Source organism: Curtobacterium sp. YR515 (assembly GCF_900113095.1).
Lineage (GTDB): Bacteria > Actinomycetota > Actinomycetes > Actinomycetales > Microbacteriaceae > Curtobacterium.
The window spans coordinates 623,900-680,391 of record NZ_FOOD01000002.1; the positions used below are offsets into that span (position 1 = coordinate 623,900).

Consider the following 56,492-nt stretch of genomic DNA (forward strand, 5'->3'; position numbering starts at 1 on the left):
ACGCACTGTTCGAGGAAGCCACGAAGATCGCCGACGAGGGCATCGCGACCCCCGACGACATCGACACCATCGTGCGGACCACGTTCGGCTTCCGCCTGCCGTTCTTCGGCCCGTTCGCGATCGCCGACATGGCCGGACTCGACGTGTACGCGTTCTGCTTCGAGTCGCTGCAGACCCGCTGGCCCGAGCGCTTCGCGACCCCGCCGTCGCTGCAGCAGCACGTCGACGCGGGCGAGCTCGGCACGAAGTCGGGTGCCGGGTACCTCGAGGTGCCCGCCGACCGCACGCCGGAACTCGTCGCCTACCGCAACAAGGCCTACGTCGCGATGCAGAAGCTCCTCGACGAGCTCGGCCCGGCCCCGATCCACTGAGGCGGAACACCATGGACAACGAACAGCAGCACCGCACCGCCGTCCTGACCGGGGCCGCATCGCCCCGGGGGATCGGCCGCGCCACCGCCCACCACCTCGCCGAGGCCGGGTGGGACATCGGCATCATCGACCTCGACCAGGACGCCAGCGCGGCGGTCGCCACCGAGATCCGCGAGCAGCACGGCGTCCGGGCCGTCGGCGTGGGCGCGAACGTCGCCGACGAGACCGCCGTCCGGGCCGCCTTCGACACGATCGAGGCCGAGCTCCACCCGATCGTCGCCCTGGTCAACCTCGCCGGGGTGTCCTCGGCGCACGCGTACCTCGACCTCCCGGAGGGGGAGTGGCACCGCGTGCTGTCGATCAACCTCGACGGCGTGCACTTCGCGAGCCTGCGGGCGGCGGAGTCGATGGTGCGGAACGGCTACGGCCGCATCGTGAACCTGTCGTCGGTCTCCGCCCAGCGCGGCGGCGGCACCTTCAGCAAGACCCCGTACACGGTCGCGAAGGCCGGCGTGATCGGTCTGACCCGCGGCCTCGCCCGCGAGCTCGGCCCGCAGGGCGTCACCGTCAACGCGATCGCCCCCGGGCCGATCGACACCGACATCATGGGCGGCACCCTGACCGAGGAGCGCAAGACCGCGATGGCCGCCGACGGCGTGCTGCCGCGGATCGGCACCCCGAGGGACATCGCCGCCGCGATCGCCTACCTGATCAGCGAGGACGCCGGGTTCGTCACGGGCCAGACGCTGAACGTCGACGGCGGCCTGTACATGCACTGACGGGTCCACCGTCCCCTCCCAACCCACCGCACCGTCCCCTCCCAACCACCGCACCGTGCTCGCAAAGGAGCGAACCCGTGTCACTTCCCCCTGCCCCCGCGCTCGGGTCCACGCACGACCCGGCCCTGAAGTCGGCGATCGGCAAGGCGACGAAGCACCTCATGCCGATGCTCGTCATCCTGTACTTCGTCGCGTTCCTCGACCGCACCAACGTCGGGTTCGCAGAGGAGGCCCTGAGCGTCGACCGCGGCATCTCCGACGCCGCCTTCGCGCTCGGTGCCGGCATCTTCTTCATCGGCTACGCGATCTTCGAGATCCCGTCGAACCTGCTGCTCAAGCGCCTGGGTGCACGCTTCTGGCTCGCCCGCATCGCGATCACGTGGGGCATCGTCGCCGCGCTGTTCTCGTTCACGACGAACGACACGATGTTCATCATCCTGCGCTTCATCCTCGGCGTGACCGAGGCGGGGCTCTTCCCCGGCGTGATCATGTACCTGTCCGAGTGGTTCCCGAACAAGGTCCGCGTGCGGATGTTCGCGATCTTCTACCTGGCGCAGCCGTTCTCGCAGATGATCGGCGCACCGCTGTCCGGCGGACTGATCAGCTTCGGCGACCAGGCCACCCCGTTCCACGGCTGGCAGGTGATGTTCGCGGGTGAGGGACTCCTCGCGGTCCTGGCCGGCATCGCGGCCCTGGTGTTCCTGACGAACAGTCCGCAGCAGGCGAAGTGGCTCGAGCCGGGGGAGAAGGACTCGCTCACGGCAGCGATGGCCCGCGAGGACACCGCCCGCAGCGAGGACGGCCCGACGGGCATCTGGAAGGCGCTGGCCAGCGGCCGCGTCTGGTACTTCACGATCATCTACTTCTGCCTGCAGGTCGCCGTGTACGGCACGACGTTCTACCTGCCGCAGCAGGTCTCGTCGCTGCTCGGGCAGGACGTCGGCTGGCAGGTCGGACTGGTCGCGGCGATCCCGTGGCTCGTCGGCCTCGTCGCCTGCTACCTCGTCGGTTCGCGGGCGGACACCGTCGGGCGTCGTCGACGCTGGGGCACCCGGTTCTACATCACCACCGGCCTGTCGATCCTCGGGTCCGCCTGGGCCGGCGCGAACGGGCAGCCGATCCTCGGCATCCTGTTCATCACGCTGGCGGTCGCGAGCTTCCTCGCGGTGGGACCGATCACGTGGGCGTACCCGACGGCCTTCCTGACCGGGGCCGCAGCGGCCGCGGGCATCGGGCTCATCAACTCGCTCGGCAACCTCGGCGGGTTCGTGGCGCCGATCATGCGCACCGCGATCAACGACGTGGTGCCCACGGACAGCGGAGCGTTCGGCATCGTGTCGCTCGGGGTCCTGGCGTTCGTGGCCGCGGTGATGATCTTCTGCACGAAGTACTTCCGTGGCGCGAAGGCGGACGAGCTGCTCGACACCACGCACGTGCGCACCCAGGGGGACGAGCGATGACCCGGCTCTTCAACGACCCGGCGGACTTCGCCGACGAGTCGACCGACGGGTTCGTCGCCGCGAACGAGCGGTGGGTCCGGAAGGTCCACGGCGGGGTCGCGCGGTCGACCACGTCGCCGGACGGCACGGTCGCGCTCGTGATCGGCGGCGGATCCGGGCACTACCCGGCGTTCGGCGGGCTCGTCGGGCACGGCTTGGCCGCCGGTGCGGCGATGGGGAACCTGTTCGCCAGCCCGAGCGCCCAGCAGGTCACGTCGGTGGCGACGGCCTCCGAGCACGGCGGCGGGGTGCTGCTGAGCTACGGCAACTACGCCGGCGACGTCCTCAACTTCGACGCGGCCGCACGCGCGCTCGAGGCCTCCGGGATCAGCGTCCGCACGGTGCGGGTCACCGACGACGTGGTGAGCGCACCCGCCGATCGCGCGCACGAACGGCGCGGCATCGCGGGGGACCTCTGCGTGTTCAAGGTCGCCGGAGCGGCCGCCGAGCGTGGCGACGACCTCGACACCGTCACGGCGATCGCGGAGCGGGCGAACGACCGCACCCGATCGTTCGGCGTCGCGTTCTCCGGCTGCTCGCTCCCCGGCGCCGAGGAACCCCTGTTCACCGTCCCCGAGGGCCGCATGGCGATCGGCATGGGCATCCACGGCGAACGCGGCATCGACGAGACCGACGTCCCGACCGCCGACGGACTCGCCGCGCTGCTCGTCGACCGGTTGCTCGACGAGCTGCCGGCGGGGGTCGCCGCCGCCGGCTCCCGCGTCGTTCCGATCCTCAACGGCCTCGGTTCCGTCAAGTACGAGGAGCTCTTCGTCGTCTACCGCTCGGTGCAGCGCCGGCTCGTCGACGCGGGCGTCGTCATCGTCGAGCCCGAGGTCGGCGAACTCGTCACGAGCTTCGACATGGCCGGCGTCTCGCTGACCCTCTTCTGGCTCGACACGGAGCTCGAGGAACTCTGGGCCGCCCCGGCCGACACCCCCGCGTACCGCAAGGGCGGTGCCGTCCCCGCGGAGCGCGTCGCACCCTCCGTGGTGGCGGCCGACGCGGCACCCGACGAGGTCGGCCCGGCCAGCGAGGACTCCCGGGCCGTCGCCGTCCAGGTCGCCGCCGGCTTCGCTGCGGTCCGCGCGGTCATCGACGAGCACGCCGACGAACTCGGCCGCATCGACGCGGTGGCCGGTGACGGGGACCACGGCATCGGCATGCAGCGGGGATCGCACGCCGCCGCCGAAGCCGCGTCCGACGCCGTCGAGCGTGGAGCCGGCGCGGGCAGCGTGCTGCGGATCGCCGGCGACGCCTGGTCCGACAAGGCCGGTGGCACATCAGGAGCGATCTGGGGCGCGGCCCTGGAGGCACTGGGTCGCGTGCTCGGGGACGACTCGCGTCCGACGGGTGCGGACGTCGTCGAGGCCGTCGGTGCGGCGACTGAGGCGGTCCTCGCCTTCGGCGCGGTGCCCGGGGACAAGACGATGGTGGACGCGCTCGTCCCGTTCCGCGAGGCCCTCCGTTCGCGGGTCGACGGCGGTGCGGCGCTCCCCGATGCCTGGCGTGCGGCGGTGTCCGCCGCGCAGGACGCTGCGCAGGGCACCGCCGAGCTGGTGCCGAGGAAGGGCCGGGCCCGGACCCACGCCGAGCACGCCGTCGGCACGGTCGATCCGGGAGCGGTGTCCTTCGCGCTGATCGTGGAGGCCGTCGCGCCGTGATCACCATCGGGGTGTCGCTCAAGACGTACTTCTCGCACGCCCGGACCCTGTCGTGGGCGGCCGAGGTCGCGGACGTCGCCCGGCAGCACCCCGCGATGACGTCCGGTGCCGCGTCGCTCTTCGTGGTGCCGACGTTCCCGGCGCTCGTCCCGGTCCGCCGCATCCTGACCGACGCCGGTGCCCCCGTGCTGCTCGGCGCCCAGGACCTGTCGTGGGCCGACGCGGGGGCGTACACGGGCGAGGTCACCGGTGCGGAGCTGCGCGAGATCGGCGTCGACCTCGTCGAGATCGGCCACGCCGAACGGCGCTCCCTGTTCCACGAGACGGACGACGAGGTCGCGGGGAAGGTGCACGCCGCCTTCCGCAACCACCTGCGGCCGCTGGTCTGCGTCGGGGAGCCGACCCGCGCCTCCCGAGCGGAGACCGTCGCCGAGGTGACCGCGCAGCTCGACCGGGCCGTCTCGACGGCGGTCGCGGACGGCCTGGCGGGGCCGCTCGTCGTGGCGTACGAGCCGGTGTGGGCCATCGGCGCCCCGGCGCCGGCGCCCGACGCGCACGTCTTGGGGGTGCTCGCGGGGATCGAGGAGCACCTGGCCACGCGGCCGGAACTCGCCGGGTCCGTGGTGATCTACGGCGGCAGTGCCGGACCCGGGCTGCTCACCCGCGGGCAGGGGCGGATCGGCGGCCTGTTCCTGGGGCGGTTCGCGCACGACCCGGCGGCGATCGCCACGATCCTCGACGAGGCGGCGGCGCTCGAGGGACGCTGAGCCGGCCCGCCGCTCAGGCGTCGCGGGCGCCCGCCAGCCCGTGGTCGTGCGCGTAGACCACGAGCTGCACCCGGTCCCGCAGCGCGAGCTTCCCGAGGATGCTCGAGATCTGCGTCTTCACCGTGGACTCCGTGACGAACTCCTTCGCCGCGATCTCCGCGTTCGACAACCCGCGCGAGGCCCAGCCGAACACGATGCGCTCCCGGTCCGTCAGCGACTGGAACGCCTCGGGCTGCGGAGCCGGCGCGCGCTCGACGTCGGCGCCGAACAGCTGCGAGAGATCGTTCGGCGCGATCACCGAGCTCCCCTCGTGCACCGCCCGGACGGCCGCGAACAGGAACGGCGGCGTGGTGTCCTTCAGCAGGAACCCGCTCGCGCCGAGGCGGATCGCGGTGGCGGCAGCGGGGTCGAGGCCGAACGTCGTCAGCACGACCACGCGGGGGAGCGGCCCCTCGACCGCGCCGGAGAACAGCTGCCGGACGGTCTCGACCCCGTCCATGCCCGACATCCGCATGTCGAGGAGCATCACGTCCGGTCGCAGCTCGGGGATGCGCGCCAGGGCCTCGGCGCCGTCGGACGCCTCGCCGACGACGACCATGTCGTCCTGGGCGTCGAGCACGACGCGGAGGCCTGCACGGAACAGCGCCTGGTCGTCGGTGAGCAGGATGCGGATCGGATCGGTCATCGGTTGGTCCCCCCAAGGACGTCGAACGGGATGCGGGCACGTGCGGCGAACACGTCGTCGAGGACGGCGGCGTCGAAGGACCCGCCGAGTGCGGTGAGCCGGGACTGCATGCCGGCGAGGCCACGGCCGGACCCGCGGGTGCTCACCGGCGGGACGGCGACCGGGCCGGTCCCGACGGTGCCGGCGCCGGGCGCGGCCGTCCCGGCGCCGGGTGCGGCCGTCCCGACGGTGCCGGCGGTCGGGACGAGGTTCTCGACCTCGAGCACCAGGTCGGCCGACCGCCACGTCTCCCGCACCGTCACCGGCATCCCGGGGGCACCGTGTCGGAGCGCGTTCGTGAGCATCTCCTGCAGCACCCGGCGGGCGGCGGTCCCGCTCTCCGGCCCGAGCACCACCGGGACCCCGCGGACGGCCTGGTCGACGTCGACCCCGGCCTCGCGGATGCCTTGCACGATCTCCTCCAGCGACCCCGGGTCGGTCGAGGCGCCGGAGCCGTCGATGTGCCCGAGCACCTGCCGGACCTCGACGAGGGAGCTCCGGGCGGTGCTCGCGATCGTGGCGCTCACCTCGCGGATGCGGGCCTCGTCGGCGAGGAACGGCACCGAGTCGGCCTGCGCGATGATCACGGCGAGGGAGTGGCCGACCACGTCGTGCACGTCGCGGGCGATGTCCGCGCGGATCCGCTCGGACTCGGCGACGTCGATGGCCCGGGTGGCGGTGGCCTCGGCCTCGGTGGCGACGGCCTCGGCTCGGGACGCCGCGGCCTCGGCGTCCGCCCGGCGTTCGGACTCGCGGTCCCGCGAACGGAAAGCCCGGACGGCGACCCCGCCCGCCCAGACCCCGAGGAGCGCCGTCACCGGCGCGGCCATCGCCAGGAACGCCTGGTCGCGCGGGCCGTTGATGAGGACGAGGAACCGGAAGCCGGTGAGTGCGAGGTAGAGCGTCGCGCTGATGCCGGCAACGAACGCCAGCAGGCCGGACACGATGACCTCACCGCGCGTGCCGACGACCGCCGCCGTGCCGATGACCACGAAGATGGCGATGTCGACGAGCGACGGCCGCTCGCCGCCGCCGACCTGGACGATGCCGAGGACGACGACCATGGTCATCGCCGCGGACGGTGAGACCCGTCGGAGCGCGATCGCCCCGGCCGCGGCGAGGACTGCGAAGAAGCTCGCGTGTTCGAGCTCGAGGTCGATCGGGAGCAGGAAGACGAACGCCGCGAAGACCGCCCAGGCCACGTCGATGATGATCGAGCGGGTGGCGAGCGGCCGGATGAACGTGCGCCGTTCCGTCACGGCACGATCATCGCACGGGGGCGTCGTCCGCCGGTCACGGGACCGGCGACATCGCGATGAGGGCGGTGGCCGTGACCGTGACGATCGCGGCGCAGACCAGCAGGGTGGCGATCGTGTGCTTCGTCGAGGACTCCATGCTCCGAGCCTCGCCGAGCGGGGCGCGCAGGGCATCGGGCGCACGGGTGAACGCGTTCATCCGCACGGATGAAGGCGTCTGGTCCGTCGCGACGCGACCGGGTGGCGGCCTGGAGGCGCGGGTCGGGCCCGCACCGCGCCTCCAGGCCCGCAGGTCGCACCGATCTGCCGAACCCGCCCGTCGGTCAGATGGTGATCTGGCCCAGCACGCGGTGGGCGATCGAGATCGACTCACCGGACACCACCGACAGCGGCGACGCGAGGAACGCGACGAGGTCGGCGATCTGCTGCGGGCTGGAGTCGCCGGGGCCACCGGGGCGCACCTCGGTGCTGGGGGTGTCCGTCACCAGCCCCGGGTTGACGACGTTCACCGTGACGCCGGAGCCGACGGCCTCGTCGGCGAGGTTCTTCGCGATGACGCTCACCGCGGTGTTGCGGAGCGACGCGGTGATGTTGCCCGACAGGTAGGCGTTCTGTCCGCTGACCACGACGACGCGTCCGAACCCGGCCTCGCGCTGGGCCGGCAGCACCGCGTTGGCGACGCGGAGGAATCCGAGTGCCTTGCCGTCGATCGCGGTGAGGACCTGCTCGGGGTCAGACTTCTTCGCCGGGTCGAGGGTGCCGGCGCTCGGGGCCGCGGTCACGACGAGGGTGTCGATGCGGCCGTGCTGCTCGAGCACCCGCGCGACACCGGCGTCGACGGAGGCCTGGTCGGCGGTGTCGATCGCGACGCTGTCGGGGGAGTCGCCGGCGCTCCGGGAGGCCACGACGACGGTCGCCCCCTCGGCCCGGAGTCGATCGGCGACGGCGGCGCCGATGTACCCCTTCCCTCCGACGACGAGCGCGACACGGTTCTTCAGTTCGAGGTCCACGCGGTCACGCTACGCCCGGAACGCCTCGGGCTCGGCACACGTCGTGCACCGAGCCCGAGGCGTCGTCGGTTCGATCAGCTGCTGCGGCCGCTCCCGCCGACCGTCAGGAGCGCACCGGTGTCGGTCTCGTCCGCACGCGGCGGCTCGAACAGGCCCGAGTACGCCCGGACGGCGCTCCAGCCTGCGATGAGCAGGACGGTGCCGGCGACGGCGGCGACCCACGGCACCACGGCCCACCGGTCCCAGAGCGACGGGACGGCCAGCCACGTCAGGAAGTTCCCCGCGAGGCCGCCCGTCGCCCCGAGCAGGACCGCGGTCCGTCGGTCGAGACTGGGCAGCGCGAGCGCGACCGTCACGGCGGCGATCGCGGCCAGGGCGTTGACGAGGTCGAACACGGCTGCCGCTCCTACTCCCCGCTGCCGACGGCGAGCTGCTCGCGGCCACCGCCCGTGGTGACGGCGATCTTGCGGGGCTTCGCCGACTCCTTCACGGGGATCGTGACGCTCAGGACGCCGTTGTCGTAGCCGGCCGTGATGCGCTCGGCGTCGAGGCCGTCGCCGAGCGTCAGCTGACGGACGTACGTGCCCGGCTGGCGCTCTCGGGTGAGCCACTGCGAGCCCTCGGGAGCGCCGAGGGTGCGCTCGGCGCGGATGGTCAGGACCGAGCCGTCCACGTCGATGTCGACGGAACCCGGGTCGATGCCGGGCAGGTCGACGTCGAGGACGTAGTGGTCACCCGTGCGGTAGAGGTCCATCGGCATCGAGCGGGGGCCCGCGGTGCCGAGGAGGGAGCCGGCGAGACGGTCCAGCTCGCGGAACGGATCGAAGTTCATCGTCATCGGTGTCAACTCCTTCGTGTCTGGTTGAGTCCCCTCGACTCAACTGCGACATGTTCTAGCACTCAAGCCTGGCGAGTGCCAAAAGAACGCTCGGAATCCGCTCGGAGCCGCGGATCCCCGGCGACGGTGAATGACAGCGATGTAGTTCGGCTGGGCTGACTGTTCAGTGCGTGAACCGTACAGAACACGAATTGTTCGTTTTGCTGATCGTTCACGTTGTGAAAGACTTCGGGCGTCCGATGGGGACAGCAACGACGACGAGGGGCGGTATCGCAATGCACAGCACGTACACCGGGATGCCGCGACAGGCTCGGCTCGGCGGCACCCACACGCGCGTCGGTCTGACCGACCCCGCGATCATCGACGCCTACGTCGAGCGCCGCATCCAGGACCCGTCGCTCCTGTCCGGTCGCTCCGAACCGTCCTACGCCGACTTCTTCTCGGTCCCGGCGGCCTAGGCCCCGCACCCCCGATCCGCACCAGGCAGAGAGCACACCCGACCAGATGCCGTTGACCGTCGTCCGCCGCGAGCACATGCACCTCTACGCCCGGGAACCCCGGTCGCGTGCCGCGAAGGGCGCCGTGGACGCGCTCCTCCGCCTGCAGCACGCCGAGGAGCAGCAGCTCGAACAGGCCCGGTCGGAGAGCGGTCTCACCAAGAACGAGTTCCTCGCCGTCCGGTACATGCTCCAGGCGCACCGGGACGGCCGGGCGATGGGGCCCAAGGACCTCGCCGTCATGCTCAACGTCTCGAACGCGTCGGTGACGAAGATCGTCGACGGGCTCGTCGAGAAGGGCGACCTCGTCCGCGCCCCGCACCCCACCGACCGTCGGGCACAGGTGCTCGAGCCCACGGTGCAGGCTGCGAAGAAGATCGACGCGTCCTACGCACGCTTCCACGAAGCCGTGGTCGAGGTGATGGACCACCTGTCCTCCGAGGAGAACGACGTCCTCGCACGCTGCCTCGTCCAGATCACCGAGGCCCTCGTCGGTGGCGCGCACGCTCCCGTCGACGAGTACACGGTCGACCCGGACGGCGACGCGGAGCCGTACGACTCCTGAACCGAGCGGTCCGTGACGGCGCCGAGCCGCGCCTCCCGGAAAAAACCTTCCAGCGGTAAGTTGGGCGCATGACGCACCCTGCCGACGACGACGCGGCCCTGCCGCGACGCGGCTACCGCAAGGGTGCCGAACGACGGACGCAGATCCTCGACGAGACGATCCGCATGGTCGCCGAGCAGGGTGTCGACGCGTCGTCGCTGCGATCCGTCGCCGACGCCCTCGGCATCACCCACGCGGCGCTGCGGCACTACTTCCCGAGCCGCGACGAACTGCTGCTCGCGGTCTACCGCGAGCACGAGGTCCGCGAGCAGGGGGCACCGGACCGGATGAAGTCTGCGATCGGGGACATGCGGGAGAGCGCCTCGCGGAATCGCGCGGTGCCAGGGCTGGTGCAGCTGTACACGACCCTGGCGGCCGATGCCGTGCAGGAGGGGCACCCCGCCACGCGGGAGTTCATGCGGGAACGGTTCACCCGGCTGCGGGCGGACCTGGCGGAGTTGATCGAGGCGGACCAGGCGTCCGGGCGGATCCGGGCCGACCTGGACCCTGTCGACCTGGCGTCCCTGAGCATCGCGGCGTCGGACGGACTGCAGGTGCAGTGGCTGCTCGACCCCGACGCGGTCGACGGCGAGCGGGTGCTGCGGTTGCTCGAGCAGATCGTGCCGCCGGCGGGCTGACCGGACCCGCCGGTCCTGCCACACTCGTGTCAGCGGGGCCGTGGGTCCCGCTGACGACCGGATCGGAGCAGGACCATGCACGCCGTACTCGAGTACACCTACGTCGACGACTACCTCGAGCGCCGAGATGCGTTCCGCCAGCAGCACCTCCGGGCGGCCTGGGCTGCGGCGGAGCGCGGCGAGCTGCTCCTCGGCGGTGCGGTCGGCGAGGGGACCGGACCGTTCACTGCGCTGATCGTCTTCGTCGGCGACGACGCGCTCGGGCGTGCGCGGGCGTTCGCGGCGACGGACCCGTACGTGACCGGGGGACTCGTGACGTCGTGGACCGCGCGACCGTGGACGACCGTGGTGGGCGATCTGGCGGCGGGACCGGTCCGCCCCGACTGAGGCTCTCGGGAACCGGCGACGGCGTCGGGTCAGCCGTAGCCCTCGTCGGTCAGGCGCCAGCCGGCCGGCGTGTGGCGGAAGCAGAACTGCCACCCGGGGAGCACGCCGGGTTCGGCGCCCGTCATGTTCGTCTCGGTGACGTCGACCGGGATGCACTCCTCCGCCGCCCGGCCCGTCTCCTTCGCGCTCAGTCGCGAGACCGCCCCGATGTGCCGGTAGCCGAGCAGGTCGGGGTGGTCGTCGAACCACGAGGACGGGGTTCGTCCGCCGCACCAGGCCGTGTCCGAGCCGCCGCTGTCGTCGGTGAGGGCCTCGGTGACAGCACAGTCGTGGGCCTTCGCGGCGCGGAGGTAGACGCGGAGGACCTGTTCGGAGGACGCGCTCGCGGGCGGGAGTCGCGCGGCCACGGTCTGCGCGTGCGTCACCGACAGCACCGTCGCCGTGCCGGCCGCCACGAGCACGGCGGCGACCACCCCTCCGAGCACGAGCCGACGTCTCCCCACGGCGCTCATCCTGGCAGGGGGTGGACCCGCCGATCGCCCGGTGCAGCTGCGAGTGGGTGAGGGCGCGTTCAGTTGCGCGGCAGCCCTGCGACGTACGCGCCGAGCACCGCTCGGTCGTCCACGGGCGCGACCCCCGCGACGCGGTAGAGGAGCAGTGCATCGACGAGTCCGACGAGGTCGACCGCGGATCGCCGGGGGTCGTCGACGCCGATGCGGTCGAGCAGGTCCTCCGCCGTGGCGAGCAGCGCGGCGCGCACCGGGTCGGCGCCGGTGAGGGGTGCGCGGAGCGCTTCGTCGTCCCGGAGCTCCAGGAGGAGGGCCAGGCGAGCGGCTTGCGCCTCCGCCCGCTCTGCGAGGCCCTGGAGGAACGTGGCGGCGACCTCGACGACCGTCGCGTCGTCGAGTGGCTCGGGGAGACGCAACGCGCCCAGCTCCGTCGACAGCTGCTCCGTGATGCGCGCGACGACGAGCGCGGTCAGTTCGCGCCGCGTCGACGCGTAGTACGAGGTCGATCCGGCAGGCACGCCGGCCTCGGTGTCGACTGCCCGGTGCGTCAGGGCTCGGACCCCACCGCGAGCAGTGAGCCGTACTCCCGCGTCCGCCAGGTCCTCGCGTCGCCCCATGCTCTTCCCCTCTCGCCTCTACCATCGTAGTGTTCTCTACGGATGTAGAGCCGAAGGGGGCAGGATGCGGGTTGCAGTGGTCGGAGGCGGGATCTCCGGAGTCGCGATCGAGGCAGCGCTGGGGGCACACGGCTGCTCGGTCACGAGGTTGTCCCGGTCCTCGGGGTTCGACGTACTCGCGGACGACGCGGTCGATCGGCTGGCGTCGGTCCGGCCGCAGGTCATCGTCGAGGCGACCGGACGGTTCACGACGAGTCGGCGGCGTGCGACGGACTTCTTCACGCGCTCGACGGCGGTGGTCGGCGCGGCGGCCGAACGGTCCGGGGCGCGACACGTGCTGCTGTCCATCCTCAACTGCACCAGGTCCGAGGTGCAGGGCTACGGGTACTTCGCCGGCAAGACCGCACAGGAGCAGGCAGCGGGAGCGGCGGGCCGGGGCACCACGATCGTCCGTTCGGCCCAGTGGTTCGAGTTCGCCGCGCAGAACCTCGAGCGGTTGCGCGTCGGGCCGATCGCGTTCGTGCCGCGGATGACCATCGCCCCGGTGTCGCTCGCAGCGGTGGCGACGGTGGTCGCCGAGGTCGCGACGGGCCGGCGGACCGCGCCGGTCGTGGAGGTCGCCGGACCCGAGACGACGTCCCTGTGGGCGATGACGACGGCGCTGCCGCATCCCGGCGTGGTGCCCGTCCCGATGCCGATCCCGGGCCGCACGGGCCGGGCGTTCCGGGACGGGGCGCTCCTGCCCGCGGGAGACGTCGAGGTGGTCGGCCCGAGGTTCCACGAGTGGCTCGCAGCCCGCGACCGGTAGCGCTCGCCCGACCCACCGGTCCGGTCCGGTCGTCATCTCTAGGCGGTGCGTTGCCCCGTTCCTCTGCGTGTCACGCGAACGGGGAGCAGAAGGTGAGCTTGTTTCTGCCCTAGCGTAGGCGGGGGTGCGATCGATGCGCCCGTATCTGTCGCGGCGCATGGGGCGTCCGGAGGGGGACGAACATGCGCACGACCCGTGGCCACCGCTCTGCCGTGATCACGGCGGCCACTGCCGTCCTCGCGGTCATCGGTGCGCTCCTACCGAGCGGTGTGCAGGCCGCTCCGTCGCCCGGCAACGACGCGCTGCGTGGTGTGCGGTACGCCGCGTACGGTCACTCGTTCGGACAGGTGCAACTCGGTTCCGATTCGGTGCCGAGCCGGATGTACCCGTCCATGGTCCGCACGAGCCTCGGCGCGGATCCGACGCTCTGGTCGAACGAGACCATCAGCGGGGCCTCGACGGCGCAGATCCTCGACCGCGCGCGCTCGACGTGGAACCGCGGCGACTACGGGGTCGTCTCGTACCTCGGGAACCAGAACGACGTCGGCCGCCACGTGCCCGAGGCCACGTTCAAGGCGAACGTCCGGGGCTTCATCGACTGGGTGCGGGGAACCGGGCCGTTCCCACCCACGATCGTCATCGTGCTCGACACGCCGTCGACGACGAAGGGCTACGCGTGGTACCCGTCACCCCCGACCGACGCTGACGTCGTCCGGTACAACCGCTACCTCCGCAGCGTCGTCGCGGCGTACCCGAAGGACGGATCGGTCATCATCGCCGATGCCTTCACCGGATGGAACAAGGCGACGATGATCGGGCCCGACGGGCAGCACCCGAACGACGTCGGGCAGGCGCACATCACCGAGGCGATCACCTCAGCACTGAGCGGTGTGCGATTCCGTGAGGGGCAGAACGTCCTGACGCCGGCGCCGGCGGTTCGCTACGACTCGTTCAACCGGCCCGACATGATCACCGGACTCGGCAAGGACCTGCACGGCCGGTCCTACTCCACGGTCGGCGGAGTGAAGTACGGCATCTCTGGTGGCCGTGCCTACCGAGCCAGCAGCGGGGCCGTTCGTGAATCCGCGGCCACCGTCGACACGAAGAAGGCTGCGGTCGACATCAGCCTCACCATGACGGCGATCTCCTCGAAGGGTGCGGGGCCGGTGTGGCGACTGAGCAGCGCCAAGGACTACTTCGTGCTCGACGTCCACGGGTCGGGCAAGGGCAACGCGAAGGTCTACAAGCGGGTCAACGGGCGGTTCATCCAGATCGGCAAGGCCCTGAGCCGCGAGGTCAAGCCGGGCTCGACCGTGCGGGTCCGGGCCGACGGCGCGAAGATCAAGGTCTACGTCGACGGTCCCGCCGTGTACTCCAGCGCGGACAGCTTCAACGGGTCCGCCACGAGGAGCGGTGTCCGGATCACCGACACTCGTGCACGGCTCGACGACCTCGTGATCCGGTAGGGCCGGAGCCCTATCGGTTCGGACGCGGAACTTTCTACCCCCTGTAGTGGGGGAGCAGTGGTGAGGGATGCTCCGTAGCGTTCTGTGTGGTTGCACAGTGCCGTCATGGGGGCGGATTCGCTGGTGGTGACCTGTTGAGGGGTTCTGCGCGTGTTCGCGACGTCGCCGTTGTCTGTTCGTTCTCGTTGGGTCGTGCTGGCCGTCGTCACGCTGGTGGCGCTGCTGGGGTCGTTGTTGGCGGTGGTCTCGCCACCTGCTCCGGCGCAGGCGGTCGCGACGGGTACGGGTGGGCAGTTCGTGCCGTTGCCGACCAACGCCAGGATCTTCGACGGCGCCACGCCTGCCGGGTCGTCGACGACGGTGCCGGTCGCCGGGGTGAAGGGGATCCCCGCTGACGGTGTCGGCGCGATCAGTGTGCTGGCGACGGTCGCGGACGCGAACGGCACCGGGCAGCTGAAGGGTCGAGCGGAGTCGAGCGACGGGCCGACGCTGCTGATGATCTACGGCAGCGGAGTGGCGGGGAACACGTCGAACACGTCGTTGCTCGCGGTCGGGGACGACGGATCCATCCGGATCGACACGACGACTGCGCAGTCGCGGGTGATCCTGGACGTGACCGGCTACTACACGTCCACGGCGAACGGTGTCGGTGCTGGCGGGTTCGTTCCGCTGTCCGGGACCCGGATCGCGAACACGGCGGACGGCACGAACGTGCGGCAGGGTGCCCTGTCGGGTGGGGACAGCATCACGTTCCAGGTCACCGGCAAGGGTGGCGTTCCGACGAACGCGGCCGCGGTCGCGGTCAGTGTCGTGGTGCAGAACACCGGCGGTGGGGCCGGGTGGGTGCGTCCGTCGCCGTCCGATGGGCCGAAGAGCACGGGGTCGTTGAACTACCCGTCGACGAAGCTGACCACTGCGATGAGCGCGCAGGTCGCTGTCGGCTCCGATGGGAAGATCACGATCGACAACGCTCCCGACGGCGGCACCGTGCAGATCCAGGTCGACGTGCAGGGGTACTTCGTCCCCAGCAACCCGGGTGGCGGGTTCACTCCGGGAACGGGCCGAATCGTCGACACCCGCACGTCCTCGAGCGTCGGCGCGAACGCATCGGTCGCGGTGCAGGTCGCCGGCGTCGCCGGCATCGGGACGATCGAGGGCGGGCTGTCTGCTGTCGCGGTGACGGTCACGGCGATCCACTCGGGTACGACCGGCGGGTACGCGAAGGCATGGGCGGACGGTTCCTCCGAGCCCACCGGGGCGGTCATCGGGTACGCGCCGACGTCGTCGATCCGGACGACGACGGCGATCCTGCCCGTGGGGTCGAACGGGAAGGTGCGGATCCAGAACGTTTCCTCGGGGACCACGGACTTCGTGCTCGACCTGCAGGGCACCTACAACTGGCTGCCGGGCGGACCCGTGTCGACGAACGTCACCGGGCAACGGACGTCCGCGACGACGTTGCCGTTCCCGATCTCGGACCAGACCAACGCGAGCGTCGACGTCGGCACCGGAAACCTGCTCGTCACCACGAGTGCGCTGACCCTGCCGGGTGTGACGCAGAGCACGACGATCGGTGCTGCGTACAACTCGCGGTCGACGACGACGGCGAACAGCAACACGATCGAAGCGAACCGGTGGCAGTACGCCCTCGCTGGTGCCGGGGACCTGTCGGCGAACGCCGCGGGTGTGGTCTACACGGACGCGGTCGGGACGGCGTGGCAGTTCAAGCCCACCGGGACCGCTGGTGCGTTCACGTCCCCGCCAGGCCTGCAGATGACATTGGCGCGGGTCGCGAACGCGACGACGCGGGAGTACACGTTGACGTCGTGGACGACGAACCAGGTCATCCACTTCACCCTCGGCGGCCAGCCCACGAGCGTGAACGACCGCAACGGCAACCAGGTCAGCTTCAACAAGGCTGCCGACGGGTTCTCCCTCGGCACCCTGGTCTCCACGGCGGGCACGACGGGTGCGAAGACGGCGAAGGTGTCCTACGCGAACGGCACGACCACGTTCACGCAGACCGCCGGGTCCAGCAGCCGCCGCGTGTCGTGGGCGAAGAACAGCAGCGGTGACATCACCACGTACACGGACGCGACCGGTGCGAGGACGACGTTCGGGTACTCGGGCGGGGACCTCACCTCGATCACCGCACCGACCGGCGGGGTGACCTCGTTCACGTACGACTCCACCAAGCGGGTCACGAAGGTGTCGCAGGCGAACACCACCGCCGGATCCCCGGGTACCGCGGTGACCCGGTTCGCGTACACGGACGGGGACACCACGCAGGTCGCCGACCCCCGCTCCGACCAGGGCCAGCCGGTGGCGACTGCGGACCACACCACGTACACGCTGGATGCGAACGACCTCGTCTTGAAGACGGTGGACGCGGCTGGACGTGAACGATCCAAGATGTACAACGCTGCGAACAACGGTGTCGCGAAGTCGACGATCGGTGCGGCCGGCGACAGTGGGACGGGAACGACGTCGAATGAGTACGGCAAGAACCAGAGCCAGTCGCTGACGAAGTCCACCACCGGGTCCGGCTCATCGAGCTCGATGGAGTACGGGTCCGGGTCTGCGACGGCGTACCTGCCGTCCAAGGTCACTGACAGCTCCGGCAACAGCATCACTATGGGGTATGACGGTGTCGGGAACCAGACGTCCTCGCAGTCTGGATCGGACTCGAGCGTTCAGGCGAAGGTGGCGTACAACGACGACGGCTCGGTGAAGAGTGCGACGGCGCCGGGAAACGGATCGAACTCGACCACGTACTCCTACGACGGCAACAAGCAGCTGTCGAAGATCACCCCGCCCACTGGCACGAGCCTTGGCGTGAAGACCTACACGTACGACGCGTTCGGCCGCGTTGCGACCGAGACCGACGGCCGTGGGAACACGACTACGTACGGATATGACGCTGACGATCGGAACACGTCTACTGCGTTCAGTGACGGTACCGCGACGGTGACCAACGTCTACGACGACAACGGCAACCAGACCAGCCAGACCTCCGCCACTGGCACGATCACCAACACCTACGACCAGCGCAACCGGCTGGTGTCCACGGCAAACACCGCCGGGGGCGGGACCGTGTCGTACGGGTACGACCTCGCCGGGAACACGGCGCAGGTGACGGACTCCACGGGCACTGTCTCCCACACGTTCGACGCATCCGAGAAGCTCACCGCGACGACGTACCCGACGAGCTCGGGCACGGCGAAGCAGATCTACCTCACCGACCCGCAGGGCCGCCGCACCGACACGTGGCTCGGCGCCGACACGTCGGCAATGCCTGGTGTGGCGCCGTCCTCGTGGAGCGCGCACCAGAAGCTGTCCTACGACAAGTCCGGCAAGGTCACCAGGGTGCAGGCGTGGGCTTCGAACGAGGACCCGCAGCTCGTCTTCGACACCGACTACTGCTACATGGCCACCACGACTGCCCCGACGTGCACCGTGTCGTCGGCGAACGACCGAACGAAGCTGCAGTGGGCGAAGGACAACATCACCGGGCAGGTGACCACCTACGCGTACAAGAACAGCGACGGCACCCCCAGCAAGCACCTCACCGGGATCACGCAGACCGGCGGTACCAACCCGACGAACTGGACATACACGTACGACGCCGCTGGTAACCGCACGGAGGCCAAGGCCACCAACGCGACCACCAGTGCCGTGATCAGTGACCAGAAGCTGACCTACAACGCCGCCGCGCAGATCACCACGGATGGGTACACATACGACGGGACCGGCAACCTCACCGCGGCGCCGGGGGAGACGTACACGTACAACGGGGCGCAGCAGCTGACCTCGTCCACGAAGAACGGGACGACAACGAGCTACGAGTACGCCGGCGGCGACATGAACAAGCTGCTCACGCAGTCCACGGACGGAAGCGCGGAGTACGACTACACGTATGGCACCACCGACCAGAACGGCGTCCCAGTGATCGCCACCCGCGAGCAGGTCGGCACCGGCACCGCGTCGGTCCTGTCCGACCCGGTGACCGGGCAGCCGCTGGATCTCCGCACCAGCGACAACGTCACCAGCCTCTACGTCCTGGACGGCATCGGGAACCCGACCACGTCGATCGCCGACACCGGCAAGATCGCGTACCAAGTCACCTACGACGCCTATGGCGTCGAGACCGTCACCAAGGGAAGGACCAGCCTGCAGTGGCAGCAGAACCCCTACGGGTACAAGACCGGTCTCCGCTCCGGCAGCAGCGACGCGGGACTGACGAAGTTCGGGTACCGGTGGCAGTCCGCTACGACGGGCCAGTGGATTGAGCGAGATACCCTCGACGCACCCCTCGACCCCACAAATGCTAACCGATACGCATTCGTTGGGTGCGACCCAATCAACGGAAGCGACCCGACGGGGCGGGGACAAGGCTTCTGCGCCGTTAATACAGGTCTATTGCTACTTGCAACCGTGGGGGCCATCGCCTCCGTCATCGTCCCAGGACCCGGATGGCTCGTCGGAGTGGCTCTTGCGGGTTATGCCGGAACGGTCTACGGCACGGTCACTGCATGCTATTCCGGTTACGATGACTATTGATTGAAGCCTAAAATGAAGATTCTTTCCTTGGCGCTGATGTTAGGCGCTGTCGTTGCTCTCGTTCTGGTTTTTGTAGCGCACGCAGTCCCCCTCCGTGTCGTATATGGACTGGTTTTTGCCGCGTTCGCCGTACTTAGTGTCTACTTCTGGAGGACGGCGACTCGTTCCTCGAAGGGAGGAAACGGTAAGGTGTGATGGTGGTCTGACGGTGACGAACACGTACGACGGCAACGGCAACCAGCTCACGCAGCAGTCCGCGACCGGCACGATCACGAACACGTTCGACCAGCGCAACCGGCTCATCTCCACGGTCAACACCGCCGGCGGCGGAACCATCGAGTACGCCTACGACCTCGCCGGAAACACGCACGCGGTGACCGATCAGCACGGCACCGTCACGCACGACTACGACGCCGCGAACGTGCTCACCGCGACGACGTACCCGACCGGCGACGGCGGCGCGGCGAAGCAGCTGTACACCAACGACGACCTCGGCCGCCGCACCGACGTGTGGTTGAACGCGACCGCCAATGCGGACCCGACCAAGGATCCGACGTCGTGGCAGGCCCACCAGCACATCACCTACGGTGCGTCGAACAAGATCACCCGCGTCCAGGCGTGGCAGGGCAGCGACAAGGCGACGGCCGTCGTCGACGATTCGTACTGCTACATCACCGGCATCGCCGTCGGTGGCGATTGCTCCGCGGTGAAGAGCGCGAACGACACCGACAAGATCCAGTGGGCCAAGGACAACACCACCGGGCAGACGACGTCGTACACGTACGACTCGAACAGCCGCCTCACCAAGGCAGCGCAGGCTGGCGGTGCGACGAACACGACGTGGGCGTACACGTACGACGCGGCGGGGAACCGGCTCACCGCGAAGCAGACCGGTGACACCACGAGCTCGCAGACGTTGACGTACAACGCGGTCGGGCAGATCACCTCGACCGGGTACGCGTACGACGGGGTCGGGAACCTCACTGCAGCACCGGAGGAGACGTTCACGTACAACGACGCGCAGCAGCTGACCGCGTCGACGAAGAACGGTGTCACTACCCGATACGAGTACGCCGGCGCCGACATGAACAAGCTCCTCAAGCAGTCCACGGACGGGGGAGCGGAGTACGACTACACGTATGGCACCTCCGACCAGAACGGCGTCCCAGTGATCACCAGCCGCACCGTCGCCGGCACGGGGACTGCGTCGGTGATCAGCGACCCGACGACCGGGCAGCCGATGGACTTGCAGACCACCGATGGTGTGACGAGCATGTGGGTCATCGACGGGATCGGGAACCCTGCCGCAGCGATCGCGGACACCGGCGGCACCGCGTACACGGTCAGCTACGACCCCTAGGGTGGCGAATCTGTGGCCACGGGCGGCACGAGTGCGCAATGGCTGCAGAACCCGTACGGATTCAAGACCGGGGTCCGCTCGTCCAGCACCGACAACGGGCTCACGAAGTTCGGTTACCGATGGCAGTCGAGCGTCACCGGCGGCTGGCTTCAACGCGACACCCTCGACGCACCACTGAGCCCAACCGACGCCAATAGGTACGCCTACGCGGGGGCGGATTCAATCAACGGGCACGATGCGACGGGCAACTTGTCGTCATTTGGGACCTATGCGAGCCAATGTGCGTTGGGAGCGACGACCAGCTTTGGGATCGGCCTTGCATTGGGAACTTCTTACACGCCTGCCACAGCACTTGGCGAGGTGGCCGTGGGTTGTGCGATCAACGTAGGCACTCAATATATTAGTGACACCGTTTCAGTAGGAGCGGGAAATGGTGTGGCTTATGGAGACTTCCTCCTCACTGTTGGCAAAATCGCAAAGGCTGTTCGATGACCGCTGTCCTTGGGATCATCGTTTTGGTGATAGTTGCTGCTCTGATTGCATTTCGTGCAACTCGATGGGGAAATGCTGCACGAGATCGCGTCGAGGGTAAACCGCAAAAGCCAGTCACTCCGGGCACTTGGGTTGTTCTCGGCCTAGTCATTGCACTTTCGGCGACAGCTTTCATCTTTCAGTTGGCGATAAATTGATTCAGAGGGGTTTCCAGCGGAGTCCTACGATGCCGTGGATGAAATCGATCAGGGGGAGCACGAACGTGAAGCCGAACACGATCGACACGAGGCCGAGTACTTTGCTCGCGACGCGCATTCCTGTGGTGGCGCGCGCTTAGACCTCTTGGACCTCGTGTGAGTCGTCGATACAGACTGCCGGAGGCCGAGTTCTGCCGGTTACCGGTCCGACGTTCCACGAGCGGCTCGCGACCGCACGGCCGTAGCCGACGCACCGGAGCCGCGCCGCGCCTCCTGGCCCCCAACACGCAGAACGGCCGGCCCCTGTCGGAGCCGGCCGTCCTGCGGAGCGGGAACCTACGCGGTGAGCACCGCAGCCGACGGATCGAAGTCCTCCGGCAGCGGCGGGACACGGTCCACCGTCGACGTGATGTCGACGGCGGAACCCGACGCCGCAGCGTCGCGGATGCCGAGCAGCACGTCGAGGACGTGCAGCGCGACCGCACCCGAGGCACGCTCGGGACGGTCCTCGGCGATGGCGCGGGCGAGCTCGACGACCCCGGTGCCACGACCCCAGGTGGAGCCGATCGCCTCGAGGGTCTCGGGCTCCTCCTGGCCGTAGCGCCAGAGCTGCGACGAGCCCTCGAACGTGTTCGGGTCCGGCAGCGAGATCGTGCCGAGCGTGCCGTTGATCTCGACGAAGCCCATGCGCGGCAGCGCGTGCTGGAACGAGAACGTCGACTGGGCGGACTGCCCGCCGGCGAACTCGATCAGCGCGGCGTGGTGCGTGGGGACCTCGACCGGGAACGTCTCGCCGGCGCGGGGGCCGGACGCGATCGTGCGACGGTCGAGCGACTTCGAGGACACGGCCTGCACGCGGCTGGCGGTGCCGAACGCGTGCACGAGGGTCGTCACGTAGTACGGGCCCATGTCGAACAGGGGACCGGCGCCCTCGGCGAACAGGAAGTCCGGGTTCGGGTGCCACGCCTCGGGTCCGGGCACGTGGAACAGCGTCGTCGCGGTCAGCGGCTCGCCGATGTCACCGCGGGCGATGGCACGGAGCGCCGTCTGGATGCCCGCGCCGAGCACGGTGTCCGGCGCGGTCGCGACCCGGAGTCCCTTCGACGCAGCGGAGGCGAGCACCGCGGCGGCCGACTCGTGGTCGGTCGCGATCGGCTTCTCGCTCCACACGTGCTTGCCGGCGTCGATGATCTGCTGGTCGACCTCGGCGTGGGCCGCCGGGATCGTCAGGTTGATCACGATGCTGATGTCGTCGCGGGCGAGGAGCTCCTCGACCGAGCCGGACGCGCCGACCCCGTACTCCGCTGCCTGGGCCGCTGCGCGGTCGAGCAGCACGTCGGCGACGAACCGGACCTCGACGTCGGCGAACTTGGTCAGGTTCTCCAGGTACTGCGTGGAGATGTTGCCGGCACCGATGATGCCGATCCCGACACGGGTCACTTGTCGTTGTCCTTCAGCCAGGCGAGGGACTCGGTGATGCCCTCGAAGACGTCGCCGGAGTACGCGTCGAACTCGACGACGCGGATGGCCTGCGGCGCCGCGGCGAGGATGGCAGGGACGTCGACGTCGCCCTGACCGGCGGGGGTCTGGTTCTCGAAGGCACGCTGCAGCGCCTCGGGGACCACGAGCGCGCTCTCGGACGAGGGCAGCGCGGTGAGGATGTCGCCGTCGACCTTGCCGTCCTTGACGTGGATCGCGACGACGCGGTCGCCGAGCGACTTCAGGACGGCGGGGGCGTCCGCGCCACCGACGGTCGCCCAGAAGGTGTCGAGCTCGAGCACCGTCTCCGGGCTGATCTGCGAGACGAAGTGGTCGTAGACCGTGCGGCCGTCGACCTTGTTCGTGAACTCCCACTGGTGGTTGTGGTAGCCGAACTTGAGGCCGCGCGAGGCTGCCTCGGCGGTGAGGACGTTGACGCGCTCGGCGATCTTCGCGACGTCGTCGGCGGTCTGCCAGCGGTCGGTCGGGATGAACGGGTCGATGACGGTCTGGATGCCGAGGCGCTCGGCCGCGTCCCAGATCGGGGCGGTGTCCTCGGCGTCGATCACGGCGACGTGGCCGGACGGGGCCGTGAGGCCGGTGGCGGCGAAGGCGCGCTCGAGGTCCGCGGCACGCTCGACGAACGCGTAGGGCTCGACGTTCTCGTACCCGATCTCGGCGACACGGGCGATCGCCTTGTCGAGGTCTTCCGCGATGGCGTCGCGCAGCGAGTACAGCTGCACAGAGGTGGTGGGCATTGCGTGAGGCTCCTTCGGTCCTGACTGGGTGTCGCGGCACCGGGTGTCGCAGCACCGGGTGTCGCAGTCCGTCGAGGAGCGATGCTCCACGGCGAGATCGATGACGACGCTACCCCAAAAACCACCCGGTGTGTAGTTTTTGCTGCGCTCCGTGACGCACGCCGCTGCATGAACGACACCTGTCGATGTATGCTCAGCCAGTCAAAACCGTGCGCAAGACGGTTTTGGACGGCGAAGCATCGACTCAAGGAGGCGTCATGAGCACACCCGAACCCGGCAGCCCGGCACTGCTGAACCCCGAAGAGGGCATCACGCAGCCGGTCAGCACGATGCGGGTGGGCATCGGCTACCAGATCGCGCTGTTCCTCGGACAGTTCGGCCTCTTCGTCGCGCTCATGGCACCGGTCTACGTGAGCATGCAGCTCAAGGCGCAGGCCCTCGTCGGGGACGACGCCGCGAACGTCATCGGCTCCGTCCTGCCGATCGGTGCGTTCGGCGCGCTCATCATGAACCCCCTGGCCGGCGCGCTGTCCGACCGCACCCGCACCCGCTGGGGCCGGCGTCGTCCGTGGCTCATGAGCGGCGTCGTCGTCTTCGCGATCGCACTCGCCTGGATCGCCTACGCACCCGACGTGCTCAACCTGACGCTCGCGTGGCTGCTCGCCCAGCTCGCCGCCAACGCGACCCTCGCCACCCTGCTGGCGAGCTTCGCCGACAACGTCCCGCAGCTCCAGCGCGGCCGGTCGTCGAGCATCATCGCGCTCGCGCAGAACCTCGCCGTGCTCGCCGGCACCTACCTGTCGGTGTTCTTCGTCGCGAACCTGCCCGTGCTGTTCATCGCGCCCGGCATCCTGGCGATCATCCTGGTCGCCGTCTACGCGGTCGTCGCCCGGGACGAGCTGCCGACGTACACGCTCAAGAAGTTCACGTTCCTCAACCTCATCTCGTCGTTCTGGACGAACCCGATCAAGAACCCGGACTTCGCGTTCGCGTGGTGGTCGCGCTTCCTGATCATCCTCGCGACGTTCATGTTCACGACGTACCGGCTGCTCTACATGCAGGAGCACATCGGCATCGAGGACGCGAAGCAGGCCACCGAGGCCGTCGCGTTCGGCGTGCTGCTCTACACGATCGCGCTCCTGGTCAGCGCGGCGCTCTCGGGGTGGGCGTCCGACAAGCTGGGTCGCCGCAAGGTGTTCGTCGGCGGCTCGACGGCCCTCTTCGCGGTGGGCCTCGTCGTCCTCGCGCACGCCGAGACCGTGAACGGCTTCTACGTCGCCGAGGTCATCATGGGCTTCGCCTACGGGATCTACTCCGCGATCGACACCGCACTCGTCGTCGACGTGCTCCCGAACGCCGACCGTCCCGGCAAGGACCTCGGCGTCATCAACATCGCGAACGCGCTGCCCCAGTCACTCGCGCCGGCGATCTCGCTCTTCTTCCTGTCGATCGGCAGCTCGCACGCCGACAACTACGTCCTCATGTGCTGGGCCGCGGGTGTCGTCGCACTCCTCGGCGCCCTTGTGGTGATCCCCATCAAGCGGGTTCGATAGCCGGATGCACCAGCTCGGGGTCGACGAGGACCGCAGACAGCTCGCCGGGTGGCGGAACGCCATCGTCATCGCATTCGCGATCGGTGGGGTGAGCCTCGCTGCGTGGGGTCCGCGGCTGCCCGAGCTCCGGCTCGAGCTCGGTGTGGACGTCGGGACCATCGGACTCATGCTCGGCGGCGTCACGATCGGGTCCATCGGCGGCCTGCTCAGCGCGGCCCCGCTGCTGCGCCGACTCGGCGGGCGCCGGGCGCTCACCGCGGTGGTCGTGCTGGTCCCGGTCGCGATCGCCGTCATCGGGACGGCAGCCGCGCTCCACTCCGTCCCGCTGGCAGCGGTCGGGTTCGTGGTCGCCGGCGCGGGCATCGGCTCGCTGGACGTGATGGCGAACGTCGAGGGCACGGCGATCGAGGCGCTCGCGGGGCGCACGCTGCTCCCGCTGATGCACGCGGCCTGGTCGGGAGGCGCGGCCCTCGGCGCCGGGATCGCCGCCCTCTGCGCGTGGCTCGGCATCACCCCGTCGGCGCAGCTCCTCGGTGAGGCCGTCGTCATCCTCGTGGTCGGTGTGCTCGCGATGCGGGGCATCCCGGACGGCACCCGTGCCGAGGAACACGACACGACGCTCACACCCCGGCAGCGACTCCGGCAGTGGGCACGAGGGTGGGCGGACGTCCGACTGCTCCTCATCGGGGTGGTCATGCTCGGCGTCGAACTCGGTGAGGGCTCGGCGAACAACTGGCTCGCCCTCGCCACCACCGACGGGCACGGGCAGACCGCGGCCGTCGGTGCGCTGTTCTTCACGGTGTTCGCCGTCTCCGAGGCGGCCACCCGTGTCTTCGCCGGACCCGTCGTGGACCGGCTCGGTCGAGTGCGGACCGTGCGGTGGACGACCGCGCTCGGCATCGTCGGCGCCGTGCTCTTCATCGTCGGCGGGAGCTGGTGGCTCACCCTCGTGGGCGTCGTGCTCTGGGCTGTCGGCGTCTCGATGGGCTTCCCGCTCGGGATGTCGGCGGCGGCGCAGAGCGGCCCGAACCCGGCGGCCCGTGTCAGCGTCGTCGCCTCGATCGGGTACTTCGCGAACTTCGCGGGGCCGCCCGTGATCGGTGCGATCGCGGAGCACGTCGGCGCGCTGAGCGCGCTCTGGCTGGTGGCGGTGCTGTTCGTCGCGGCGTTCGCCGCGTCCGGCTCGTTGCGGCCCGTCGTGCGCCGCGACTGACGGAGGGACTGCGGGACGGGAGGCGCGGTGCGGGCCCGCACCGTCCCTCCAGGCCGTCCACTGGTCACGCTGGCTAGCGTGGACGGATGCTCGACGCCGCCTCGCTGACCTGGGACCCACCTGCCGGACGCATCACCGGCGTCGCGGACGGGAGTGTCGTCCGGGCCCTCGGCATCCCCTACGCCCGTGCCGAGCGCTTCGCCGTCCCGGAGCCGGTCCCCGCGTTCGCCGAGCCGTTCCCGGCGACCACCCCGTCGCCCGTGGCGCCGCAGTCGCAGGCGACCTTCGTCGACCAGCTGCTCCACCCGGTGGAGGGACTCGTCGTCGACGAGCACTGCCAGCGGCTGTCGATCACGGTGCCCGCCGACGCCCGGCCGGACGAGCGGCTGCCCGTCATCGTCTGGATCCACGGCGGCTCCTACGTCATCGGCGGCGGTGACCTGCCGATCTACGACGCGCGCGACCTCGTCACGGAGCAGCGGGTCGTGTTCGTCTCGGTGACGTTCCGGCTCGGTGTGCTCGGGTTCCTCGGCGACGGGGAGACCGTCCCGGCGAACCTCGGGCTGCTCGACCTCGTCGAGGCGCTGCGCTGGGTGCAGGCGAACATCGCGGCCTTCGGCGGCGACCCGGACCTCGTCACCGTGGCTGGGCAGTCCGCCGGCGGCGACGCCGCGGCCCACCTCATGATCAGCGACGGAGCAGCCGGCCTCTTCCGGCGGGTGATCGTCCAGAGTGCACCGCTCGGGCTGTCGCGGGGTCGGGCGCGGATGAACCGGGCGATGGTCCGGGCCGTCGGGGCCGTGCTCCCGGACACCCCGCTCGACGAGGTGCTCGATCGCCAGGCCCTCGGCAGCCGCGCCGCCGCGCCCTTCGGGTTGCCCGGAGGCATGCCCTACGGCACCCAGTACGGGTTCGCGCCGCTCCCCGCCGAGCGTGACACCGGGCAGGCCTGGCGCGACGCGGCTCCGGACGTCGACGTCCTGATCGGCTCCGGTGCGGACGAGACCGCGATGTACGTGCCGCTGATCCCCGGGCTGCGATCACTCGCCCGGGTGCGAGCCGTGCGACCGCTGCTGCGCTGGCTGCTCGTGCGCCCGCTGTCCGAGGTCATCTACGGGCGGGACGTCCGTCGGTTCGCGGCGCGGCACCGGGCCGCCGGTGGTCGGGCGACCTCGTACCGGCTGCACCGCGGCGCGACCGTGCAGCCGACCGGGGCCGTGCACATGAGCGACCTGCCGCTGCTGCTCGGCGGTCGCGAGGCCTGGGCCGGCTCGCGCTTCGTGCCGCAGCGGGACTGGCCCGAGGTCGAGCGGCGCGGGCGGGCCTTCCGGGCGATCTGGGCGGAGTTCGCGCGGACCGGTCGGGTCACCGCGGCGGACGACGAGACGCTGACGTTCGACCGGGGCTGACGGGGCGCCGGGTACCTGCCCCTCCGGCGGGGCTGGCGCGGTGAGCCTCGTACCACCCCTGAACTGGCGACTCGCGGGGCCGCCGGGTCCCCCGGAGAATCGACGGCATGCCCGAGTCCGACGCCGACCTGCGCGCCCGCATCGTCACGGGCGCCATCGAGGCGTACCGCGCGTCGGACTTCCACACCGTCGGTCCCGCCGAGGTCGCCGCCCACGCCGAGGTCCCCGAAGCCGAGGTCCGACGCGTCTACCCGCTGTGGGAGCTCCTCGTCGTCGCGGTCATGGACCGGTGGAACAACGGCAGCCGTCGTGCGCTGTGGGTCGTCGCCGAGCGCTCGGGCGCGGTCGCGTACCTCCGCGCGCGACTCGAGGTCGGCCGTGACGACCCCGCACTGGTCCGGCTCCGGGTCGCGTTGCTCAGTGCCGCCTCGAGCCCCGACCACCCCGCGGCCGGCTGGTTCCGCGGGCAGTACACCCGCTCGTTCGAGGACGTGACGCTCGCCCTCGTGCGGGACGTCGTCGCCGGACGGGAGCCGCGCGGCACCTCGCCCCGGCACGCCGCCGAGCAGCTCGTCGCCCTCTACGAAGGGCTGCAGCTGCAGTCGCTCCTCCGCGACGACGCCGATCCCCTCGCCGGGTTCGACCGGGCGGTCGCACGGATGCGGGTCGGCTGGGCGTCTGCCGCCGCGACCGTCTGAGCGGACACGGGCCTGGTCGTCAGCAGTCCTTCCGGTAGACCCAGCGACGCGGCGTCGGGTGCGACACCTCGGTGAAGCCCGCCGACTCGAACACCGAACGCGGCCCGACGAACATCGCGCCGCCGCCGTCCGTCGCACCCGGAGCCGGTTCCGTCGGGTACCCCTCGACCGCCGTCGCACCCGATCGACGCGCGTGGTCCACCGCCCCGCCGAGCAGCGCGCGGCTGACGCCCTGCCGACGGAAGCCCCGCCGGACGACGAAGCACGAGACCACCCAGACCGCCGGGTCGTCGGGGTCCTCGTCACGCCCGCTCCACGGCACCTTCGCGCCGCGCAGCCGCACCAGCCCGGGCCGGGGTTCGACCGCCACCCACCCCACCGGTTCGCCGTCACGGTAGGCGACCACTCCGGTCGTCGTGCGTGCCGCGGGGTCGTCACAGCCGGTCTCCCGGTGGAAGCGCTCGCGGCGTTCGTCGTTCGGCATCGCCCGGAACTCCGCCGCCGAGGCCTTGAACCACCGACACCAGCAGTGCGCGGGATCGCCGCGCTCGCCGAAGACCAGTTCGAGGTCCGTCCAGGCCACCTCGTTCGCGGGCAGGCAGGTGATCGCGCCGAGGGGCGTCGGGGTCGAGGTCGTCATCGTCACCGTCCGGGAGAGCGTCGGTACGGGGCACGGTAGTCCGGTCCCGGCGCGTCGGTCCTGGAGGCGCGGCGCGGCTCGCCGACGTCGGCGCACGCACCTGGCATGGTCGGCTGATGGAGTACACGGACTACGACACGCGGCTCGCCGCCTACGGCGTGATCACCGACGGTGACCGGGTGCTCCTCGCCAAGCTCCGGATCCCCGAGGCGGGGACGTGGACGCTCCCCGGCGGCGGGGTCGAGTTCGACGAGAGCGTCGAGCAGGCCGTCGTCCGCGAGATCCGGGAGGAGACCGGGTACGAGGCGTCCGTCGGGGAGCTGCTCGGCGTGCGGCACCACATCGTGCCGGCCGAGCGCCGCATCCACGCGAACGGCCGGGCGATGAAGGCCGTGCAGGTGGTCTTCCGGGCGTCGATCACCGGTGGGGCGCTGCGTTCCGAGGAGGACGGGTCGACCGACGAGGCCGCGTGGATCCCGATCGCGGATCTGCCGCACCGTCGGCACGGGCTCGTCGTGCCGATCGCCCTCAGCTGGGCCGGCGTCCTGCCCCGCTGACCCGCTGACCCGCCCGGATGCGGGCCGGTGCGTTTCAGCAGGGCCGTGGCCGACTGCGGTCGCCCAGCAGGAACGAGATGTTGTCGAGTGTCTCGCGGGCGCAGTACTCGTCGACATCGAGGTCTCGCCACGCCTCGATGGGGGCGAACTCACGTTCGTCCAGGTTCCACTTGCGGTACAACTCGGCGCGCTCAGCACGCAGCTCGTCGTGATCGGCGATCCGTATCAGCATTGCGGTCTCTCCTTCGTCGGGAGAGCGAGCGTAGGACGGCCTCGGACGCGCGCGCGAGCTTTCTGCATACAGAATGTCGCGCGACTCCCGCTACTGCTCGAGGACGCTCAGCACGTTGCCCGAGGGGTCGGTGAACCACGCGATGAGTGGGCCGCCCTTGCGGTTCACGCCCTTCTCGTCGGTCATCCCCTCGTAGTGCAGGAAGGGCACACCCTTCGCCGCGAGTTCGTCCACGGCGTCGTCGACCGACGGCACCGGGAAGTTCAGCACCGTGAAGGACGCCGGCTCGTGCGCGGGACCCTTGGGGTAGACGAGCACGCCGTGCCCGTCGCCGAGCTGCAGGAAGAGCATGCCGTGGTCCTCGGTGACCTCGACCCCCAGGACGTCCTCGTAGAACGCCTTCGCCTCGGGCACGTCACGCACCGAGAACCCGCTGAACGCCTTCGTCGCATCGACCATGCGGCAAGTGAACCACCCGGGACCGGTGTCGGCGCGCTCTGCCAGGATGAAGCCGTGCTCCCGCCCGAGATGTCCGTCGACGACGCGGTCGACCGCGCGATCCGGCTCGCCGCGGACGGACAGCGGACCGTGGTCGGCATCGCCGGCGCTCCCGGTGCCGGCAAGTCGACGCTCGCACGCCGGATCGTCGCGGGGGTGGACGCAGCGCTCGGTGCCGGCACCGCCGTGCAGGTCCCGATGGACGGCTTCCACCTGGCGAACACGGCGCTGGACGCCCTCGGCCGCCACGACCGCAAGGGCGCGATCGACACCTTCGACGGAGACGGCTACGTCGCGCTCGTCCGTCGGCTGATCGCAGGCGACGAGGCCGTGGTGTGGGCACCCGACTTCGACCGGCGCGTCGACGAACCCGTCGCGGGCAGCATCGCCGTCCCGCAGCGCACCCGGCTCGTGGTGTCCGAGGGGAACTACCTGCTCGACGACAGCGATCCCTGGGCAGCGCTCGCCGACCTCTTCACCGAGACGTGGTTCTGCGCCGTGGACGACACCGTGCGCGTCGATCGTCTGGTGGGCCGGCACATGCGGCACGGCCGCGACCACGAGGCGGCCCGCACCTGGGCGGTCGAGGTCGACGGTGTGAACGCGGTGCGGGTCGCACCCACGGTGATCCGCGCCTCCAGGACCGTCCGGACGTGACCACGAGACCCCAGCGACGACCACGACAGGAGCGACCATGACCATCGCACTCACCGGCGCGACCGGCAAGATCGGCGGCGCCGTGGCGCGCGCCCTGGCGGACGGCGGTGTGCCGTTCCGGATGATCGTGCGGGACGCCTCCCGGGCGCCGGATCTCCCCGGAGCCGAGGTCGCGGTCGCGTCGTTCGGCGATGCCGAGGCGAGCCGCGCGGCGCTCGAGGGCGTCGACCTGCTGCTCATGGTCTCCGGCGCCGAGGCGGTGGACCGTCTCGCCCAGCACCGCTCGTTCGTCTCCGCTGCCGCGACGGCCGGCGTCCGGCACGTGGTCTACACGTCGTTCGTGGGCGCGGCGGCGGACGCGACCTTCACGCTCGGCCGCGACCACTGGGCGACGGAAGAGGCGATCCGGGCGACCTCGATGGCGCACACGTTCCTCCGGGACTCCTTCTACCTGGACTTCGTCGAGGACCTCGTCGGCGAGGACGGCGTCATCCGGGGGCCGGCGGGCGACGGGGCCATGGCAGCGGTCGCGCGAGCCGACGTCGCCCGGGTCGCGACCGAGGTCCTGCGGAACCCGGCGGCGCACCTCGATCGGACGTACGAGCTGACGGGGCCCGCGGCGATCACCCTGCACGAGGCGGCTGCCACGGTGTCCGAGGTCCGTGGGCGCGAGGTCACCTACCACCCGGAGACGCTCGAGGAGGCGTACGCCTCGCGCGCGCGGTGGAACCCGGAGCCGTGGCAGGCGGACGCGTGGGTGAGCACCTACACGGCGATCGCCGAGGGGGCGCTCGCGCGGGTGTCGGGCGACGTCGAGCGGGTCACGGGGCGCCGGCCGATGTCGTTGCGCGAGGTGCTGCTCGCTGGCTGACGCTGCCCGCGCTGGCGGCTCGGGTGTCGAACCACGATCCCGACACCGAACCACGTGATCGGCGCGGTTCGACGTCGGATTCGTGGTTCGACCTCGACCTCGCCCGCGACTCCGCCGAGCGCGTCCCCGCGCGCGCCAGCGCCGCCAGCCGCGGCCGCGGCGCCCCCGACCCGCCCAGCCGGTCCACCGACCGGCCCGGCAGCCCGCACCGCCACACCGTCCACCCGATGCCCGTCACCGCCCACGGGTGCGCCGGCACCCGCGCCCCCGGGTCGACGTCGGCGACCGCCCGACATCCTCCCGCCAGCGCCGCCCGCAGCACCGGATCGGTCCGGGGCGCCCCGGCCTGCACCACCAGCACCCGGAGCCCGCCGGCGATCCGCTGCCGCACCTGCCGCGCCGTGAACACCGGCACCGTCCCCGAGAACCCGCCGTCGGTCAGCACCGGCAGCCCCGTCGCGCCGATCACCGGCGACGAGATGCGCCACGTGTCGGTCAGGAAGAGCGGCACGCTGTCGCGGTACCCGTCGAGGCGCCGCGCCGTCCGGACGAGGTGCCGGAACACGACCGGGTACGGCGCCGAGGACCCACCCCACCAGTCCGGCCGGGAGACCCGGAAGGCCTCGGCCCGACCGTCCGGGACCCGCCAGCGCGGGACCCACGAGCCGACCGAGGCGTCGCTCCCGCTCCCGTCGCGTGCGGCGTCGAGCGCCTGCAGCGAGAACGCCGCGGGGCCGGCGACGAGTGCGAGTCCGGCTGCGAGGGCGATCGCGGCCCGGGAGGCGCGGTGCCGGCCCGGCCCGCGCGTCCCCTCCCAGCGTGGTCGCCACAGGAACGCGACCACCGTCGCGAGCACGGCCGCGACCCCGACGACGAGGGCCGGCGTCGCGAGCACCTCCGGCATCGCGGCACCTCGGGCCAGGAACGCCCACCACGCGAGCTGCGCGGTCGCCAGGAGCACCGGCACCACCCGGAGCCACGCCGACTGCGCCCGCACCAGGCCGACGGCGCCGCGCCACCCCAGGGCTGCGAGGACGGCGAGCTGCACACCGACCGCAGCGACGTACGCGGTGTGCGGCACCTTCGCCACCGAGAGCACGGCGGCCGCGGTCAGGAGCCAGACGGTGACCACGAGCAGTGTGGCCGAACCGGCACGGGTGTCGAACGCCCGACCGAAGACGCTGCCGACCCGCGTGCCGGACCGGCGGACGAGGAGCAGGACGACGGCGAGCGTGACCGCGAACAGGGCTGCGGGCAGGAGCCAGGCCACCTGCGACGCCAGGTGCGGCTCGATGAGCTTCGTCACACCGCCCGGACCGCCGAGGCGTGCCGGTCGGGCGGCGGGACCCTCGGTCGTACTGACGGAGCCGGGCACCGCTCCCGGCAGGAACCGGTCGATGCCGTTGTAGCCGAACACCATCGCGAACGGGCTGTCGTCGGTCGAGCCGTCGATCCAGGGTCGGGCGCTAGCCGGGGTGAGGGCCAGCCCGACCACCCACGCGAGCGACGCCGCGACCGACACCGCACCGAGGACCACCGCGCGACCGATCCGGGCGCCGGTGCCGAGCCGGGTGCGGTCCCGGCCGGCCGTGGCGACGAGCGTCCCGAGCACCAGCGCGGGCAGCACGAACCACGACTGCAGCATCTTCGCCTGGAACCCGACGCCGACCGCGAGCCCGGCGGCGACGAGCGGCCACCACCGGCCCGTGATCGCCGCCCGCTGCCAGCAGAGCAGGGCGACCGCCAGGGCCGCCGTGACCATGCCGTCCTCCATCGGGTGGGCGAACATCGACACGAAGATCGGCGTCGTCGCCGCTGCACCCGCGGCGACGAGCCCCGTCCCGACCCCGGCCCACCGGAGTCCGACGAGCGAGCAGGCCCACAGCGTGACCAGACCCTCGACGACCTGGGGGAGCGCGAGTGCGGCGGTGGAGTCGCCGAACAGCCGGATGCTGAGCGCCTGAGGAACGGCGAACCCGCTGAGCTTGTCGAGGGTCACCGTCGCCGAGGGGTCGAACGCGCCGGAGAAGAGCGCCGGCCACGACTCGGACATCGACCGGGCGGACGCCTCGTAGAACCCGGAGTCACCGCCACGGGCCAGGTTCCACCCGAGCAGCACGGTCATGCCGGCCGCGATCAGGAGCAGGGCGCAGCGTGCCGCGAGCGGCTGGTCCCGCCACCGTGCGGGTCGTCGAGTGTCCACCCTCCGGACCCTGGCCGCCCGGGATGACGGTGGACCGGGACGGTGCCGCCAGCTCGCCCCGAAGTCACGCGCGGCGCTGAGACGACGTGCGGGTGCGACCGGGCCGCACCAGCGGATCCCCGGTCGAGCCGGAACGGGGTCTCAGGCAGCAGCGTGCCGGACGGCAGCGGCCCGGTGGACTCAGGCCACCCGTCGGGCCGCGAACGTCCCCACGATCCCGAGGGTCAGCACGGCGACGAGCACGACGAGCAACGGTGCCGTCCAGTCGCCGGTGATCCCGTGCAACGAACCGGCGACGAGCGGCCCCGCGGAACCGAGCAGGTACCCGCCACCCTGCACGAACGCGGACATCCGCCGCGCGTCGGCGTCGCTCGACACGATCCGGACGATCACGATGAAGATCACCGTGATGCCGCCGCCCTGTGCCGCGCCGCCGAGGACGGACCAGAGCAGCCAGAGCTGCGGCGCGAACAGCAGCCCGAGCGGCATCGCGAGCCAGAGGAACGCGACGAGGGCGATGATCGCGCGCGGACGCCACTTCGCCGCGAGCACCGGGACACCGAGCGCCCCGACGACCGCGAGGATCTGGAACACCGACGAGCTCGCCCCGGACGACGCCTTCGAGAAGCCGATCTCGTCGTGCAGCAGCGTCGGGATCCACGCGGTGAGGGCGTAGTACGAGAACGCCTGGCCGCCGAACGCGAGGGTCAGCCCCCAGGTGATGAGCCGACGAGCGGGGCGCACCTGCGCGGACCCCGCACCGCCGTCGACCGTCCGGATCGCACCCGTGCCGAGCACCTGGTCGATCGGCCCCGTCTCGACGACGGGCTCGGACGCCGTCGGACGGCGCCACGCGGCCCGGGCGCCGACCGCGTAGGTCCAGGCGAGACCGGCCACCACGGCGAACACCGCCCAGACCGCGATCGCGACCGGCCAGCCCCAGCTCGCGGCGATCGGCGCGGTGCCGAGCGAGGTGATCATCGACCCGACGTTGAGCGCGGACGTGTAGACGCCGGTGACCAGGCCGACCCGCTCGGGCGAGGTGTCCCGCCGGATCACGACGGGGATCACGACGTTGCCGATCGTGATGCCGATGCCGATCACGGCGGTGCCGACGAGCAGCGCCGCGGACGAGGGCATCGAGCGGACGACGGTGCCGACGAGCACGATGACGAGGGAGAGCGACACCGCGCGCTCGGGGTCGGCCTTCGCGATGACCCAGCTGGCGAACGGCGTCGCGAGCGCGAAGCAGAGGACCGGGATCGTCGTCAGCAGCCCGGCGACCGTCGCGGTCAGGCCGAGGTCCACGCGGACGTCGCCGATGACCGGGGCCGTCGCGACGATCGGCCCGCGGAAGTTCAGCGCGATGAGGACGATGGCTGCCGGCAGCAGCCAGGCGGCACCGCGCAGTCCCGCCGCGGTCCGGCCGCCCGCCCCGGTCGTCACGAGGACGGCAGCAGGATCGGGAGCAGGTCGAGCGGGGTCGCAGCCTGCGCGATGGTGCCCTCGGCCTCGGCGGGGGAACCGTAGCCCCACTCGGCGAAGATCGTCGGGACACCGTGCACGGCCGCCCCCTGGACGTCGTGCAGGCGGTCCCCGATCAGCACCGGACGGCTCGTGTCGAACCCGCGGGCGTCGAGGCGGCGCAGGGCTTCCTCGACCACGTCGGCCTTCGACGAGCGGACCTCGTCGTCGCTGGCGCCCGTGATGATGTCGATGTCGCCGGTGAGGCCGTAGTGCTCGAGGATGTACGTCGCCGGGGTCTCGGGCTTGCTCGTCGCGGTCGAGATCGGCAGCCCGGCGTCGTGCAGGGTGCGCAGGACGACGTCGATCCCGGGGAACATCGCCGAGTCGAGGGCACCGTGCGAGAAGTAGTGCTCGCGGTACACGGACAGCGTGTGCTCGGCCTGTTCGGCGTCCATGCCCATCGCCGTCGTGAAGGTGTCCATGATCGGCGGGCCCACGAACGACAGCAGCGTCGCGTGGTCCGGCACGGGGACCCCGACCTTCCGGAACGTGTGGGTGAGGCTCTCGAGGATGCCCGGCGCGGAATCGCTGATGGTGCCGTCGAGGTCGAAGAGGATGGCGGAGAACGGGCTGGTCATGTCCCACTCAGCCTAGCCGGGGCCCTGGCGGCGACCGCCCGGCGGGCGCGACGGCACCGGCGGACGCGAGCCGCGCCTCCAGTCCGACCGCTCAGAAGAGGCGGGTGTGGCCGCCCTCGATGCCGCGCATCGCGTCGTAGTCGAGCACGAGGACGCGGATCCCGCGGTCCTCGGCGAGGGTGCGTGCCTGCGGCGCCACCGTCTGCGCGGCGAGCACACCCTGCACCGGCCGCAGCAGCGGATCGCGGTTCATGAGCTCGAGGTACCGGGTGAGCTGCTCGACCGCGTCGATGTTGGCGTTCCGCTTCATCTCGACGGCGACGCTCGCCCCGGCCTCGTCGCGGGCGAGGATGTCCACCGGGCCGATGGCGGTCATGTACTCGCGGCGGACCAGCGTGTGGCCGTCGCCGAGCAGCTCGATCTGCTCCGCGAGGAGCTGCTGCAGGTGCGCCTCGACGCCGTCCTTCACGAGGCCCGGGTCGACGCCGAGGTCGTGGGTCTCGTCGGAGACGACCTCGTACAGGGAGACGATGAGCTTGTCCTGCGTCTTCTTCTGCGTGACCGTCCACACCTGCGTGATGCCGGCGCTCGACTGCTCCTCGTCCGGCTCGGTGATCTCGATCGAGCACGGCGGGCTCATCCAGTTGAGCGGCTTGTAGCTGCCGCCGTCGGAGTGGACGAGCAGCGAACCGTCGGCCTTCAGCATGAGCAGACGGGTCGCGAGCGGCAGGTGGGCTGAGAGCCGGCCCGCGTAGTCGACGGAGCAGCGGGCGATGACGAGACGCACCCGGAGAGCCTAACCGGCGTCGCGCCCGCCCGTGGTGCTGTCGGCGCTCGTGGCCGCGTCGGCGCGCTGGGCCTGGAGGCGCGGCTCGTCCCCGCCGTCCACGTCGCCGCCCCGGCGGGTCGGCCGGGCGGCGGCGCCGCGCTCACGGGCGGCACCCGACGCGAGTCCCGCCGCGATGATGAACACGAAGACCACCAGGAGCGCACCGAGCAGCCCCACGTGCTCGCCGAGGAACCCGATGAGCGGCGGTCCCGCGAGGAACGCCACGTACCCGATCGTCGCCACGGCGCTGACCCGGGCGGCGGCGGTCCGGGGGTCGTCGGCCGCGGCGGACATGCCCATCGGGAAGCCGAGGCTCGCCCCGAGACCCCAGAGCACGACGCCGACGATCGCGAGCGGCACGTTGTCGATGAAGATGAGCATGCCGAGGCCGACGACCGCGACGGCGGCGCTGATGCGGAGGATCGGCACCCGCCCGAACCGGTCGATGAGCGGACTGCCGGCCACCCGGCCGACGGTCATGGCGGCGAGGAACACCGTGAGGACGGCGGCGCCCGCGGCGTTGTCGAGGCCGTGCCCGTCGATCATGGCCAGTGGCAGCCAGTCGTTCGCCGAGCCCTCGGCCAGGGCCATGCCGAGCACGATCACGCCGATGAGCAGGGTCGACGGCTGGGCCCAGACCTGCCAGCGGCTGACCGGCGTCGGCACCGGGCTGGTGTCGGTGGCGACGTGCTCCTCGAAGCGGTGCTCGTCCTGGAAGCGCGTGACGGCGACGAGCATCGCGGCACTCGTGACGACGACGAGGACGATGAAGTGCCACGCGACCGGGACCTCGAGCGCCTCGGCGAGGGCTCCGAGGCCGGCACCGGCGAGCGTGCCGAGGCTGAACGCGGCGTGGAACAGCGGCATGATCGTGCGGCCGCCGGCCTTCTCCGCCGCGGCGCCGGACACGTTCATCGACACGTCGCACAGGCCGTTGCCGAACCCGAACGCGATGAGCGCGATCCAGATGGCGGCGAAGCCCCACCCGAGGCTCACCGCCAGCCCGGCGAAGACCATCCCGAGGGCCAGGCACGCTGCGGCCACCTGGACGCCCCGGCGAGCCCCGAGCTTCGCGACGATGTGCCCGGCGAAGGTCAGGCCGCCGATCGAGCCGACCGCCATGCCGAGCACGAGCAGGCCCATCTCGAAGGTGCTCGCTCCGAGGGAGTCGCGGACGCTCGGGATCCGGCCGAGCCAGGTCGCGATGTCGAGGCCGGACAGGGTGAACACGACGAACACCGCGGTGATCCAGGCCCGTGTCGAGGGTGTGGTGCGGGCGGACGTCGTCGTCATGGTGGTCCCATCGTGCTTCGCTGCTGTGCTGCCGTGCGTGTCGCGGCTCGGTCGAATCGATTCGACCGCTGTTTCCGGCTACGCTAACGGGCGATGGACGAACCGGCAACAGGACCCGGCGCGTCGCGGACGGAGCACCACCGCGAGGACGCCGCCGATGCCCCGCGCGCCGGTGCGGTCCCGGCCGGTCCCGTCCCGGTCCGTCCCCGACGTCCGACCCTCACCGCGGTGGCCCGCGCTGCGGGGGTCGCGCCCTCGACGGCCTCGCTCGCGTTCAGCGGCAGCGGCCCGGTCTCCGAGGACGCCAAGGCCCGCGTGCTGGCCGCCGCTGCCGAGCTCGGTTACGGCGGCCCCGACCCGCGTGCCCGTTCGCTGCGCCGCGGTCGCTCCGGCGTCATCGGCGTCGTCATGGACGAACGGCTGAGCGATGCCTTCCGCGACCCGGTGAACGTCCTGACGCTCGACGGCATCGCCGAGGTGGCCGGTGCCGCCGGTGCCTCGCTGCTGCTCGTCCGGAGCCCCCTCGACGACGAACAGGGTGCCGTCCCCCTCGTCGACGCCCCGATGGACGCCGTCGTCCTCGTCGGGTGCAACGTGCGGATCGACCCCGCGGTCGCCGTGCTCCGGCGCCGGCAGATCCCCGTCGTCGCGATCGAGGCGGACGACATCGAGGGTGCGGTGCCGATCCAGCTCGACAACCGCGAGGCTTCCCGCCGCGCGGCCGCCTTCCTGCGCGACCTCGGGCACGAGGCGGTCACCGTCGTGTCGCTGCCGCTCGACGGTGCGCACCGCCGCGGGCCGATCGACGCCGAGCGCGAGGCCGATGGCATCGCCTTCACGTCCCTCGAACGCCTACGCGGGGTCCGTGGGGTCTACCCCGACTCGGTCGCGATCGAGGCGGCCGGCAGCTCGGTCGAGGAAGGCCGGATCGCCGGCACCGCGCTCTTCGCCCCCGACGGGCCCCGGCCGACCGCGGTCATCGCGCAGAGCGACGTCCTCGCCGTCGGGGTGATCTCGGCCGCCCTCGACGCCGGACTCCGTGTTCCCGAGGACGTCAGCGTCGTCGGGTTCGACGGCATCACCGTGGACGACAGCCTGTTCCACCGCACGCGCATCCGGCAGCTGACCACGCTCGTGCAGCCGTTCGTGCAGAAGGGGCAGGCGGCGGCCCGTGCTGCCCTGGCGATGCTCGAGGGGGCCGAGCCGCAGCCGGCGGCGTTCCGATCGGAGCTCCGCATCGGGGACACGACGGGGCCGCCGCGGGCGGACGGGTCGGCGGACGGGAGCCGACGCTGAGGTGTCCCGCGGGCTACGCTGCACACGAGGCTCGACCGAGAGCCTCGTGACCGATGGGGGCGCTGCGTGTTCTTGACCTTCCTGGTCCCGGTCGTGCTCGTGCTGGTCATCGTGATGATCGTGCTCGCAGCGCGGGGATCGATGCAGAAGAGCCCGCTCCAGGAGCAACAGGACGCCGAGGCGCGAGCCCGTCGCGCTGCCAAGCGTGCAGCTCGCGAAGCCGACCGTGAAGCCGACCGTGACTGACGGCCGGAGACTCGTGACGACGGGGGTCGTCGTCCTCGGGATCGGCTTCGTCGCGACGGCCGCCGGGTCGGTCTGGGTGATCCTCAGTCCGATCGGCGGGGGCGTGAACTTCGGTGCCGCGGCGGTGTACCTCGGAGGGATGCTGTGCGGCGTCGTGGGCCTCGTCTTGGGCATCGCCGGACTGGTCGCACTCCGGCGGGGACGAGCGCGCTAGCGTCGCGCCTCGGTCGTCGGCTGCGCTGCAGCAGTCGATCGGAGGTCGTGCCGCCGACGTTCGCGTCTGCGGTGGGCAGCGACGACGAGCAGCGTCGACACGGCCGTCACGGCTGCCACACCGATCACCTGAGCTGTCACGGGCCACGGGAACAGGTACGGCACGAGCAGTTGGGCGAGACCCGACGTCCCCGCCACGAGCAGCGTCAGGATCATCACGGCGGCCACGTCGCCGGTGACGCTCGGACGGCGTCGACCCAGCCACCGGTCGGGCAGACCCGCGAGTGCGCCCGCGGCGAGTCCGAACACGAACACCGCCGCCGCCCCGCCGATCATCGCCGGCGTCATGATGAGGATGAACGGCAACGCGGCGGGGGAGCGCTCGACGACGGCGCCCACCACCACGCTCGCGGTCGGCACGACCACGACGGCCGCCGCTCCCGCCCACGCCGTCGTCATCGGGAGGACGGCGAGCAGGGTCCGGCGTGTGCCCGTCGCCTCGGTCTCAGTCGTGGTCGTGGGACCGGGGGCCTCGGCGGGGGAAGACACCCGATCACCCTAGGGTGCGACCCGTCGTGCCGGGCCAGCCTCGTCGCAGGGGACGGCGTCCAGTACGATCGTGCGATCCTGCTCGGACCGTCCGCGCCGGAGCGGTTCGAGGGTGGGGTGCTGTGGGGCTCGGGAGACGCGATCCGGATGCGAGGACGACGGCAGCCTCGGGGTCGCGCGTGAAGCGCAGCATCGCCGTCGGCCTGGTGATCGCGATGTCGGCGGCGGTCGTGATCGGAGCGGACGCGATCGGCGGATCGGCGGGTACTGCTGATGCGTCCGGAGCTCCGCGGCTGGTGGTCACCAAGGTCACCGCGAGCAGCACCACCACGTCGACACGCACCACGGTGCGCACGACGCTGACGGTCAAGAACACCTCGGTGGCGCGCAAGCCGGCGGCCGACGCGTGGCTCTCCCTGACGGCCGGGAGCAAGCGGTACACGCTCGGACACGTCTCGGTGCAGTCACTCGCTGCCGGTGCGAGCGCGACGATCCACGCGACGCACACCGCGCCTCCTCGTGCGCCGGCCGGGAAGTACGCGGTCCTCGCGTGCACGGGAGCGTTCTCCCTGTCGAAGTGCGGCACCTCGGCCACGAGCGTCACCACTGCCCGCGTGACGCGGGCACGTCCCGACACCGGCGTGATGCTCGATGTGGCTCGTGCCTACTACCCGGTGGCGCTGATCGAGCAGTACATCGCGCTCCTCGCTGATCACGGTGGTCGCTTCCTGCACCTCCACCTCACCGACGACCAGAACGTCGGCATCGAGAGCGAGGTCCTCGGCCAGACCCTCGCGAACGCCGATCTCCGGGACGGCGTCTACACGAGTCGGATCACCGGTCGGCCGTTCCTCAGCGCGGCGCAGGCACGGGAGATCTCCCGGTACGCCGCGCAACGAGGCATCGCGATCGTTCCCGAGATCGACACCCCCGGTCACATGGCTGCGGCGTTCGACCTCCTCGAGGCCGGACACGGCAAGCAGTGGGTGGACCGGATCCGTTCGGGCGAGAGCGAACTCGACACGTCGGCGCCCGGCAGCTCCGCGTTGGCCGCACGACTCCTGCAGGAGGTCACGCGGACCTTCCCGTCGAGCCGCACCGTCCACATCGGCGGCGACGAGTGGGGCGACGACGTCACCGCCGACGAACGCGTCCAGTGGTTGAACACGATGGCGTCCGCCGTCGGCAACCGTGCAGTGTGGGCGTGGAACGACGGGATCGACCGGGCTGCGATCGGGCGACTGGATCCGCGCATCCACGTCACCTACTGGAGCTTCGACGGCGACACCGAGGACGCGACGGAACGCCGCGAGCGCCGCGAGCGACGGGCGGGTGCGAACGACCTGTACGCGGCCGGGATCGACCTGCTGAACTACGACTCGTACTACCTGTACGAGGTGCCGACGGACCTCGATGCGGCCGACAGCGAGTACACCGTCGCCGATCTCCGCGAGCACTGGTCGCTCCGGGCCTGGGACGGGAACTCGGGCGCGCGTCTGGCGGGTCCGATGTCCGGGGCGGCCGTCGCTATCTGGGGCGAGGACCTCGAAGCCCCACCGTCCGAGGCGCTCCTGCGCTGGAGCGCCCCACACGTGCTCGCGATGATCGAGACCGCCGGCTCGTAGGATCGCACCGGCGATCAGGACAGGATCGTGAGGAGTCGGTTCCCGAAGAGCGCTGCGTAGCCTCCCTGCTTGGCCAGGATGTCCTGCACGTGTGCGGCGGTTCGAGGGAGTCGTCCGGCGAATCTGTCGAAGCCGGTGAGGATCAGCACGACGCCGGACTCGGACGCCTCCCACCCGGAGGCCGCCTCCGCCACGTCGGACATGCAGTCGTCCAGCGCGTCCAGGTTCATGCCGAAGTGGTACGGGAACGAGAGCGCTGCCGCGAAGGCAGTGTGCACGTCCCGGTCGTCGAGCCAGCTCCCTGTGTCCATCCGGATGACCCGGTACCCCTCGTGTCGAAGCCACGACTCGGCATCGCGCAGGACGGGGCCGGCGCGCAGCCTGCGGACGAAGCCGTCGCGGGCGATCTCGAAGTCGAGCCGGTTGCCGAGGACGTCGGCGGTGGAGAATGCAGCCACGGAGGAACCGTAGCGGTGAACGAGCGGGCCGCGTGCGACGGGTTTCGTCAGCCGCGGGACGCCGGTCGAGACACCCTGCCGACATCGCGACGCACCCCGAGCCCCACCACCGCCACGAGGTTCACCGCGCTCCCCACGAGGAACCCCGTCGTCCCACCGGCCACCCCCGCGACCGGCCCGAGCACCGCCATGAGCACCGCCCCGACGACGAACCCGGCCACCGACGCCAGCGCCACCTGCCGCGACCGCCCCGCCGCGAGCAACAGCGCCGCCGGCACGAGCCCGACGGTGAACACCCACACCCCGACCATCAGGTACCGCAGGTCGGCCACGGCCGCAGCGCCCTCGGCCGGGTAGACGATCGGCAGGAACCACCCGGCGAGCAGCGCCACGAGGCCGAACACCACGGCGGTGCCGGCAGCGAAGCCGACCACCAACAGGACGGCCCCGCGGGACCGGAGCGACCCTCCGTCCGTCCGGTGGGCGAACGCCGGCACGAGCACCTGCCCCAGCGCCTGCCCGAGCATGGAGGCCGGGGTCGCCAGGGTGAACGCGGCCGCGTAGACGCCGGCGTCGTGGGCGGAGACGGTGACCTGCGCCGAGATCATCGTCAGCTGGAGCAACCCGTTCGAGGTCACCACCGCGAGCACGTTCCACCCCGCGAACCCGAGCACCCCGCCGACGGGTTCGCGAGCAGCGGTCCCGAACCCGTTCCCCCGCGGCCAGCAGGCGACGGCGAAGACGGTGTACCCGATCGCGAGCGGCAGCAGCACGAACGGCTCGAGCCGGGCGACGCAGGCGAGCACGAGCAGCCCGAGCGCGAGCACGCTCGTCACGCCGTCCCACAGCGCGACCTTCGGAGCACGGCCGTAGCCGAGCTGCGCTCCGCGGGCGTAGCAGTACAGCCCGTACCCGACGACGACCGCGACGCCGCCGAGCACCGTGCCCGGGCCGTTGCCCCACGCGAGGGCGATCGGCACGGTGACGGCGGCGAGCACCAGGGTCGAGACGAGCATGGACAACCCGAGCAGCCGGTTGACCGCGGCGTCGGAGTGCCGTCCGCGCAGCGCGATCGCCAGGTACCGCGATGCCGTGTTGCCGGCGGCGTTCGGCCAGAGCAGCGCGACGAAGACGGAGAGCGACAGGAGCGCGGTGGTCTGCCCGAGGGTCTCGGTGCCGAACACCCGGCCGACGACGACGGTCACGAGCAGCTTCGCGACGCCCTGCACCCCGATGCCGACGGTGGCGAGCACGGCCGACGACGCGACGGACGAGGCCGCGGCCGGAGCGGCAGCCGGACGCACGCTCACCGCGCCAACGCCTGTTCGACCCATCCACGCCGGTGCGCCCGCACCCCGAGCGTCACCGCCCGCACCCCGATGTACCCGAGCGCGAACGCGGCCCACAGCCCCGCGAGGGTCCCACCCGCCCACCAGAGCAGGGGCAGGTACACGACGAGGTTCACCCCACCCGCGATCGCCAGGTACCGCGCGTCCCCGGCGCCGATCAGCACCCCGTCGAGCACGAAGACGTACCCCGCGACCGGCATCCCCACGGCGATGAGCACGAGGACGACGGGCAGCGCGCCACGCACGGCGGACGAGTCGGAGAAGACCGGCCCGAGCACCCCGCTCACGGCGAGGGTCAGCACCCCGAGCAGCACACCGCCGGCGATCCCGAGCAGGACGAGCCGCCGCGTCACCAGCCGCACCCGCGCCGGGTCCCGCGCCCCGAGCCCGTGTCCGACGAGCGCCTGCCCGGCGATCGCCAGGGCGTCGAGCGCGAACGCCAGGGTGGAGAACACGGTCAACCCGACCTGGGTGGTCGCGAGCCCGGTCGTCCCGAGCCCCGCGGCGGCGCCGACCGTCGCGAGCATCGCCACACGCAGCGAGGCCGTCCGCAGGAACAGCCAGGCACCGGACCGGAGCGCCCGCGCGACGCCCGAGGCGCCCGGGCGCAGTGGAGCCCCCGACGCACGCGCCGCACGGACCGCGATCCGGACGTAGACGATCGCCATCGCCCACTGCACGATGACGGTGCCGGCGGCCGACCCCTCGACGCCCCAGCCTGCGCCGTAGATGAGGACGGCGTTGAGCAGCCCGTTCGCGACGAACCCGACGGTGGCGACGACGAGCGGCGTCCTCGTGTCCTGCAGCCCTCGGAGCAGCCCGGTCGAGGCGGTGACGACCAGGATCCCGGGCAGCCCGACGAGCGACACCGTCAGGTAGGCGGTCGCCGCCGCCGACACGTCGGCCGACGCACCGAACAGGTCGACCAGCGGTCCGGCGAGCGGCCATCCCACGAGCGCGAGGACCACGCCCAGCACGAGCGCGAGCCACATCCCGTCGATGCCGGCGTGCACGGCCCCGCGTCGGTCCCCGCCGCCGAGCGCGCGGGCCACGGCCGGGGTCGTCGAGTACGCGAGGAAGACGAGCAGCCCCGTGACGGTCTGCAGAACGGCGCCGGCGAGGCCGACGGCAGCGAGGGGCGTCGCACCGAGGTGCCCGACGAGCGCGGTGTCGGTCAGCAGGAACAGCGGCTCGACGACGAGCGCACCGAGCGCCGGCACCGCGAGGCGGACGATGTCGCGGTCGACCGCGCGCCGCTCGGTGGTCACTGCGGGTCGGGTCGGTCCGGGCACCGACCCATTCTGGCGGCGAAGCGGACCACGCGTGGTGCGCGCACGCCCGGACCGGTGACGGGTCGGACGGGAGGCGCGGGTCGGCGCCGACCCGCGCCTCCCGTCAGGCGGGTGCTCGCGTCAGTCGGCGCGCGGTTCGGCGGGGACCCCGCCGGTGGCGGCGTGGGCCGCGTCCGGCACCTCGGGCGTCGCCTCGTCGGTCCCGCGGGCACGGCCCACGAGGTCCATCACGTGGTAGACCACGATCGCCGCGACCGTGCCGAGGATGATCCCGCCGAAGCTCGCCTGACCGAACGAGAACGTGAAGTCGGCGATGCCGATGATGAGCGCGATGCCCGCGGTCAGCTGGTTCTTCGGCTTCGCGAAGTCGACGCGGTTCTCCACCCAGATCCGGATGCCGATGACGCCGATGAGCCCGTAGAGCGCGGTGGTCGCTCCGCCGAGGACCCCCGGCGGGACGGACGAGATGACGGCGCCCACCTTGGGGGAGAGGCCGAGCAGGACGGCCACGATCGCGGCCACCCAGTACGCCGCGGTCGAGAAGACCCGGGTGGCGGCCATCACGCCGATGTTCTCGCCGTAGGTGGTCGTCGCCGAGCCGCCGCCGACGCCCGCGAGGACGGTGGAGATGCCGTCGGCGAAGAGTGCTCGCCCGGTGAGCGGGGTGAGGTCACGACCGGTGAGCTGTCCGACGCCCTTCACGTGGCCGACGTTCTCGGCGATGAGCGCGAGGACGACCGGCACGAACGCCAGGTAGATCGCGAGCTGCGACGGGTCGAACGCGGGCGCGGTGAACTCGGGCAGACCGATCCAGGCGGCCTTGCCGACGGCGTCGAACGAGACCTCGCCGGCGATCAGTGCCGCCACGTAGCCGACGACCACGCCGATGACGATCGACAGGCGTCCGATGAGGCCCTTGAGGAGCACGGTCACGAGGATGATCGCGGCGAGGGTGATCACCGCGACGACCGGGGCCTTCGTGAAGTTGTCGCGGGCGGCCGGGGCGAGGTTGAAGCCGATGAGGGCCACGATCGCGCCGGAGACCACCGGCGGCATGAGGCGGTCGATCCACCCGGCGCCGGCCAGGTGCACCACGGCGCCGACGGCCGCGAGGAGCACCCCGACGACGATGATCCCCGACAGCGCCAGCGGGATGCCGCCGATCTTCGTCGCGGCGGCGATCGGGGCGATGAACGCGAAGGACGACCCGAGGTAGCTCGGCAGCCGGTTGCCGGTGATGAGCAGGAACAGGATCGTGCCGATGCCGCTGAAGAGCAGCGTCGTCGCCGGCGGGAAGCCGGTGAGCAGCGGCACGAGGAAGGTCGCGCCGAACATCGCCACGACGTGCTGCACGCCGAGGCCGATCGTCCGGCCCCAGGTGAGGCGCTCGTCCGGCGCGACGATCGTCGTCGCGGAGACGGTCGCGCCGTCCCCGTGCAGCTTCCACGGAAGTCCCATGGGGTCGACGCTAGCGGCAGTCCACCGCTCGTGACGATCCCGCCGGGGATGTCCGTCGACTCGTATATGGTGTGTGACGTACCACACGAGGAGCGCTGCCCATGTCGAAGTCCGTCCGATCCACCCCACTCCGGCGGATCGCCGCCTGGTGCGCCGCGCTCGCCGTGGCGTTCTCGCCCGTCGTCGGCCTGAGCGGCGCCGTCGCCGCGCCGGCCCACGCGCGGACGGCCCCCGCGGCGGACTTCACCGCGCAGGTCCGCTCGATCGAGCACGCCACCGGACGCGTCGAGCTGGCCGGGACCGGACCCACGGGCGGCAGCGTCGCGATCGCGGTCGACGGCGCCGACACCGTCTGGACCGAGGTCCGCGACGGCGTGTGGAGCGCCGGACTCCGGGTCGGCCCCGGACCCCGCGTGGTGCACGTGACGTCGCAGGTGACCGGCGAGACGGTCGACCTGCCCGTCGAGGTGCTCGGGCTGCTCCCGCCGACGTGGGTCCCGACGATCGATCCGTTCACCCGCACCATCACGCTCGAGGGCAGCGGGGTGAGCCGTCCGGCACGCTACGTCGTCACCGACGACGGCGAACCCGTCGCGGACGTCGTCGCCGAAGCCGGTGCGCCCTGGCGCGCGGTCCTGCGCGACCGCGCCCCCGGCCGACACGACATCGTGGTGGAGCGCGTGTTCGACGGCACGGTCAACGGCATCGGCCGGGACTCGTACGAGCTCTCCGGAGCGGCCGAGGTCGGCACCGCCTCGGCCTCCCGCGAGACCCGGCGCACCACCCTCGCCGGACGGGCGCCGGTCGGCACGACGCTCCGGTTCGCGGACGCGTCCGGGCCGGTCCTCGGTGCCGACGGCGAACCCCTCGTCGCCACCACCTCGACCGACACCACCTGGCGCGCGGAGCTGCCCTTCCCCGAGACCGTCAGGTTCCACCGGATCACGGTCACGACGTTCGACGACGGGACACCGATCGGGACGACGGACGCCCTGGTCACCGTGCCGATCGCGATCACCGGCTCGGTCGAGGAGCTCGCCGACGGCTCCGTGCGACTCTCCGGCACCGGCGAGCCCGGCGGCGTGGTGGCGCTCGAGACCGCGAGCGGGACGCCGGTGGACGGAGCCGACGGCCGACCGATCACCGCCGCGATCGGTCGCGGCTGGGAACTCGTCGTCCCGCGCGCGACGCTGCCCGGGGACGTCGTGGTCGCCCGGCAGCGGGTGCAGGGGGTCGAGCAGGGTGCTCTCCGACTCGTGCTGCCGAGGCTCCCGGTCCGCCCCGCACCCGAGCACGGTGACGGTCCCGGCGCGGGTCCCGGCGTCTCCACCGGCAACCACCGGGCCGCACCGCAGGTCACCGCGGGCCGGATCACCGCCGTGCCCACCGGGCGGCTCGCCTACACGGGCGACGACCCCTCGGTCTCGCTCGGCGTCGCCGGGGTGCTCCTCGCAGCGGGGCTCGGCGGGCTCGCGGGAGCGCGGGCACTCGGGCGCCGGGGTGCCCACCGTGGCTGACACCGCTCGATCAGGGCGACGGTGGCTATCGTTGACCGCATGACCGACGTCGCAAGCACCTCCGGGATCCACACCGACGAGCTGGACGCCACGGTCCGCCCGCAGGACGACCTGTACCGCCACGTGAACGGCTCGTGGATCGCATCGACGCCGATCCCCGACGACAAGGCACGGTACGGCTCGTTCACGGTGTTGGCCGAGGCCGCCGAGATCGCCGTGCGGGACATCATCGAGCGCTCCCAGCAGGCCGCGCCCGGCACCGAGGACCGCAAGGTCGGCGACCTCTTCACCTCCTTCACCGACGAGGACCGGCTCGAGGCCCTGGGCACCGCGCCGATCGAGCCCCTGCTCGCCGAGATCGCCGCCGTGGACTCGGTCGACGACGTCATCCGCATGGTCGGACGCTTCGAGCGCCTCGGCCTGCCGAGCTTCCTGCAGCTCTTCGTCGACAACGACCCGGGCGACCCGGAGTCCTACGTGGTCTTCCTCGAACAGTCCGGCCTCGGGCTGCCCGACGAGTCGTACTACCGCGAGGACCGCTTCGCCGACATCCGCACGAAGTACCGCGAGTTCGTCGCCGCGATGTTCCCGCTCGCCGGCTTCGAGGACGGCGGCGACCGCACCGAGCACGTCATCGCCCTCGAGACCGCACTGGCGTCGAAGCACTGGGACAACGTCACCACCCGCGACAGCCAGAAGACCTACAACAAGCTGCCGTGGGCCGAGGTCGCGGCGCTCGCCGACGGCATCGACCTCCGCCTCTGGTGGGAAGCGATCGACGCGCCGGCCGGCGCCTTCGAGACCGTCGTCGTCCGCGAACCGTCGTTCGTGACCGGTCTGGCGGAGCTGCTCCGCGACCAGCCGTTGGACGTCTGGAAGGACTGGCTGCGCTGGCAGGTGATCCGCGCCTCCGCGGCCTACCTGACGAGCGCCTTCTCGGCGACGAACTTCTCGTTCTACGGCACCGCGCTCACCGGTGCGCCCAAGCAGCGCGAGCGCTGGAAGCGCGGGGTCTCGCTGGTCGAGGGGGCCATGGGCGAGGCGGTCGGCCGCATCTACGTGCAGGAGCACTTCGACGAGACCTCGAAGGCGACGATGGACGACCTCGTCGCGAACCTGGTCGAGGCCTACCGGCAGAGCATCACCGCCCTCGACTGGATGACCGACGAGACGCGTGCTCGGGCCCTCGACAAGCTCGACAAGTTCACGCCGAAGATCGGGTACCCGGTCAAGTGGCGGGACTACTCCGCGCTGCCGGTGTCCGCCGACGACCTCATCGGCAACGTCCGTGCCGTCGCGAGCTTCCAGGTCGACCGCGAGCTCGGCAAGATCGGCAAGCCGATCGACCGCGACGAGTGGTTCATGACCCCGCAGACGATCAACGCGTACTACAACCCCGGGTTCAACGAGATCGTGTTCCCGGCGGCGATCCTGCAGTTCCCGTTCTTCGAGGCCGGGCGTGACGCCGCCGCGAACTACGGCGCGATCGGTGCCGTCATCGGGCACGAGATCGGGCACGGCTTCGACGACCAGGGCTCCCAGTACGACGGCGACGGCCGGCTCGAGAACTGGTGGACCGAGGCGGACCGCACCGCGTTCGAGGAGCGCACCAAGGCGCTCATCGCGCAGTACGACGCGCTCGTCCCGACCGAGGTCCCGGACGGCCACGTCAACGGCGCCCTGACGATCGGCGAGAACATCGGCGACCTCGGCGGGCTGTCGATCGCGTGGAAGGCGTACCTGCTGTCCCTCGACGGGCAGGAGCCGCCGGTGGTCGACGGCCTCACCGGTGCCGAGCGCTTCTTCCTCAGCTGGGCGCAGGCCTGGCGGATGGCGATCCGTCCGGAGGAAGCCGCCCGTCTGCTGAGCATCGACCCGCACTCGCCGACCGAGTTCCGCTGCAACCAGGTGGTCCGCAACATCGACGTCTACTACGACACCTTCGGCGTGACCGAGCGGGACGCGATGTACCTCGACCCGGCCGAGCGCGTCTCGATCTGGTGATGGCCGAGCCGGACGCGGCTCCGTCGTCGGAGCCGGGAGCGGCTCGCCGGTCGCGGCGACGGCAGCATGCCGGCGGGGCTGACGGGCGTGCTCGCGGGCGGCACCGCGGTGGTGCCGACGACCGGTTCGCCGCGACGCTGCAGGCGCTCGGCGCCATCGCCCGGGACGGCGCGTCCGTCAGCGCCTCGGTGATCGACACCTCGACGGGCAAGGCCCTGCTGGCCGTGGACGACACGCTCGTCCAACCGGTGGCGAGCCTCGGCCGCGTGCTGCTCCTCGTCGAGGTCGCGGCGCGGCTCGAGGACGGCGGGCTGCACGGCGACCGGCTCCAGCGCATGGCGCGCGACACCGCGACCGGTGCCGGGCTCTGGCAGTTCCTGCAGGAGCCGACCATGCAGGTGTCCGACCTGGCGACCCTCGTCGGTGCCGGTGCGGACGCCTGGGCGATGAACGCGCTGCTCTCGACCGTCGGCATCGACGCCGTCCGCGAGCGCGCCGAGTCGCTCGGGATCGAACGGACCGCCCTCATCGACCGGGTGCGGGACCGTCGCGGGCCGGACGACGCTCCGGACGCCTCGGTCGCGCCGACGGGCGAGCTCGCCTGGCTCATGCGGGGCCTGGCACTCGGCGAGGTCGTCGACGAGGCGGTGTCGAACCGGGTGCTCGGATGGCTGTCCCTCGCGTCCGACCTCAGCCTCGTCGCGGGGTCGTTCGGGCTGGACCCGCTCGCGCACCGGGCACTGGACCACGGGTTGCAGGTCGTCTCGGCGACCGGGTCGAGCACGGGCGTGCGGGCCGAGGCCGGGATCCTGCGCGGGCCCGGGTCGTCGGTGAGCTACGCCGTCACGGTGACGTTCGACGACGATTCGCTGCAGCGGCGGCTGGCGGTCATCGACGCCCTGCGGACGATGGGTACCGAGGTGCTCGAGACGGTGCACGAGCCCGCGGCACGCTGAGCGTACCCTCACGCTCGTGACCGAGTACCTGATCTCCTTCGACGAGGGCACGATGGTGTTCCCCGTGAGCGACTCCGGTCAGCGGAGCAGGACGAACGAGCGGAGCGGAGTCGGCACGACGTCGTGCACCTCGACGAAGCCCCGCGACTCGTAGAACGCCCGCTGCCCCGGTTCGGCATCGGTCGTCAGCACGGTCTGGCGCACGTGTGCGTACCGATCGAGGACACCGTCGAGCAGGGCCCCGCCGATGCCGGCCCGGTGGTGCTCGGGTGCGACGAGGACGTCCTGCACGTACACGATCGTCACGCCGTCGGACACGGTCCGGATCAGCCCGACGAGCGAGCCCGTCGTGTCCCGGGCGGTCAGCACGAGGTGGGACCCGAGGACCGCGGCGACGAGGTTCTCGGGGTCCCGCGTGTACGCCGTCCACCCGACGTCGCGGTACAGCGCCAGGAGTTCGTCCCCGCCCGGTCGTTCCTCCGCGATCACCACCACGGTCCCATCGTGGCAGACGTCAGTCGGCGGCCTGCCCCGCGGGGACGAAGGCCTGCACGTCGAGTTCCGTCACGTCCTCCGACCGGCACGCGGCGAACGCGGTGTACGGGACGAACAGGGACGCCTTCGACCCGGGCGGGTACACCCGGAAGCCGTCTGGCGAGGTGGGGTCGCACGTCGACTCCGGGTAGTTCTCCGAGTTCGTGACCTTGAGCGGTGCCACGGCCTCCTGCCCGGAGGCCAGCGTGACGGTCGGGTGGGGCGCCGCACGGTCGAGCGTCGCCGCGTTGCCGATCTGCGTGCCGTTCGTGTCGCCGACGAAGGACACCCCCGGCCAGCCCTGCAGCGTGCACGTCGACGACCCGGTGTTCCGCAGGACGAGGTGGACGTACGTGCTGCCGGCAGCGCCACCGCTGCCGGCCTCGATGCTCCCGGCGAGCGAGGACGTCGCGCACGCCGAGGACCCAGCGCCCGAGGACCCTGCACCCGAGGAACCACCCGAGGAACCACCGGACGATCCGCCCGACGCGCTCGGCGACGACGCCGAGCCGGACGACGCGGACGTGGGCGTCGGTACCGAGGTCGGTGTCGCCGTGACGGTCTCCGTCGTCGTGGCCGACGGGGTCGTGGTGCCGCCCGACGAGCAGCCGGCGAGCAGACCGACGGCGACGATGCCGACGGCCACGAGCAGTGGGGAACCAGCGCGACGTTGCATGAGCCAACGCAACCACCGCCCCGGGGTACACGACTCGGGTGGCGCCCAGCCACCCCGAGGACACTCCAGGGCACGCGCCAGCGCACGAGCAACGGAGGTCGACATGGCAGGCAAGCACGAACAGGCACGCGGCGACGAGGGCCGGTCGGACGGCGTCGAGCCCCGTGCCGGGTCCTTCACGGACAGCGAGATCCCGGGCGAGCCCCCCGTCGCGTCGAACGAGCCCGCGGGCGAGTTCGTCTCGAGCGACATCCCCGGCGAGACCCGTCCCGAGGGCGGCGACGGCGAGGGCGAGTACGTCGAGTCGGACATCCCCGGCGAGGCCGAGCCCACCCCGGACGGCGAGGTCGGGCACTACACCGACCGCGACCAGGTCTGACCTAGTCGATCAGCTCCGCCGCCACGAGGCGGCGGAGCGTCTCCACGCCCGCCGGCGGGCACCGGTCCGCATCCGCGGAGGTGACCCACTCGACCTCGTCGACCTCTGCCGAGGCGACCGGCATGGCGGAGTCGAGCGCGCCTCCTGGACGAGCAAGGAACAGCGCCATCGCGACCATCGTGCCCGGGGCCTGCCCGTGCGCCGGTTCGGTGACGGTGCCGAACGGCTCGACGTCGTCGGCGGTCAGCCGCAGGCCGGTCTCCTCGAAGGCTTCGCGGACGACGGCCTCGACGTCGCTCTCGTGCGGCTCCGCCTTGCCCCCGGGCAGGTACAGGACGTCGCGCATCCGCGCGCGCACCATGAGCACGCGGCGGTCGCGCACCAGCAGCAGCGCACTGACACGCAGGGTCGCGGGGTGGCCCTGGAGGCTCAGCTCGCGTCCGCCTCGTCGGTGCGGTCGCGGTCGATCCGCTCGGGCGCGGTGCGCTCCGCGAGCGGCACGACCGGCGACGGCAGCTCCGCCTCGGGCTCGGGACGGACACCGAAGAGGGCGTCGAGCGCCCCGACGAACTCCTCGCCGCGACCGGCGCGACCGAGTTCGCGAGCGCGCACCGAGGGACGGTGGAGCAGGACGCCGACGAGGTGCCGCAGGGCGCGCTCGGTCTGCTCGGCCGAGGCGTCGTCGCCGTCCGCACGACGCTTCGCGCGGTCGATCTCGTCGTCGAGGATGTCGAAGACGTGCTTGCGGAAGGCCACGAGCGCGGGCGTCGTCGACTGCTCGAGGGCCTGGGCGCGGAAGCGGGACACGGCGTCCTCGACCATCGCGCGGGCCTCGGACTCGGCGTTCAGCTCGGCGATCGGGGCGTGGATGCTGATGGTCTCGAGGTCGAGCAGTTCGACGCCGTCGACGTCGGCCGCGTCGGGGTCGACGTTGCGGGGGAGTCCGAGGTCGATGACGATGCGCCGGACGCCGTCGTCGAGGTCGGCCGGTTCGACGACCGGGACCTCGCTCGAGGTGCAGGTGATCACGACGTCGCTCGAACCGATGGCCTGGCGGAGGTCGTGCGCGGCGACGAGGTCGTGCTTCGCGGCGAACCACGGCGCCCGGCCGGAGGGGGAGAAGACCTGGATGGTGTCGGCGCCGCGGTCGCGCAGGGCGGCGATGGTCGTCGCAGCGTAGCTGCCGGTGCCGATCAGGAGCACGCGGGTCCGGCCCCAGTCGGTCACGCGGGAGGACGCGAGCTCGAGGCCGAGCCGCACGAGTGACCGGCCGGCAGCGCCGATGCGGGTGCGGGTCTTGACGCCGCGGGAGGTGTGCGCGGCTTCCTGGAAGAGCCGCTCGAGGTCCGAGGTGGTGGTGCCGTTCGAGCGGGCGTCCTCGAGCGAGCGGCGGACCTGCCCGGAGATCTCGGTCTCGCCGACGACGACGGACTCGAGGCCGCTCGAGACGGCGAAGAGGTGCTGCACGACGTCCTTGCCGCCGAGCACGTTGACGGACCGGAGGACCTCGGCGGGGTCGAGGTCGCTCGCGGTGGCGACGGCGTCGACGGTGGCCGAGACGGCGGAGTCGCGGTCGTCGCCGGCGATGTCGAGGTAGGCCTCGAAGCGGTTGCACGTGGCGAGGACGACGGCCCCGTCCAGCACGTCGGAGTCCGTCACGAGACGGCTCGCGGCGGTCGGTGCGCCGATGCTCAGTCGCTCCAGGAGATCGAAGCTGGCGTTGCGATGCGACGCCGTGAGACAGATGAGCACGTCTTCCATGGTAACTCGCGTTGCGCCCGGCTCCCGTTCCCATCGTGCGTGCTCGGGATACGTTCCGTTCGCCGATGGGAGAATCGTGCGGTGACCGACGCATCCACGACCGCCCTCCCCGCCTCGCACCCGCTCGTCTCCGGGCGGACGTCGGGCTCGCCCCTCGTCCGGGCACTCCGCGGCGACCGGCCGGAGACCCTGCCGGTGTGGTTCATGCGTCAGGCCGGCCGGTCCCTGCCGGAGTACCGCGAACTGCGCGTCGGCACGGCCATGCTCGACGCCTGCCTCGACCCGGCGATGGCGTCGGAGATCACGCTGCAGCCGGTCCGCCGGCACGGGGTCGACGCCGGCATCTTCTTCAGCGACATCGTCGTGCCGATCAAGCTCGCGGGTGTCGACGTCGAGATCGTCCCCGGGCGCGGGCCGGTGCTGGCGTCCCCGATCCGCACCCCGGCCGACGTCGACGCGCTGGGCCAGCTCGACGCGACTGCCCTCGCCCCGATCACGGACGCCGTGGCGCGCACGGTCGAGCAGCTCGGCGACACCCCGCTCATCGGGTTCGCCGGGGCGCCCTTCACGCTCGCGGCCTACCTGGTCGAGGGCGGACCGTCGAAGGACCACATCCGCGCCCGGACGCTCATGCACTCGGACCCGGAGACCTGGTCGCGCCTGCTGGCCTGGGCCGCCGGGGTGTCGGGGGCGTTCCTCCGGGCACAGGTGCTCGCCGGGGCCTCCGCCGCACAGCTCTTCGACTCGTGGGTGGGCTCGCTCTCCCGCGAGGACTACGTCACCCGCGTCGCACCGCACTCGGCCGACGCCCTGGCCCACGTCGCCGACCTCGGCGTCCCGCGCATCCACTTCGGCGTCGGCAGCGGCGAGGTCCTGCACGACATGACGACCTTCGGCACGGACCGGGTCGGCGTCGACGCGGTCGGCGTCGACTGGCGGCTGCCGCTCGACGAGGCCGTGCGCCGGGTCGGCACCGGGGTCACCGTGCAGGGCAACATCGACCCGGCGATGCTCTCCGCCCCGTGGGAGGTGCTCGAGGCCCACGTGCGCGACGTCGTCCGCCGCGGTGGTGCGGCGCGGGCGCACGTCGTCAACCTCGGGCACGGTGTGCCGCCGGAGACCGACCCGACCGTGCTCACCCGCATCGTGGCCCTCGTCCACGAGCTCGGGGACGGGACGGCCGCGGCGACCGGAGTGCGGGCGTGACCGACGTCGTCGTGGTCGGCGGCGGGGTCGCCGGACTCGTCGCGGCGCGGGACCTGGCGAAGGGCGGCGCGCACGTCGTCCTCGTCGAGGGCTCCGGCGTGCTCGGCGGCATGGTCCGTCGGCACACCGTCGCGGGACTCGACCTCGACATGGCGGCGGACTCGTTCGCGACCCGCAACGACGCCGTCGGCCGGCTGGCGATCGAACTCGGCCTCGGCAACGAGGTCACCACGCCGGACCCGCGCGGTGCGTGGCTGATGACCCGCGACGGCCGGACGGCCCCGATCCCGCAGACCGGACTGCTCGGGATCCCGGGGAGCCCGATGGCGGCCGACGTCCTCGCGGTGGTCGGGCAGAAGGCGGCGCTCCGGGCGCAGATGGACTCCTTGCTGCCGTCCCTCGTCGGGTCGAAGGCGCCGTCGCTCGGCGAGCTGGTCCGGAAGCGCATGGGCGAGCAGGTCCTCGACGACCTGGTGGTGCCGATCGTCGCCGGCGTGCACTCGACGCACCCGGACGACCTCGACCCGGACCGGGTGGCTCCCGGGCTCCGGGCGGCGCTGCTGCGCGAGGGCTCCCTCGCCCGCGCGGTCCTCGCACTCCGGGCCCGCGCGACGGCCGGGTCCGCCGTGCAGGGCATCCGCGGCGGCACCGTGCGGCTCGTCGACGAGCTCGTGGCCGACATGGAGACCTACCGCGTCGACGTCCGCCTGCACACCCGGGCCACCGCGATCGAGGAGCACGCCGTCGAGGTCCGCACCGACGACGGCGAGACCGAGCGACTGGTGGCCGAGCACGTCCTCGCCTCGACGGCGGACCCCGCCCGCACGGCCGGTCCCGTGCGCACGGGCATCGAGCTCGTGACGCTCGTGGTCGACCAGCACGAACTCGACGCGGCGCCGCGGGGTACCGGGATGCTCGTGCACCCGGACGCACCC

The 56,492-nt window shown here is 71.7% G+C and carries 58 protein-coding genes (2 of these 58 running past the window's edge); 31 read left to right on the forward strand and 27 right to left on the reverse strand.

What is annotated here, in order from left to right; genetic code table 11:
• From BM028_RS07765 to BM028_RS07785, 5 genes are all read left to right on the forward strand, one after another.
• Positions 1–371, forward strand: partial view of a 3-hydroxyacyl-CoA dehydrogenase family protein gene (locus BM028_RS07765; protein ID WP_092385676.1) — the final stretch only. It extends 583 nt beyond the left edge of the window; the window shows 371 of its 954 coding nt (coding positions 584–954); the start codon falls outside the window, past its left edge; the stop codon is at positions 369–371.
• An 11-nt stretch (positions 372–382) separates the two neighbouring features.
• Positions 383–1,150: an SDR family NAD(P)-dependent oxidoreductase gene (locus BM028_RS07770; protein ID WP_092385678.1), complete on the forward strand. Its 768-nt coding sequence runs from the start codon at positions 383–385 to the stop codon at positions 1,148–1,150.
• 77 nt (positions 1,151–1,227) lie between these two features.
• Positions 1,228–2,610: an MFS transporter gene (locus BM028_RS07775; RefSeq protein ID WP_092385680.1), complete on the forward strand. Its 1,383-nt coding sequence runs from the start codon at positions 1,228–1,230 to the stop codon at positions 2,608–2,610.
• Entirely contained in the window at positions 2,607–4,313 is a 1,707-nt protein-coding gene (locus BM028_RS07780; protein ID WP_092385682.1) for a dihydroxyacetone kinase family protein, read from the forward strand. Before BM028_RS07775 ends, BM028_RS07780 begins: the two co-directional genes overlap by 4 nt.
• The gene (locus BM028_RS07785; RefSeq protein ID WP_092385684.1) at positions 4,310–5,080 is read left to right on the forward strand and encodes a triose-phosphate isomerase family protein; all 771 of its coding nucleotides are present in this window, start codon (positions 4,310–4,312) and stop codon (positions 5,078–5,080) included. Before BM028_RS07780 ends, BM028_RS07785 begins: the two co-directional genes overlap by 4 nt.
• 13 nt (positions 5,081–5,093) lie before the next feature.
• Here the strand turns inward: BM028_RS07785 and BM028_RS07790 are convergent, their stop codons facing one another.
• The 6 genes from BM028_RS07790 to BM028_RS07810 form a co-directional block, all read right to left on the reverse strand.
• Positions 5,094–5,765 (reverse strand): response regulator, encoded by a 672-nt coding sequence (locus tag BM028_RS07790; RefSeq protein WP_070417406.1) that lies wholly within the window; start codon positions 5,763–5,765, stop codon positions 5,094–5,096.
• Complete coding sequence (locus tag BM028_RS07795) at positions 5,762–7,063, reverse strand: sensor histidine kinase (RefSeq protein ID WP_139219776.1); 1,302 nt, start codon at positions 7,061–7,063, stop codon at positions 5,762–5,764. The genes BM028_RS07790 and BM028_RS07795 overlap by 4 nt, the downstream gene beginning before the upstream one ends.
• A 34-nt stretch (positions 7,064–7,097) precedes the next feature.
• Entirely contained in the window at positions 7,098–7,259 is a 162-nt protein-coding gene (locus BM028_RS18500; protein ID WP_175475656.1) for a hypothetical protein, read from the reverse strand.
• A gap of 124 nt (positions 7,260–7,383) precedes the next feature.
• On the reverse strand, positions 7,384–8,070 hold the full coding sequence (locus tag BM028_RS07800) for an SDR family NAD(P)-dependent oxidoreductase (protein ID WP_092385688.1): 687 nt from the start codon (positions 8,068–8,070) through the stop codon (positions 7,384–7,386).
• A gap of 74 nt (positions 8,071–8,144) precedes the next feature.
• A complete protein-coding gene (locus BM028_RS07805) occupies positions 8,145–8,465 on the reverse strand; it encodes a hypothetical protein (RefSeq protein WP_092385690.1) in 321 nt (106 codons plus the stop codon).
• A gap of 11 nt (positions 8,466–8,476) precedes the next feature.
• Positions 8,477–8,908, reverse strand: a complete 432-nt coding sequence (locus BM028_RS07810) for an Hsp20/alpha crystallin family protein (protein WP_071294275.1) — start codon at positions 8,906–8,908, stop codon at positions 8,477–8,479.
• A gap of 275 nt (positions 8,909–9,183) precedes the next feature.
• Between BM028_RS07810 and BM028_RS07815 the strand changes: the two genes are divergently transcribed.
• From BM028_RS07815 to BM028_RS07830, 4 genes are all read left to right on the forward strand, one after another.
• Positions 9,184–9,366 carry a hypothetical protein gene (locus BM028_RS07815; protein WP_070417401.1) on the forward strand — a complete coding sequence of 61 codons (183 nt, stop codon included), beginning with the start codon at positions 9,184–9,186 and terminating at the stop codon, positions 9,364–9,366.
• Between the two features lie 46 nt (positions 9,367–9,412).
• Positions 9,413–9,970 carry a MarR family winged helix-turn-helix transcriptional regulator gene (locus BM028_RS07820; protein WP_092385692.1) on the forward strand — a complete coding sequence of 186 codons (558 nt, stop codon included), beginning with the start codon at positions 9,413–9,415 and terminating at the stop codon, positions 9,968–9,970.
• 68 nt (positions 9,971–10,038) lie between these two features.
• On the forward strand, positions 10,039–10,647 hold the full coding sequence (locus tag BM028_RS07825) for a TetR/AcrR family transcriptional regulator (protein WP_071294276.1): 609 nt from the start codon (positions 10,039–10,041) through the stop codon (positions 10,645–10,647).
• A 75-nt stretch (positions 10,648–10,722) separates the two neighbouring features.
• Complete coding sequence (locus BM028_RS07830; protein ID WP_070417398.1) at positions 10,723–11,034, forward strand: YciI-like protein; 312 nt, start codon at positions 10,723–10,725, stop codon at positions 11,032–11,034.
• Positions 11,035–11,063: 29 nt separating this feature from the next.
• On the opposite strand, the gene BM028_RS07835 is transcribed toward BM028_RS07830, so the two are convergent.
• Positions 11,064–11,537: a hypothetical protein gene (locus tag BM028_RS07835; protein ID WP_139201811.1), complete on the reverse strand. Its 474-nt coding sequence runs from the start codon at positions 11,535–11,537 to the stop codon at positions 11,064–11,066.
• Positions 11,538–11,605: 68 nt separating this feature from the next.
• Positions 11,606–12,160 carry a TetR/AcrR family transcriptional regulator gene (locus tag BM028_RS07840; protein WP_070417396.1) on the reverse strand — a complete coding sequence of 185 codons (555 nt, stop codon included), beginning with the start codon at positions 12,158–12,160 and terminating at the stop codon, positions 11,606–11,608.
• A 64-nt stretch (positions 12,161–12,224) separates the two neighbouring features.
• Between BM028_RS07840 and BM028_RS07845 the strand changes: the two genes are divergently transcribed.
• From BM028_RS07845 to BM028_RS18205, 5 genes are all read left to right on the forward strand, one after another.
• Positions 12,225–12,968 (forward strand): NADH(P)-binding protein, encoded by a 744-nt coding sequence (locus BM028_RS07845; protein ID WP_092385694.1) that lies wholly within the window; start codon positions 12,225–12,227, stop codon positions 12,966–12,968.
• Positions 12,969–13,150: 182 nt separating this feature from the next.
• Complete coding sequence (locus BM028_RS07850; protein ID WP_092385695.1) at positions 13,151–14,434, forward strand: SGNH/GDSL hydrolase family protein; 1,284 nt, start codon at positions 13,151–13,153, stop codon at positions 14,432–14,434.
• A gap of 192 nt (positions 14,435–14,626) precedes the next feature.
• The gene (locus BM028_RS07855) at positions 14,627–18,994 is read left to right on the forward strand and encodes an RHS repeat-associated core domain-containing protein (RefSeq protein WP_092385697.1); all 4,368 of its coding nucleotides are present in this window, start codon (positions 14,627–14,629) and stop codon (positions 18,992–18,994) included.
• Between the two features lie 208 nt (positions 18,995–19,202).
• Positions 19,203–20,354, forward strand: a complete 1,152-nt coding sequence (locus tag BM028_RS07860) for an RHS repeat protein (protein WP_092385699.1) — start codon at positions 19,203–19,205, stop codon at positions 20,352–20,354.
• A gap of 12 nt (positions 20,355–20,366) precedes the next feature.
• Entirely contained in the window at positions 20,367–20,846 is a 480-nt protein-coding gene (locus tag BM028_RS18205; protein WP_139219777.1) for an RHS repeat-associated core domain-containing protein, read from the forward strand.
• A gap of 533 nt (positions 20,847–21,379) precedes the next feature.
• Here BM028_RS18205 and BM028_RS07865 read toward each other — a convergent pair.
• Together BM028_RS07865 and BM028_RS07870 are read right to left on the reverse strand one after the other, a co-directional pair.
• Positions 21,380–22,483 carry a Gfo/Idh/MocA family protein gene (locus BM028_RS07865; protein WP_071302235.1) on the reverse strand — a complete coding sequence of 368 codons (1,104 nt, stop codon included), beginning with the start codon at positions 22,481–22,483 and terminating at the stop codon, positions 21,380–21,382.
• A complete protein-coding gene (locus BM028_RS07870; RefSeq protein WP_175475662.1) occupies positions 22,480–23,280 on the reverse strand; it encodes a sugar phosphate isomerase/epimerase family protein in 801 nt (266 codons plus the stop codon). Before BM028_RS07870 ends, BM028_RS07865 begins: the two co-directional genes overlap by 4 nt.
• Positions 23,281–23,537: 257 nt before the next feature.
• Here BM028_RS07870 and BM028_RS07875 point away from each other — a divergent pair, with 257 nt between their 5' ends.
• The 4 genes from BM028_RS07875 to BM028_RS07890 all read left to right on the forward strand — a co-directional run bounded on the left by BM028_RS07875 (position 23,538) and on the right by BM028_RS07890 (position 28,153).
• On the forward strand, positions 23,538–24,833 hold the full coding sequence (locus tag BM028_RS07875) for an MFS transporter (RefSeq protein ID WP_071294300.1): 1,296 nt from the start codon (positions 23,538–23,540) through the stop codon (positions 24,831–24,833).
• Between the two features lie 4 nt (positions 24,834–24,837).
• Positions 24,838–26,046, forward strand: a complete 1,209-nt coding sequence (locus BM028_RS07880; protein WP_092385701.1) for an MFS transporter — start codon at positions 24,838–24,840, stop codon at positions 26,044–26,046.
• An 86-nt stretch (positions 26,047–26,132) separates the two neighbouring features.
• Positions 26,133–27,455 carry a carboxylesterase family protein gene (locus BM028_RS07885; RefSeq protein ID WP_092385703.1) on the forward strand — a complete coding sequence of 441 codons (1,323 nt, stop codon included), beginning with the start codon at positions 26,133–26,135 and terminating at the stop codon, positions 27,453–27,455.
• Positions 27,456–27,562: 107 nt separating this feature from the next.
• On the forward strand, positions 27,563–28,153 hold the full coding sequence (locus BM028_RS07890) for a TetR/AcrR family transcriptional regulator (RefSeq protein ID WP_070417389.1): 591 nt from the start codon (positions 27,563–27,565) through the stop codon (positions 28,151–28,153).
• A 19-nt stretch (positions 28,154–28,172) separates the two neighbouring features.
• On the opposite strand, the gene BM028_RS07895 is transcribed toward BM028_RS07890, so the two are convergent.
• Entirely contained in the window at positions 28,173–28,793 is a 621-nt protein-coding gene (locus BM028_RS07895; protein WP_092385843.1) for a GNAT family N-acetyltransferase, read from the reverse strand.
• Positions 28,794–28,909: 116 nt separating this feature from the next.
• Here BM028_RS07895 and BM028_RS07900 point away from each other — a divergent pair, with 116 nt between their 5' ends.
• Positions 28,910–29,350: an NUDIX hydrolase gene (locus tag BM028_RS07900; RefSeq protein ID WP_092385705.1), complete on the forward strand. Its 441-nt coding sequence runs from the start codon at positions 28,910–28,912 to the stop codon at positions 29,348–29,350.
• Between the two features lie 34 nt (positions 29,351–29,384).
• On the opposite strand, the gene BM028_RS07905 is transcribed toward BM028_RS07900, so the two are convergent.
• Together BM028_RS07905 and BM028_RS07910 are read right to left on the reverse strand one after the other, a co-directional pair.
• Positions 29,385–29,582 carry a hypothetical protein gene (locus BM028_RS07905; protein ID WP_092385707.1) on the reverse strand — a complete coding sequence of 66 codons (198 nt, stop codon included), beginning with the start codon at positions 29,580–29,582 and terminating at the stop codon, positions 29,385–29,387.
• 90 nt (positions 29,583–29,672) lie between these two features.
• Positions 29,673–30,041, reverse strand: a complete 369-nt coding sequence (locus BM028_RS07910; RefSeq protein ID WP_071294305.1) for a VOC family protein — start codon at positions 30,039–30,041, stop codon at positions 29,673–29,675.
• A 69-nt stretch (positions 30,042–30,110) separates the two neighbouring features.
• Between BM028_RS07910 and BM028_RS07915 the strand changes: the two genes are divergently transcribed.
• Both BM028_RS07915 and BM028_RS07920 read left to right on the forward strand, forming a co-directional pair.
• Positions 30,111–30,737 carry a nucleoside/nucleotide kinase family protein gene (locus tag BM028_RS07915; RefSeq protein ID WP_092385845.1) on the forward strand — a complete coding sequence of 209 codons (627 nt, stop codon included), beginning with the start codon at positions 30,111–30,113 and terminating at the stop codon, positions 30,735–30,737.
• Between the two features lie 37 nt (positions 30,738–30,774).
• Positions 30,775–31,608, forward strand: coding sequence for an SDR family oxidoreductase (locus tag BM028_RS07920; RefSeq protein WP_092385709.1), 834 nt, complete (start codon positions 30,775–30,777; stop codon positions 31,606–31,608).
• Here the strand turns inward: BM028_RS07920 and BM028_RS07925 are convergent.
• From BM028_RS07925 to BM028_RS07945, 5 genes are all read right to left on the reverse strand, one after another.
• Positions 31,559–33,811 (reverse strand): ArnT family glycosyltransferase, encoded by a 2,253-nt coding sequence (locus BM028_RS07925; protein WP_092385711.1) that lies wholly within the window; start codon positions 33,809–33,811, stop codon positions 31,559–31,561. The genes BM028_RS07920 and BM028_RS07925 overlap by 50 nt on opposite strands.
• A 180-nt stretch (positions 33,812–33,991) precedes the next feature.
• A complete protein-coding gene (locus BM028_RS07930) occupies positions 33,992–35,257 on the reverse strand; it encodes an MFS transporter (RefSeq protein ID WP_092385713.1) in 1,266 nt (421 codons plus the stop codon).
• A complete protein-coding gene (locus BM028_RS07935) occupies positions 35,254–35,916 on the reverse strand; it encodes an HAD hydrolase-like protein (RefSeq protein ID WP_070417382.1) in 663 nt (220 codons plus the stop codon). Before BM028_RS07935 ends, BM028_RS07930 begins: the two co-directional genes overlap by 4 nt.
• Before the next feature lie 91 nt (positions 35,917–36,007).
• On the reverse strand, positions 36,008–36,703 hold the full coding sequence (gene nucS, locus BM028_RS07940; RefSeq protein ID WP_092385715.1) for an endonuclease NucS: 696 nt from the start codon (positions 36,701–36,703) through the stop codon (positions 36,008–36,010).
• Positions 36,704–36,712: 9 nt separating this feature from the next.
• Positions 36,713–38,038 (reverse strand): MFS transporter, encoded by a 1,326-nt coding sequence (locus tag BM028_RS07945; protein WP_254789454.1) that lies wholly within the window; start codon positions 38,036–38,038, stop codon positions 36,713–36,715.
• 93 nt (positions 38,039–38,131) lie between these two features.
• Here BM028_RS07945 and BM028_RS07950 point away from each other — a divergent pair, with 93 nt between their 5' ends.
• From BM028_RS07950 to BM028_RS07960, 3 genes are all read left to right on the forward strand, one after another.
• Positions 38,132–39,334: a LacI family DNA-binding transcriptional regulator gene (locus BM028_RS07950; protein ID WP_092385717.1), complete on the forward strand. Its 1,203-nt coding sequence runs from the start codon at positions 38,132–38,134 to the stop codon at positions 39,332–39,334.
• 66 nt (positions 39,335–39,400) lie between these two features.
• Positions 39,401–39,580, forward strand: coding sequence for a hypothetical protein (locus BM028_RS07955; protein WP_071294309.1), 180 nt, complete (start codon positions 39,401–39,403; stop codon positions 39,578–39,580).
• A complete protein-coding gene (locus BM028_RS07960) occupies positions 39,573–39,794 on the forward strand; it encodes a hypothetical protein (protein ID WP_139219778.1) in 222 nt (73 codons plus the stop codon). The genes BM028_RS07955 and BM028_RS07960 overlap by 8 nt, the downstream gene beginning before the upstream one ends.
• On the opposite strand, the gene BM028_RS07965 is transcribed toward BM028_RS07960, so the two are convergent.
• The gene (locus BM028_RS07965; RefSeq protein WP_092385721.1) at positions 39,791–40,342 is read right to left on the reverse strand and encodes a hypothetical protein; all 552 of its coding nucleotides are present in this window, start codon (positions 40,340–40,342) and stop codon (positions 39,791–39,793) included. The genes BM028_RS07960 and BM028_RS07965 overlap by 4 nt on opposite strands.
• A gap of 179 nt (positions 40,343–40,521) precedes the next feature.
• On the opposite strand from BM028_RS07965, the gene BM028_RS07970 reads away from it, so the two are divergent.
• The gene (locus BM028_RS07970; protein WP_092385723.1) at positions 40,522–41,967 is read left to right on the forward strand and encodes a family 20 glycosylhydrolase; all 1,446 of its coding nucleotides are present in this window, start codon (positions 40,522–40,524) and stop codon (positions 41,965–41,967) included.
• 14 nt (positions 41,968–41,981) lie between these two features.
• Here the strand turns inward: BM028_RS07970 and BM028_RS07975 are convergent, their stop codons facing one another.
• The 4 genes from BM028_RS07975 to BM028_RS07990 all read right to left on the reverse strand — a co-directional run bounded on the left by BM028_RS07975 (position 41,982) and on the right by BM028_RS07990 (position 46,524).
• Positions 41,982–42,425: a barstar family protein gene (locus BM028_RS07975; protein WP_092385725.1), complete on the reverse strand. Its 444-nt coding sequence runs from the start codon at positions 42,423–42,425 to the stop codon at positions 41,982–41,984.
• Positions 42,426–42,472: 47 nt separating this feature from the next.
• A complete protein-coding gene (locus BM028_RS07980; RefSeq protein WP_092385727.1) occupies positions 42,473–43,735 on the reverse strand; it encodes a lipopolysaccharide biosynthesis protein in 1,263 nt (420 codons plus the stop codon).
• A complete protein-coding gene (locus BM028_RS07985) occupies positions 43,732–45,042 on the reverse strand; it encodes an MATE family efflux transporter (protein ID WP_092385729.1) in 1,311 nt (436 codons plus the stop codon). The genes BM028_RS07980 and BM028_RS07985 overlap by 4 nt, the downstream gene beginning before the upstream one ends.
• 144 nt (positions 45,043–45,186) lie before the next feature.
• Positions 45,187–46,524: a uracil-xanthine permease family protein gene (locus BM028_RS07990; protein WP_092385731.1), complete on the reverse strand. Its 1,338-nt coding sequence runs from the start codon at positions 46,522–46,524 to the stop codon at positions 45,187–45,189.
• Positions 46,525–46,625: 101 nt separating this feature from the next.
• On the opposite strand from BM028_RS07990, the gene BM028_RS07995 reads away from it, so the two are divergent.
• Genes BM028_RS07995 through BM028_RS08005 form a run of 3 tightly spaced genes read left to right on the forward strand, consistent with a single transcriptional unit; the run spans position 46,626 to position 51,001 of the window.
• On the forward strand, positions 46,626–48,041 hold the full coding sequence (locus BM028_RS07995; RefSeq protein WP_092385733.1) for a hypothetical protein: 1,416 nt from the start codon (positions 46,626–46,628) through the stop codon (positions 48,039–48,041).
• A gap of 39 nt (positions 48,042–48,080) precedes the next feature.
• Positions 48,081–50,045, forward strand: coding sequence for a M13 family metallopeptidase (locus BM028_RS08000; RefSeq protein ID WP_092385735.1), 1,965 nt, complete (start codon positions 48,081–48,083; stop codon positions 50,043–50,045).
• Positions 50,045–51,001 (forward strand): serine hydrolase, encoded by a 957-nt coding sequence (locus BM028_RS08005; RefSeq protein WP_071294319.1) that lies wholly within the window; start codon positions 50,045–50,047, stop codon positions 50,999–51,001. Before BM028_RS08000 ends, BM028_RS08005 begins: the two co-directional genes overlap by 1 nt.
• Positions 51,002–51,079: 78 nt before the next feature.
• Here BM028_RS08005 and BM028_RS08010 read toward each other — a convergent pair whose 3' ends face one another.
• Both BM028_RS08010 and BM028_RS08015 read right to left on the reverse strand, forming a co-directional pair.
• Positions 51,080–51,496, reverse strand: coding sequence for a GNAT family N-acetyltransferase (locus tag BM028_RS08010; protein WP_092385737.1), 417 nt, complete (start codon positions 51,494–51,496; stop codon positions 51,080–51,082).
• A gap of 19 nt (positions 51,497–51,515) precedes the next feature.
• On the reverse strand, positions 51,516–52,211 hold the full coding sequence (locus tag BM028_RS08015) for a DUF4232 domain-containing protein (protein WP_092385739.1): 696 nt from the start codon (positions 52,209–52,211) through the stop codon (positions 51,516–51,518).
• Between the two features lie 103 nt (positions 52,212–52,314).
• On the opposite strand from BM028_RS08015, the gene BM028_RS08020 reads away from it, so the two are divergent.
• Positions 52,315–52,590, forward strand: coding sequence for a hypothetical protein (locus BM028_RS08020; protein ID WP_071294322.1), 276 nt, complete (start codon positions 52,315–52,317; stop codon positions 52,588–52,590).
• A 1-nt stretch (position 52,591) separates the two neighbouring features.
• Here BM028_RS08020 and BM028_RS08025 read toward each other — a convergent pair whose 3' ends face one another.
• Positions 52,592–53,023: an NUDIX hydrolase gene (locus BM028_RS08025; protein ID WP_302847571.1), complete on the reverse strand. Its 432-nt coding sequence runs from the start codon at positions 53,021–53,023 to the stop codon at positions 52,592–52,594.
• Complete coding sequence (locus BM028_RS08030) at positions 53,020–54,342, reverse strand: glutamyl-tRNA reductase (protein ID WP_071294366.1); 1,323 nt, start codon at positions 54,340–54,342, stop codon at positions 53,020–53,022. The genes BM028_RS08025 and BM028_RS08030 overlap by 4 nt, the downstream gene beginning before the upstream one ends.
• A 90-nt stretch (positions 54,343–54,432) precedes the next feature.
• On the opposite strand from BM028_RS08030, the gene hemE reads away from it, so the two are divergent.
• Positions 54,433–55,557 (forward strand): uroporphyrinogen decarboxylase, encoded by a 1,125-nt coding sequence (hemE, locus tag BM028_RS08035; protein ID WP_254789460.1) that lies wholly within the window; start codon positions 54,433–54,435, stop codon positions 55,555–55,557.
• Positions 55,554–56,492, forward strand: the 5' portion of a protein-coding gene (locus tag BM028_RS08040) for a protoporphyrinogen/coproporphyrinogen oxidase (RefSeq protein WP_254789463.1). 411 nt of this gene lie beyond the right edge of the window; 939 of the gene's 1,350 nt are visible here — the first part of the coding sequence; the start codon lies at positions 55,554–55,556; the stop codon falls past the right edge of the window. The genes hemE and BM028_RS08040 overlap by 4 nt, the downstream gene beginning before the upstream one ends.

Excerpts from the sequence above, each read along its gene's own strand:
- BM028_RS07770 (WP_092385678.1), top strand. The coding sequence starts at position 383 with ATGGACAACGAACAGCAGCACCGCACCGCCGTCCTGACCGGGGCCGCA.
- BM028_RS07780 (WP_092385682.1), top strand. The coding sequence starts at position 2,607 with ATGACCCGGCTCTTCAACGACCCGGCGGACTTCGCCGACGAGTCGACC.
- BM028_RS07790 (WP_070417406.1), bottom strand. The coding sequence starts at position 5,765 with ATGACCGATCCGATCCGCATCCTGCTCACCGACGACCAGGCGCTGTTC.
- BM028_RS18500 (WP_175475656.1), bottom strand. The coding sequence starts at position 7,259 with ATGAACGCGTTCACCCGTGCGCCCGATGCCCTGCGCGCCCCGCTCGGC.
- BM028_RS07810 (WP_071294275.1), bottom strand. The coding sequence starts at position 8,908 with ATGACGATGAACTTCGATCCGTTCCGCGAGCTGGACCGTCTCGCCGGC.
- BM028_RS07815 (WP_070417401.1), top strand. The coding sequence starts at position 9,184 with ATGCACAGCACGTACACCGGGATGCCGCGACAGGCTCGGCTCGGCGGC.
- BM028_RS07820 (WP_092385692.1), top strand. The coding sequence starts at position 9,413 with ATGCCGTTGACCGTCGTCCGCCGCGAGCACATGCACCTCTACGCCCGG.
- BM028_RS07825 (WP_071294276.1), top strand. The coding sequence starts at position 10,039 with ATGACGCACCCTGCCGACGACGACGCGGCCCTGCCGCGACGCGGCTAC.
- BM028_RS07830 (WP_070417398.1), top strand. The coding sequence starts at position 10,723 with ATGCACGCCGTACTCGAGTACACCTACGTCGACGACTACCTCGAGCGC.
- BM028_RS07840 (WP_070417396.1), bottom strand. The coding sequence starts at position 12,160 with ATGGGGCGACGCGAGGACCTGGCGGACGCGGGAGTACGGCTCACTGCT.
- BM028_RS07845 (WP_092385694.1), top strand. The coding sequence starts at position 12,225 with ATGCGGGTTGCAGTGGTCGGAGGCGGGATCTCCGGAGTCGCGATCGAG.
- BM028_RS07850 (WP_092385695.1), top strand. The coding sequence starts at position 13,151 with ATGCGCACGACCCGTGGCCACCGCTCTGCCGTGATCACGGCGGCCACT.
- BM028_RS07870 (WP_175475662.1), bottom strand. The coding sequence starts at position 23,280 with ATGCCCACCACCTCTGTGCAGCTGTACTCGCTGCGCGACGCCATCGCG.
- BM028_RS07875 (WP_071294300.1), top strand. The coding sequence starts at position 23,538 with ATGAGCACACCCGAACCCGGCAGCCCGGCACTGCTGAACCCCGAAGAG.
- BM028_RS07880 (WP_092385701.1), top strand. The coding sequence starts at position 24,838 with ATGCACCAGCTCGGGGTCGACGAGGACCGCAGACAGCTCGCCGGGTGG.
- BM028_RS07885 (WP_092385703.1), top strand. The coding sequence starts at position 26,133 with ATGCTCGACGCCGCCTCGCTGACCTGGGACCCACCTGCCGGACGCATC.
- BM028_RS07890 (WP_070417389.1), top strand. The coding sequence starts at position 27,563 with ATGCCCGAGTCCGACGCCGACCTGCGCGCCCGCATCGTCACGGGCGCC.
- BM028_RS07895 (WP_092385843.1), bottom strand. The coding sequence starts at position 28,793 with ATGACGACCTCGACCCCGACGCCCCTCGGCGCGATCACCTGCCTGCCC.
- BM028_RS07900 (WP_092385705.1), top strand. The coding sequence starts at position 28,910 with ATGGAGTACACGGACTACGACACGCGGCTCGCCGCCTACGGCGTGATC.
- BM028_RS07905 (WP_092385707.1), bottom strand. The coding sequence starts at position 29,582 with ATGCTGATACGGATCGCCGATCACGACGAGCTGCGTGCTGAGCGCGCC.
- BM028_RS07910 (WP_071294305.1), bottom strand. The coding sequence starts at position 30,041 with ATGGTCGATGCGACGAAGGCGTTCAGCGGGTTCTCGGTGCGTGACGTG.
- BM028_RS07915 (WP_092385845.1), top strand. The coding sequence starts at position 30,111 with ATGTCCGTCGACGACGCGGTCGACCGCGCGATCCGGCTCGCCGCGGAC.
- BM028_RS07920 (WP_092385709.1), top strand. The coding sequence starts at position 30,775 with ATGACCATCGCACTCACCGGCGCGACCGGCAAGATCGGCGGCGCCGTG.
- BM028_RS07935 (WP_070417382.1), bottom strand. The coding sequence starts at position 35,916 with ATGACCAGCCCGTTCTCCGCCATCCTCTTCGACCTCGACGGCACCATC.
- BM028_RS07945 (WP_254789454.1), bottom strand. The coding sequence starts at position 38,038 with ATGACGACGACGTCCGCCCGCACCACACCCTCGACACGGGCCTGGATC.
- BM028_RS07950 (WP_092385717.1), top strand. The coding sequence starts at position 38,132 with ATGGACGAACCGGCAACAGGACCCGGCGCGTCGCGGACGGAGCACCAC.
- BM028_RS07990 (WP_092385731.1), bottom strand. The coding sequence starts at position 46,524 with ATGGGACTTCCGTGGAAGCTGCACGGGGACGGCGCGACCGTCTCCGCG.
- BM028_RS07995 (WP_092385733.1), top strand. The coding sequence starts at position 46,626 with ATGTCGAAGTCCGTCCGATCCACCCCACTCCGGCGGATCGCCGCCTGG.
- BM028_RS08000 (WP_092385735.1), top strand. The coding sequence starts at position 48,081 with ATGACCGACGTCGCAAGCACCTCCGGGATCCACACCGACGAGCTGGAC.
- BM028_RS08005 (WP_071294319.1), top strand. The coding sequence starts at position 50,045 with ATGGCCGAGCCGGACGCGGCTCCGTCGTCGGAGCCGGGAGCGGCTCGC.
- BM028_RS08015 (WP_092385739.1), bottom strand. The coding sequence starts at position 52,211 with ATGCAACGTCGCGCTGGTTCCCCACTGCTCGTGGCCGTCGGCATCGTC.
- BM028_RS08020 (WP_071294322.1), top strand. The coding sequence starts at position 52,315 with ATGGCAGGCAAGCACGAACAGGCACGCGGCGACGAGGGCCGGTCGGAC.